The 57,671-nt window shown below is 58.2% G+C and carries 48 protein-coding genes and 4 pseudogenes (2 of these 52 running past the window's edge); 23 read left to right on the top strand and 29 right to left on the bottom strand.

What is annotated here, in order from left to right:
• Window positions 1-167 carry the final stretch of a Ti-type conjugative transfer system protein TraG gene (traG, locus tag J2J99_RS30520; protein ID WP_207601003.1) on the top strand. 1,768 nt of this gene lie to the left of the window's left edge, so the window shows 167 of its 1,935 coding nt (coding positions 1,769-1,935); the start codon falls outside the window, past its left edge; its stop codon occupies window positions 165-167.
• Window positions 168-604: 437 nt separating this feature from the next.
• Window positions 605-1,057: a thermonuclease family protein gene (locus tag J2J99_RS30515; RefSeq protein ID WP_207601002.1), complete on the top strand. Its 453-nt coding sequence runs from the start codon at window positions 605-607 to the stop codon at window positions 1,055-1,057.
• 233 nt (window positions 1,058-1,290) lie between these two features.
• On the opposite strand, the gene J2J99_RS30510 is transcribed toward J2J99_RS30515, so the two are convergent.
• Complete coding sequence (locus J2J99_RS30510) at window positions 1,291-1,605, bottom strand: hypothetical protein (RefSeq protein WP_168302469.1); 315 nt, start codon at window positions 1,603-1,605, stop codon at window positions 1,291-1,293.
• 780 nt (window positions 1,606-2,385) lie between these two features.
• Here J2J99_RS30510 and ltrA point away from each other — a divergent pair.
• Both ltrA and J2J99_RS30500 read left to right on the top strand, forming a co-directional pair.
• Window positions 2,386-3,879, top strand: a complete 1,494-nt coding sequence (gene ltrA / locus J2J99_RS30505) for a group II intron reverse transcriptase/maturase (RefSeq protein ID WP_138396904.1) — start codon at window positions 2,386-2,388, stop codon at window positions 3,877-3,879.
• A 348-nt stretch (window positions 3,880-4,227) separates the two neighbouring features.
• The gene (locus J2J99_RS30500; protein WP_168301574.1) at window positions 4,228-4,536 is read left to right on the top strand and encodes a WGR domain-containing protein; all 309 of its coding nucleotides are present in this window, start codon (window positions 4,228-4,230) and stop codon (window positions 4,534-4,536) included.
• 64 nt (window positions 4,537-4,600) lie between these two features.
• Here J2J99_RS30500 and J2J99_RS30495 read toward each other — a convergent pair whose 3' ends face one another.
• The 17 genes and pseudogenes from J2J99_RS30495 to J2J99_RS30415 form a co-directional block, all read right to left on the bottom strand.
• Entirely contained in the window at window positions 4,601-4,774 is a 174-nt protein-coding gene (locus J2J99_RS30495) for a hypothetical protein (RefSeq protein ID WP_168301575.1), read from the bottom strand.
• Window positions 4,775-5,067: 293 nt separating this feature from the next.
• Window positions 5,068-5,232 carry a hypothetical protein gene (locus J2J99_RS30490; RefSeq protein ID WP_168301596.1) on the bottom strand — a complete coding sequence of 55 codons (165 nt, stop codon included), beginning with the start codon at window positions 5,230-5,232 and terminating at the stop codon, window positions 5,068-5,070.
• A 303-nt stretch (window positions 5,233-5,535) separates the two neighbouring features.
• A complete protein-coding gene (locus tag J2J99_RS30485; protein WP_127431460.1) occupies window positions 5,536-5,847 on the bottom strand; it encodes a DUF736 domain-containing protein in 312 nt (103 codons plus the stop codon).
• A 644-nt stretch (window positions 5,848-6,491) separates the two neighbouring features.
• Window positions 6,492-7,418 (bottom strand): ArdC family protein, encoded by a 927-nt coding sequence (locus J2J99_RS30480; RefSeq protein WP_205919195.1) that lies wholly within the window; start codon window positions 7,416-7,418, stop codon window positions 6,492-6,494.
• A 302-nt stretch (window positions 7,419-7,720) separates the two neighbouring features.
• Entirely contained in the window at window positions 7,721-8,314 is a 594-nt protein-coding gene (locus J2J99_RS30475) for a hypothetical protein (RefSeq protein ID WP_246763173.1), read from the bottom strand.
• A 500-nt stretch (window positions 8,315-8,814) separates the two neighbouring features.
• On the bottom strand, window positions 8,815-9,807 hold the full coding sequence (locus tag J2J99_RS30470; protein ID WP_168301577.1) for a DUF1839 family protein: 993 nt from the start codon (window positions 9,805-9,807) through the stop codon (window positions 8,815-8,817).
• Window positions 9,798-10,706, bottom strand: coding sequence for an amino acid--[acyl-carrier-protein] ligase (locus J2J99_RS30465; protein ID WP_168301578.1), 909 nt, complete (start codon window positions 10,704-10,706; stop codon window positions 9,798-9,800). Before J2J99_RS30465 ends, J2J99_RS30470 begins: the two co-directional genes overlap by 10 nt.
• Window positions 10,707-10,710: 4 nt before the next feature.
• A complete protein-coding gene (locus tag J2J99_RS30460) occupies window positions 10,711-11,892 on the bottom strand; it encodes an acyl-CoA dehydrogenase family protein (RefSeq protein ID WP_168301579.1) in 1,182 nt (393 codons plus the stop codon).
• The gene (locus tag J2J99_RS30455) at window positions 11,892-12,143 is read right to left on the bottom strand and encodes an acyl carrier protein (protein WP_131702460.1); all 252 of its coding nucleotides are present in this window, start codon (window positions 12,141-12,143) and stop codon (window positions 11,892-11,894) included. The genes J2J99_RS30460 and J2J99_RS30455 overlap by 1 nt, the downstream gene beginning before the upstream one ends.
• Window positions 12,144-12,826: 683 nt before the next feature.
• Complete coding sequence (locus J2J99_RS30450) at window positions 12,827-14,647, bottom strand: ParB N-terminal domain-containing protein (RefSeq protein ID WP_168301580.1); 1,821 nt, start codon at window positions 14,645-14,647, stop codon at window positions 12,827-12,829.
• Between the two features lie 510 nt (window positions 14,648-15,157).
• Window positions 15,158-20,250 (bottom strand): annotated as a pseudogene (locus tag J2J99_RS30445) (DEAD/DEAH box helicase family protein).
• Window positions 20,251-20,369: 119 nt separating this feature from the next.
• The gene (locus J2J99_RS30440) at window positions 20,370-20,771 is read right to left on the bottom strand and encodes a DUF3085 domain-containing protein (RefSeq protein ID WP_168301581.1); all 402 of its coding nucleotides are present in this window, start codon (window positions 20,769-20,771) and stop codon (window positions 20,370-20,372) included.
• Between the two features lie 10 nt (window positions 20,772-20,781).
• The gene (locus J2J99_RS30435) at window positions 20,782-21,387 is read right to left on the bottom strand and encodes a DUF1419 domain-containing protein (RefSeq protein WP_168301582.1); all 606 of its coding nucleotides are present in this window, start codon (window positions 21,385-21,387) and stop codon (window positions 20,782-20,784) included.
• Window positions 21,388-21,451: 64 nt separating this feature from the next.
• Window positions 21,452-22,477, bottom strand: a complete 1,026-nt coding sequence (locus J2J99_RS30430; protein WP_168301583.1) for a DUF3991 and toprim domain-containing protein — start codon at window positions 22,475-22,477, stop codon at window positions 21,452-21,454.
• Window positions 22,478-23,174: 697 nt separating this feature from the next.
• The gene (locus J2J99_RS30425; protein WP_168257355.1) at window positions 23,175-23,375 is read right to left on the bottom strand and encodes a hypothetical protein; all 201 of its coding nucleotides are present in this window, start codon (window positions 23,373-23,375) and stop codon (window positions 23,175-23,177) included.
• Between the two features lie 615 nt (window positions 23,376-23,990).
• Window positions 23,991-24,755, bottom strand: a complete 765-nt coding sequence (locus tag J2J99_RS30420; RefSeq protein ID WP_168301584.1) for a GntR family transcriptional regulator — start codon at window positions 24,753-24,755, stop codon at window positions 23,991-23,993.
• Window positions 24,752-25,633 carry a glucosamine kinase nucleotide-binding domain-containing protein gene (locus J2J99_RS30415; protein WP_168257357.1) on the bottom strand — a complete coding sequence of 294 codons (882 nt, stop codon included), beginning with the start codon at window positions 25,631-25,633 and terminating at the stop codon, window positions 24,752-24,754. The genes J2J99_RS30420 and J2J99_RS30415 overlap by 4 nt, the downstream gene beginning before the upstream one ends.
• A 513-nt stretch (window positions 25,634-26,146) precedes the next feature.
• Here J2J99_RS30415 and J2J99_RS30410 point away from each other — a divergent pair.
• The 3 genes and pseudogenes from J2J99_RS30410 to J2J99_RS30400 all read left to right on the top strand — a co-directional run.
• Window positions 26,147-26,869: a Crp/Fnr family transcriptional regulator gene (locus tag J2J99_RS30410; protein ID WP_168301585.1), complete on the top strand. Its 723-nt coding sequence runs from the start codon at window positions 26,147-26,149 to the stop codon at window positions 26,867-26,869.
• 143 nt (window positions 26,870-27,012) lie between these two features.
• Complete coding sequence (locus J2J99_RS30405; protein ID WP_168301586.1) at window positions 27,013-28,224, top strand: NADP-dependent isocitrate dehydrogenase; 1,212 nt, start codon at window positions 27,013-27,015, stop codon at window positions 28,222-28,224.
• Between the two features lie 61 nt (window positions 28,225-28,285).
• Window positions 28,286-28,991: pseudogene (locus J2J99_RS30400) on the top strand (transposase); the annotation flags it as partial.
• 85 nt (window positions 28,992-29,076) lie between these two features.
• On the opposite strand, the gene J2J99_RS30395 reads toward J2J99_RS30400, so the two are convergent.
• From J2J99_RS30395 to J2J99_RS30380, 4 genes are read right to left on the bottom strand one after another with little or no spacing between them, the layout of a single operon-like run.
• On the bottom strand, window positions 29,077-30,042 hold the full coding sequence (locus J2J99_RS30395) for a sugar phosphate isomerase/epimerase family protein (RefSeq protein WP_168301587.1): 966 nt from the start codon (window positions 30,040-30,042) through the stop codon (window positions 29,077-29,079).
• A gap of 17 nt (window positions 30,043-30,059) precedes the next feature.
• Window positions 30,060-31,769: an ABC transporter permease gene (locus J2J99_RS30390; RefSeq protein ID WP_168301588.1), complete on the bottom strand. Its 1,710-nt coding sequence runs from the start codon at window positions 31,767-31,769 to the stop codon at window positions 30,060-30,062.
• Window positions 31,766-32,770, bottom strand: a complete 1,005-nt coding sequence (locus tag J2J99_RS30385; protein WP_168301589.1) for an ABC transporter ATP-binding protein — start codon at window positions 32,768-32,770, stop codon at window positions 31,766-31,768. Before J2J99_RS30385 ends, J2J99_RS30390 begins: the two co-directional genes overlap by 4 nt.
• 50 nt (window positions 32,771-32,820) lie before the next feature.
• The gene (locus tag J2J99_RS30380) at window positions 32,821-33,825 is read right to left on the bottom strand and encodes an extracellular solute-binding protein (RefSeq protein ID WP_168301590.1); all 1,005 of its coding nucleotides are present in this window, start codon (window positions 33,823-33,825) and stop codon (window positions 32,821-32,823) included.
• A 107-nt stretch (window positions 33,826-33,932) separates the two neighbouring features.
• Between J2J99_RS30380 and J2J99_RS30375 the strand changes: the two genes are divergently transcribed.
• Complete coding sequence (locus J2J99_RS30375) at window positions 33,933-35,123, top strand: ROK family transcriptional regulator (RefSeq protein ID WP_246638697.1); 1,191 nt, start codon at window positions 33,933-33,935, stop codon at window positions 35,121-35,123.
• Between the two features lie 119 nt (window positions 35,124-35,242).
• Here the strand turns inward: J2J99_RS30375 and J2J99_RS30370 are convergent, their stop codons facing one another.
• Entirely contained in the window at window positions 35,243-36,502 is a 1,260-nt protein-coding gene (locus J2J99_RS30370) for an ROK family transcriptional regulator (protein WP_168301591.1), read from the bottom strand.
• A gap of 286 nt (window positions 36,503-36,788) precedes the next feature.
• On the opposite strand from J2J99_RS30370, the gene J2J99_RS30365 reads away from it, so the two are divergent.
• The 8 genes and pseudogenes from J2J99_RS30365 to J2J99_RS30330 form a co-directional block, all read left to right on the top strand.
• On the top strand, window positions 36,789-38,243 hold the full coding sequence (locus J2J99_RS30365) for an ABC transporter substrate-binding protein (RefSeq protein ID WP_168301592.1): 1,455 nt from the start codon (window positions 36,789-36,791) through the stop codon (window positions 38,241-38,243).
• Window positions 38,244-38,313: 70 nt separating this feature from the next.
• Entirely contained in the window at window positions 38,314-39,243 is a 930-nt protein-coding gene (locus tag J2J99_RS30360) for a carbohydrate ABC transporter permease (RefSeq protein WP_168301593.1), read from the top strand.
• A gap of 1 nt (window position 39,244) precedes the next feature.
• Window positions 39,245-40,078: a carbohydrate ABC transporter permease gene (locus tag J2J99_RS30355; RefSeq protein WP_168301594.1), complete on the top strand. Its 834-nt coding sequence runs from the start codon at window positions 39,245-39,247 to the stop codon at window positions 40,076-40,078.
• A 27-nt stretch (window positions 40,079-40,105) separates the two neighbouring features.
• Window positions 40,106-41,131: a Gfo/Idh/MocA family protein gene (locus tag J2J99_RS30350; protein WP_168301595.1), complete on the top strand. Its 1,026-nt coding sequence runs from the start codon at window positions 40,106-40,108 to the stop codon at window positions 41,129-41,131.
• Between the two features lie 79 nt (window positions 41,132-41,210).
• On the top strand, window positions 41,211-42,377 hold the full coding sequence (locus tag J2J99_RS30345) for an ABC transporter ATP-binding protein (protein WP_127431439.1): 1,167 nt from the start codon (window positions 41,211-41,213) through the stop codon (window positions 42,375-42,377).
• A 176-nt stretch (window positions 42,378-42,553) separates the two neighbouring features.
• The gene (locus J2J99_RS30340) at window positions 42,554-43,825 is read left to right on the top strand and encodes a HAMP domain-containing protein (protein WP_246763172.1); all 1,272 of its coding nucleotides are present in this window, start codon (window positions 42,554-42,556) and stop codon (window positions 43,823-43,825) included.
• 65 nt (window positions 43,826-43,890) lie between these two features.
• Window positions 43,891-44,978 (top strand): IS3 family transposase gene (locus J2J99_RS30335; RefSeq protein WP_168302474.1). Its coding sequence is split into 2 segments (ribosomal slippage): window positions 43,891-44,152 and window positions 44,152-44,978, totalling 1,089 coding nucleotides; the frame shifts between segments, so codons are not numbered across the junction.
• A 39-nt stretch (window positions 44,979-45,017) separates the two neighbouring features.
• A pseudogene (locus J2J99_RS30330) lies at window positions 45,018-45,686 on the top strand (methyl-accepting chemotaxis protein); the annotation flags it as partial.
• A gap of 94 nt (window positions 45,687-45,780) precedes the next feature.
• On the opposite strand, the gene J2J99_RS30325 reads toward J2J99_RS30330, so the two are convergent.
• The gene (locus J2J99_RS30325; RefSeq protein WP_168301801.1) at window positions 45,781-47,055 is read right to left on the bottom strand and encodes an ROK family protein; all 1,275 of its coding nucleotides are present in this window, start codon (window positions 47,053-47,055) and stop codon (window positions 45,781-45,783) included.
• 454 nt (window positions 47,056-47,509) lie between these two features.
• Between J2J99_RS30325 and J2J99_RS30320 the strand changes: the two genes are divergently transcribed.
• The 5 genes from J2J99_RS30320 to J2J99_RS30300 all read left to right on the top strand — a co-directional run bounded on the left by J2J99_RS30320 (window position 47,510) and on the right by J2J99_RS30300 (window position 52,912).
• Complete coding sequence (locus J2J99_RS30320; RefSeq protein WP_168301800.1) at window positions 47,510-48,796, top strand: DegT/DnrJ/EryC1/StrS family aminotransferase; 1,287 nt, start codon at window positions 47,510-47,512, stop codon at window positions 48,794-48,796.
• A gap of 134 nt (window positions 48,797-48,930) precedes the next feature.
• On the top strand, window positions 48,931-49,602 hold the full coding sequence (locus J2J99_RS30315) for an HAD family hydrolase (RefSeq protein ID WP_168301799.1): 672 nt from the start codon (window positions 48,931-48,933) through the stop codon (window positions 49,600-49,602).
• A 151-nt stretch (window positions 49,603-49,753) separates the two neighbouring features.
• Entirely contained in the window at window positions 49,754-50,251 is a 498-nt protein-coding gene (locus tag J2J99_RS30310) for a GNAT family N-acetyltransferase (RefSeq protein ID WP_245515214.1), read from the top strand.
• 334 nt (window positions 50,252-50,585) lie between these two features.
• Window positions 50,586-51,794 carry a glycerophosphodiester phosphodiesterase family protein gene (locus J2J99_RS30305; protein ID WP_245007029.1) on the top strand — a complete coding sequence of 403 codons (1,209 nt, stop codon included), beginning with the start codon at window positions 50,586-50,588 and terminating at the stop codon, window positions 51,792-51,794.
• Window positions 51,795-51,829: 35 nt separating this feature from the next.
• Window positions 51,830-52,912: a hypothetical protein gene (locus J2J99_RS30300; RefSeq protein WP_205919229.1), complete on the top strand. Its 1,083-nt coding sequence runs from the start codon at window positions 51,830-51,832 to the stop codon at window positions 52,910-52,912.
• Window positions 52,913-53,248: 336 nt separating this feature from the next.
• Here J2J99_RS30300 and J2J99_RS30295 read toward each other — a convergent pair whose 3' ends face one another.
• From J2J99_RS30295 to J2J99_RS30285, 3 genes are all read right to left on the bottom strand, one after another.
• Complete coding sequence (locus tag J2J99_RS30295; protein WP_246763171.1) at window positions 53,249-54,016, bottom strand: hypothetical protein; 768 nt, start codon at window positions 54,014-54,016, stop codon at window positions 53,249-53,251.
• Window positions 54,017-54,218: 202 nt separating this feature from the next.
• Window positions 54,219-54,932, bottom strand: coding sequence for a GntR family transcriptional regulator (locus J2J99_RS30290; protein ID WP_168301798.1), 714 nt, complete (start codon window positions 54,930-54,932; stop codon window positions 54,219-54,221).
• A 203-nt stretch (window positions 54,933-55,135) separates the two neighbouring features.
• Window positions 55,136-55,813 (bottom strand): hypothetical protein, encoded by a 678-nt coding sequence (locus J2J99_RS30285; RefSeq protein WP_168301797.1) that lies wholly within the window; start codon window positions 55,811-55,813, stop codon window positions 55,136-55,138.
• Window positions 55,814-56,430: 617 nt separating this feature from the next.
• On the opposite strand from J2J99_RS30285, the pseudogene J2J99_RS34655 reads away from it, so the two are divergent.
• Window positions 56,431-56,523, top strand: a pseudogene (locus J2J99_RS34655) (helix-turn-helix domain-containing protein); the annotation flags it as partial.
• A gap of 296 nt (window positions 56,524-56,819) precedes the next feature.
• Here J2J99_RS34655 and J2J99_RS30280 read toward each other — a convergent pair.
• A complete protein-coding gene (locus J2J99_RS30280; RefSeq protein WP_244604854.1) occupies window positions 56,820-57,119 on the bottom strand; it encodes a hypothetical protein in 300 nt (99 codons plus the stop codon).
• A gap of 23 nt (window positions 57,120-57,142) precedes the next feature.
• Window positions 57,143-57,424, bottom strand: a complete 282-nt coding sequence (locus J2J99_RS30275; RefSeq protein WP_168301796.1) for a hypothetical protein — start codon at window positions 57,422-57,424, stop codon at window positions 57,143-57,145.
• A 60-nt stretch (window positions 57,425-57,484) separates the two neighbouring features.
• Between J2J99_RS30275 and msuE the strand changes: the two genes are divergently transcribed.
• A protein-coding gene (gene msuE / locus J2J99_RS30270; RefSeq protein WP_168301795.1) for an FMN reductase crosses the window boundary here: on the top strand, window positions 57,485-57,671 show its 5' portion. It continues 401 nt past the right edge of the window; only the first 187 of its 588 coding nucleotides appear in the window; it begins with the start codon at window positions 57,485-57,487; its stop codon lies off the right edge, out of view.

Genomic DNA, 57,671 nt, shown 5'->3' with positions numbered 1-57,671 from the left:
AGCCCCATGAAGTTCTGCGCATACGCGCCGACGAACAGATCGTCTTCACCGCAGGAAACGCGCCGCTCCGATGCGGACGAGCCATCTGGTTCCGGCGCGGCGACATGAAGGCATGCGTCGGCACGAACAGGTTTCACATGATCGGCGATACGCCAAAGACTGCATGATCCAAGCCGGCGCGCAGTGCAAGCAAGCAAGGCTGATCCAGGAAAATGAAGAGTATCGGAGAAATCAGCATAGCGACGCCCGACGGGCGGGATTTCGGGAATTCTCGTCGTGCGACGGGCGGGAAACAGAGCAGCCGCAGGAGCCTCAATATAGTGGCCCGAAGGGGAGGCGGGATCGACTGCTCCCCGCCCCTCGCACACCATTTTGGCGGCAACACCGCAGCCCGGAGACAAGCTCCTCCGTAAACGCAGATGAAACCGGGTCCGACATAGGGTGAGGCGAAAGAAGGGATCGGATAGTGGCGAAATCGAATATAGTTCCGTTCAGAAAGCCGCCAAAGGCCGGACGCGGTCGCGATCGGCAGCGCGCGGGTGGAGCGCTGCTGAGATCTGGGCAGAACAGACGGCTTAAACGCTCAACGGCAGTTCTATGCACCGTGATCATTGCTGTTGGAGGTTGGCTTGCCTATGGCGGCGCCGACGCTCTCCCCGGCTTCGCCACTTTGGCCAAGACACCGACGACGGATTCATTGTCGGCGGCATTTTCGATCTGCGACGACAATCATCGAGCGAACTGCGTCGTCGACGGCGACACATTCTGGTTCGAGGGCCAAAAAATCCGCATTGCCGATCTCGATACGCCTGAACTCAGCCCGCCCCGCTGCGAGGCTGAACGGATCAAAGGTGAAGCGGCAAAATCCCGCCTCGTGACGCTGCTCAACGCGGGAAAATTCTCCCTGGCGGCCGGATTCCGTGACGAAGACAAGTACGGTCGCAAACTTCGAACGGTGTCTCGTGCGGGCAACTCGCTGGGCAACGTTTTGATCAAGGAAGGCCTGGCCCGGTCATGGGATGGCGCGCGACACGGCTGGTGCCAAAGCGGGCGTTAGCTAGCCATCGCTTTCCCAGCACGGGAGAGGGGGTTGGGGAAAGGCAGGAGGGAACCGTCCCCTTTCTCCATGGGAGGAAGTTTGAAGGAGGGGCGCTGCTCTTCCTTCATGGGGTGAGGTTTGAGAGGGGCGGCAGAGCCCCCTTTCATAGCCGCTCCGGCCGGTCGATCCGGCTGGACCGGCTCACGCGACAGGCAAAGACCAGAGGCGGAAAGCCGCCTCTGGTCCCGACCTCAATCGCCTGGGTCGAAAGGCTCTTTGTCCTCCAGGCCGATGTGCCACCGTTTGTCGGACCACAGCGACGGGAGGTAGATCTCGTCACCGCCGAAATGTGCGATAATGATCTTGCCGGCTTCGTGGAACAGACCGAGATCCACTTTATGCTCGATTGCCCAAAGCAGCGCCGCAGACAGAAACTCGCGCGAGATATCCGCGGGCAAATGAACTTCCGCATCGAAATTTCCGCGCAAGCGTTCAAGCCAATCCGGCTGTTGATCCGACCGCTTCTGGTCGTCTCCAATCTGGTGAGTCATTTGATGCTTTGTCATCAGGGTCTCCTTTTCGTTTCTGACGAAAGGTGTCCGCACCGTAGTCCGTGAGGGGTCCGGGACCGCGGAACGCGGCCGCCCTGCGGCGAGCGGAGGAACCGATTTTCTCTGTGCCGCTTGCGGCGTTGGGAAAATTGGGGGGGCCGCGATGTCCTTGACGCCGGAGTGCGACCTGAAAGTCGCATGAATCTCTGTTTCGAGAGGAGAACACGTGATGTGAACTTTACGAAACCGACCGTTCCATCGGTCGTTCCCTACCCGAACATGCGAAGTTGGCAACGACTCCGTGTGGAGCTTCGGGGACAACGTAACCACCGGGTGACCGGTCCACCGAACCGTGAGGCGAAGTGGAAACTGCCAGCACAAAGGCGGTGAGGTGCAAGGGATGAGCAATGACGACCAACACAAGTGAACTTCCGATAAACGCCGTAACAAGGAACAAGCCAAATGTGCTGATAGGCTTGAACCAAAAGGTGTGCAGCAAGGTGTGGTCCTTTCCGGTTGGACCTCCATGGACGGAAAGCTGCCGGCGAAAAGGAAGGGTCCGACTGGCTCTGAGATTCATGCGGAACAGGGTAAGCCCATAGCGCTGCCGGTAACGGCAGGCGAACCGTAAGGAACGCTGTTGGTGTTGTGGGTAAAGGAAGGCGGAGAAAGCGAAGGCCCGGCTGTAATGGTCGGGATACGGGCTGCAACATCGCCCGACACGAAAGTGGGCAGACTTCCGCTCGGTCATTCATGGCGAGAGAACATGACTAATTGCTGGACGAGGAAAAGCAGATGACGGCAATCGGTGCGAAAGCAGCGAATGCTGGTGCGTCCTCGCACGGAGGGCAGATTTGGGATCAGACAGACTGGTCGCAGATTGAAGCAACCGTGAAGCGACTTCAAGTGCGTATCGCCAAGGCCACTCGCGAATGCCGATGGGGCAAGGTAAAAGCCTTGCAACGTCTGCTGACCCGCTCGCACAGCGGCAAGATGCTGGCTGTGAAGCGGGTGACGGAGAATCGCGGGAAGAAAACGCCGGGAGTGGACGGAGAAATCTGGACAACCCCGGTGGCCAGATGGAAGGGAGTAATGTCGCTGCGGCATCACGGCTACCGTACCATGCCGTTGCGACGCGTTTATATTCCCAAGAGTAACGGCAAGAAGCGCCCGCTCGGGATACCCCGTATGCTGTGCCGCGCAATGCAAGCCTTATGGAAGCTTGCGCTGGAACCAGTGACGGAGACCTTGGCGGACCCGAATTCCTATGGATTTCGGCCCAAACGCTCGACAGCCGACGCCATTGAGCAGTGCTTCATCACGTTGGCAAGACGGAAGTCCGCCACGTGGGTTCTAGAGGGCGATATCAAAAGCTGTTTCGATGAAATCAGCCATGATTACATCCTCGAGCATATGCCTATGGACAAGGCGATCCTGCGGAAGTGGCTTCAAGCCGGATATGTTGAAGAGGGAACTCTGTTCGAGACGCGGGCGGGAACCCCGCAAGGGGGCGTGATTTCGCCCACAATCGCTAACAGAGTGTTGGATGGGCTTGAGGCCGCAGTCGATGCAAGCGTGGGATCGTCGAAATCCACGTACCGAAAAGCCAAGCCCCACGTCATCCGTTATGCCGACGACTTTATCGTAACCAGTGCATCGAAAGAGGTGCTGGAACACAAGGTCTTGCCGGCGATCAGGAAATACCTGGCTGTTCGTGGACTGGAACTCTCGGACGAGAAAAGCAGAATCACGAACATTGCGGATGGTTTCGATTTTCTGGGCCAGAATGTGCGAAAGTACAACGGCAAACTTCTCATCACGCCGTCCAAACACAGCGTCAAGGCGCTGCTGGATAAGGTCCGGAGAATCATCAAAGGCAACGCCGCCATCGCGCAGGAAGGATTGATACAAATGCTGAACCCGATCATTCGGGGATGGGCGATGTATCACCGCCATGTCGTGGCGAAGGCGACCTTCTCTTCGATAGACTTCTACATCTGGCGCATGCTCTGGAGATGGGCGTGCCGACGACACCCTAACAAAGGAGCACGGTGGATCAGGAGAAGGTATTTCAGGGTCAACGGTAGCCAGTCATGGGATTTCAGCACGGAGGACGCCAAGTATGGGCTTGTCCGTGCAGCGGCTGTCCCAATCAAGAGACATGCCAAAATTCCGGCGCTGGCTAACCCGTTCGATCCCACATGGGATGACTACCTCGCCCGCCGTCAGGACGCGAAACATACCGCCGGGGAGCCCGGTGTCACAACGTGGCGCTGGAGAATGGCTTGAGCCGGGTGCGGAGTGATCCGCACGCCCGGTTCTTAGGGGGCGGCGGGGCAGCAATGCCCCGCTGCTACCCGACACGGCGGGTGCAAAATGGGGTGTCAGAGAGAGATAGAACCGCGTCCTGTAGGGACGCGACCGCTTGCCATCTCCGATGGCCATGACCTTTTGGCTGTCTCCGGACAACAATTTTTGGAAGAGGCATGCTTCTTGCCGCGAGAGGATCGTAACCCGACAGGGCGGAGACCGCGTGCGGGCTCCGGTCGCAGCGCGACTAGAGCCGTGCGCCGTCGGCGCCTCGCTCGAGCGCCATTCTTCACGAAAATGAATCGGTCGCACTTGTAGGATTCACATATGTCGTTGGACGTGGCGACGCCGGGTGACGATCATGTCGGCATGATTTCGCAACCCTACCAGCTCTATGTCGAACGATCGGATCCAGCCAAGAACATGGCTCGGTATTATGCCATGGAGATCGAGCAGACGATGTTCGGAGAGGCTTGCCTGATCCGGCGATGGGGAAGGATAGGCAAGCGCGGGCAGGAGAAACATCATGTTTTCGAACGGGAAGAAGAAGCGGTTCGCTTGTTCCTTGAGCTGTTGAAGCAAAAACGTGCTCGCGGCTATCGGCCCAGAACAACTCTGCGATATTTGCAAAACTGACCCAATCGTCTCCGATCTCTCAAACGGCGAAACAGGGGCCGCCGAAGCGGCCCCTGTTGGCGCGTTATTCTCGCCGGTTCCAGTCGGTCTCGAACGACGCCCCGATCTCGACGAAGAACGGGATCTTGATTGTGAGCTTGAGACCGAGTTTCCCCTTGCGGAAGAAGTGACAGATCACCTTGCCGAGGACGCGGAGCCGACGGCCGGTGGCGGTGAGGAATTGAGCGAGCTGTTGCACGGTATTTTCTCCCTTCGAAATGCGGACATCGCGGGGATGGGCCGCATGACCGACAAGGAGGGGCGCACCTCAAAGGCTGAAACGGAGGTGGAGGACCTGCCGGCGCCTGAATTTTGCTCCCGCGAGGAGCCGCAATGCGGCGGGGAAAATTCTGGCGCCGGCAGTTTGCGGCGCGACGGACGGGATGCAGCATCCCATGTCGATGACAGGAGATCGAAAGGAAAGTTGCAGCGGATCGCTCCTCTCCGTACTGTGGATGGCGGCGGACTGGCAGCGCCGGTGATATGCCGTCCTCAGAAGGGCGGCTCGGCCTCGATGGAACCGTCCTGTTCGGCAAGCACGACGATCAGCTCGGCCTGGGCGATTTCAAGCTCGGCCTCGATCTGGCGGCGCTCGCTGGGCTCAATGCAGGCGTTCAGCTCGGCGCGCAGTTCTTCGATTTGTTGTTCGATCGTCATCGTCGTCATCTCCTTGATGTCTGAGAAAGATGACGCCCGCCGGCGTGGAGTTGGGTCAGGGTCAAGGATCGCGCATGCGACCGCCAGCGGCGGCGAGTGGGGGAGCCGAAATGCGCCAAGCATTTTGGGGGGACCGCTCGTCCTTGAGGCTGGCCCGGCTCCACGGCACGATTGGCTTGATATGAGCAGACCCCACTTCCCCGTATGGCACCCAAAAAGCTGGAAACGGGCTCGACGCCCGTTGCCTGCTTTCTCAAAGCGGCCCGTTGGCCCCGCCTTAGGCGGCGGGGCCTTGGTGGGATCTCAATCCCGGTTGGGGCGGGACCAGATCAGCTGGTAGCCGTCCTCGCCTTCGACCTCGGTGAGCGTTGCGTAGATCGGCGCCGGGAAGCTCGGGTCGTCCAGCTTGACCGAGAGGTAGTCGCGGTCGGTCTCGCTGGAGCGCTTCTGCCAGGCGGCACCCAGCTCGACATTGCCGGCGTAGATACGGAAGTGCGGACCCTTGTCGGAGGGGTTTTCGATGCGGGCGATGCGGGCCTTGACGTTGAGTGCGAGGGTGCGGATCGAGCCGGTGAAGCCGCTTTCGGTGGAGGTGAAGGTGCCGATGGTAGCCATTGTCTGTTCCTTTCTTTCGGTTGTTTCGGGCCGCGCCCTTCGCGGCCTCGATGGCTGTCGCAAGGATCGGGGACGATCGGACCGCACCCCGAAGGGGCTGAAACGAAGAGGAAGGCGGCCGGGAGCAGCTTTCTTGGGCCGCGAGGAATGCGAACGCAGTTCGCAGGGGAAGAAAGTTGCGGACGGCCGTTGCGGGAGAACGATCGAGGCGAAGCCGGTCTCCGATCAGACATGCCTCATCGAGCCCGCGGAGGACGTGGCCCATGACAGCGGTGTGAGGAACAGGTCGATGGCGCCCTCGCCAGTATCGTTGCCCCGGCGGAACAGCCCGGTCGCGAAGCCGTTCCTCTGTCTCTAAGTCTTAGCGGTGACTTCGGATACGACAAACTCGTCCAGCCGGGCAGTTGCCTCCCGTTATCAACGCGATATTGTCGGGCCGAGATTCGTCGCTTGGAGGATCTATGCGTCAGCAGACAAAGCCGTTTACCGTCGAAATTAAGCAATGCCGAAAGCTGAAAGCCGCCGATCGGAAACCATCGATCTGGGGGAAGCTGGACCTCACGTCCGATCCGCATGCCCTGGCGGAGAGAGAGCCGAATGAGCTGTTGGCCGTTGCGGGTGACAACGACCGACCTTAGTGTCTCCTACGCAGCCGCTCTGTTGTCGGCCTGAACGCGCTGGAGTCCGTGCAGAAAGTTGACAGAACGCTGGGCATGTGCCGCGGCTTGGAAGATAGCCCGCCTGTCGTCGGATAGAACCTTCAACCACGAGCCGAGGTAAGACGCATGGTCCGGCCGTGGCTCCAGCTCCGGTGCGATCCCGAGATCAGCGCAAAGGAAGCAGCTTCCAAGTTCGGCGATCAGTTCTTCGCGAGCCCGCTCGCTCTTGTCTTTGGCATATCGGCTGAGATCGCGCCCGACGCGATCGGCGCGCGCCGTCCAATGGCAACTTTCGTGACTCAGGGTTGCCACGTAAGACGCGGCGTCGCGGAACGTCTCGAACTGCGGCATCTGGATGTGGTCCGTGACTGGCGAATAATAGGCCTGCACCCCACCATGGCGGATGACTGCGCCGGTGTTGCGGAAAAAGCGATCGGCGTGCTCCATGCGCTCGTCAGGATCGAGCACCGGACCGGGTTTGTGATGGTACGGCTCCGGCAGCCCGTCGATCTGCTCGATGTTGAACACTGTATATGCTTTCAGAAACGGGATTTCCCGGTCGACTTCTCCACCATTGCCGTCCGCCTCGGACTTGGTGAAGCGGCTGGCGAAGACGACCGTCGAACCGGTCTCGCCCTTGCGCACAGCGGCTCCGAGTTCGAGCGCCTGCTTGAAGGTCATCCACATGGGTGAGGTGAAGCCGCGGGCCATTCCCTCCGACCATAACAAGAGAATATTCATGCCCGAATAGGCCTGACCGTTGTGGCGCAGCGGTCTGGTAATCCGGCGATCCGTGTTGGCCGTGTGCCAGGGTTTCATCCAGGGCTTCACGCCTTTTTCGAGATCGGCGACGATCCTATCCGTGATCCGCGCATAGATGTCGGCGCGCTCGCCTTCGGCTTTCCTGCTCATGGCCATTTCCTCCGTTTTGGAGCCGCGCCAATCGCGGCCCCGTCGCGGAGGTCCGAAAGCAGGACCGATCAGGCGGTCGGCCGCACCGGAACGGCCGGAACGGAGAGAAGGACGGCGAAGCCGTTGCGGCAGGCCGCCGGCTCCTGCAGGACCGCCGACCGGGACGGGACCGCGTGGCGGGCAGGGTCCTTCCTCTTCCCTCTCTCTTCCATCGGATGACATGGAAAAGGCCGGTCCGAAAGGAACCGGCCTAATCAGAGAGACGGAAGAAGAAGCGGAGCCGAAGCTCCGCCCGAAACGGCTCAACCGAGAGCCGCCATCTGCGCCTCGGCCGCCTTGCGGTCGAGCGACTGGCCTGGGTTTTCGACCGGGCGGTCGAAAGGCTTCCAGGCTTCGCCGATGACGTGGCCGTAAGCTGCGACTGCGCCCTCGGCGGCCATCCGCAGCGCGTGGGACTGTATGCCCATGTCAGCGGCGAATTCACGCTTGCGTTGGGCGGCGCTGTCGTAGCCGACCGGGCCATCGAGATCCTCGTCACGGGCATCGTTTGCCGATTTGGCGGTGGCGTCTCGCGCCTCGGAGACTGCCCGACTGTAGAACTGGCCGGCTCCGTGCGCCGAGCCGACATAGGCTCCGACGATGCGCTGGAGATGGATCTGCATTGCCTTCTCACCGAGGCCTTCCGAGAGGCTGTCGGCGGTCTCAATGATCAGACGCTCGTGGAGGTCACGGATGCCGTCGCTGTCGCCCACCGCGGTCCCGAAACTCTCGGCGATCAGCATTGCCTGCGTGGTGTCCGGGCAAGTGAGCCTGACCATTTCAAGGGTGGCACGACGCGGGCGGCAGGTCGATTGGTTGCGGGCTTGGCCATGGGATCTTCCTTTCGTGGTTTTCACCGAAGCGGCTCCGGCCCCTGCCGGTCTGCCCTTCGATGCGGCGACAGGAACCGGTTGAGGACGGGCGCTTTCACAGGTCCGGGACGGCCGGACGAGCGAAACGGGTTTGCGGACAAGCGGGGTAAAGCCCTGCGAAGGGCGCGAACCCGTTTTGCGAGGAAGGCTGCACCGGCCGCTCCGCGGCGCGCCAGCGGCCTTGAAACGACCGGCCGCCGGTTCAGACCCCAGCGAAAACGAAGGGCAGACCGGCGGGAGCCGGGCTAAGACTCCGAAACCCGGGGGAAAGAACCCCTTGCGACCGACAGCCCGCATTCCTCCTCCAGCACATCAGCTCGCACTAAAAACGCGCCCTCCTGGCAAGGCTCACGCCGCCGCGCTGTCTGCGTCATCGCACGGCGCAGGCCCCCGGCTCCGTCAGGATCAGGTTCCAGCCTTCGGAAAGTAGACTTTCCTCGGCACCGATGCTTGCCAAACGCCCCCGCATGGTCAGATCTCCGGCCTCAGATTCGCCCCGCAAGCGACCCCATCATGGAATCCCATGCATCGGCGGCCGGATCAAGTGCTGCCTGCAACGGCTCGAACTTCCTGCGGGTGACGGCGCGGGCAAGCTGGAACTGCACCGACTTCGCCACCTCCGAAATGCGCCCGGCATGCTCTGCGGCAGCCGCGAATTCACCAGGGGAAAGCCAGGTGAGATGATCGGCCGCCAGCTCGAAATTGGCGCCGACCTGGCGAAGCGTGTTGAAGGCGTATTTGTGGAAGAAGCCGAACGGCTGTTCCGCCACCGCTTCGACCTGTTGCGGAAAGACGCTTGCAAAGGCGCGGATCGGGTTCTCGCGGGGACGCCGGGCAAAATGAAAACCGGCAAGCCGTCGCGCGGTCGCGCGCAGATGCGCTTCGTCGGCGGGCTTTTCCGGAAACCGGGCAAATTCCGTATAGGGCAAGAAGGGTGGGTCGTTCTCCGTCAGCTGCTGCTGGAACAGCCCATCGAAATCCTCGCCTTCGAGGCGGAAATAGCCGGCATTGTGAAAATACTCGACGCGCTTTGCCGCAACATCAAGCCGGTTGACCGCAACCGTCGTCTTGCCATGCTCCTGCCGGTAGGCGGTGCCGCGCGTATCCGGCATGTAGAAGGAATCCATTTCGATCAGGCAGAGACGGCCCCGCGCGATCTGCACCTCGACATGGCGTTCGACACTGTCGTAGATGGCAAGCTCGGTCGCACGAATGCCGTAGAGCGCTTCGAGATCCTCAAGCGGCACCTTGAAGAAGGTGAACTGGTCGCCCTCGAAATCCTGCGTCAGGGTAAAACCCAGCATCGCCTCCGGCGCAACGCCTGATGTCGCCAGAACCTCGATCCAGAGATCGACATAGCAATTGGTTTCCGGCCAGGCGCGCTCACCGGAATGCAGCGCATGCGCCCGGTAGGTTTCCGGGTCGATTCCCGAAAATACCCCCGAAAATACCGATGTCATCGATTTGCTCAGCCCCATAGCGCTTTCCGGACGCTGGCCGGCCATTGCTTTACGTCGAGGCCGTGATGGTGGAAGAGGGCGAGCGCGATGCGCTCCAGGCCGAAGCCGACGCAGGCGGTGTGCGCGACGCTACCGTCTTCGAGATTGAGAGCCCACTTCAGGCCGAAAGAATCCTGATGGTAATTGAAGCTCATGCAGGCCGTCGGATTGGCGGTCGACGTGATCGGGATCAGCAGTTCGAACTTCAGGTTCTGGTCGCGCTGATTGTTGACCATCATCTTGCCCGCACGGCCGAAGAACGGGTCGTTGGCAACATCGATGGTCACATCGAGGCCGACCTGCTTCATCATCTCGACGCCGCGGTCCATCCATTTCTGGCGAAAATCGGTGACGTGCTGCTCCGTTCCCATGCAGACATATTCGCGCATGCGAAATAGCTGCTGGCGGGCAGGGTCCTTCGACGGCTCATGGCGGAAGCAGTAGGACTGCAGATCGAAGAGGCCTCCCGTTTTCGGCAGGTTGCCGCGCTTGGCAACCGTCGGATAGAGCGGGTAGCAGGCGGCCGGCGTCAGCACGATATCGGTCGCCTTCTGATCCTTGGTCCAGTCGTCGCCGACCTCCATGCATTCAAGCAGGCTCATATGATCGAGCTCGCTGCCGCAGAAGCTGTGCACCGTGCCGGCAAGCTGCGGAAAGCTCTTCATGTAACCGCTCTTTTCGAAGAGCGCGCGGTTCATGCCGGGCGGGAAACGCATCGCCTCGGCGCCGTCGGCGCCACCGAATGTATCGATCAGGCGTTCGAAGGCGGCGATGACATCTTCGAACTGGCCGCTGCGGCCATAGAGACCGTCAACACCGGTATCGATCAGCAGGCCGGACTCGAAGAGCCGGTCCAGGAACGAGGTCTGCATATCCATGACTTTACCCCAGTAGGCTAGTGTCCTGCTTGTGGACGAGAAGCATGCTCGACGTATTGCCGAGGATGCGGTCGTTCGAGATCATGAGCTGAGCGGAATGGGCGTCGCGCAGATGGCGTCCGAGGCTGAAGGGCGTGCCGTTCTTGTAGCCCATGATGCCGCAGATCAGCATCGCATGGTTGACGATCTCCAGGATCGTCTCGGAAGAGGCGATCTTGACGTTGTTCATCGCCACCGCAAATCCCATCGACGACAGCCTGTCCGGATCTGATTTGGCGTCTTCATAGGCCTTGAGGCCGGCAACGACGTTGGATTTCACCATTTGCAGGAGGTTCGAGACCTCGGCGAGGCGCAGCGCGCCCGGCGGCTGGGCGTCCGGCGCCTTGCGGGCAGCGGCGCGCACGAAGGCCTGGGCGCGCGCAACAGCATCGACCGCGATGCCGTACCAGACGCCGCTCCAGAGCAGATGCGAGGAAGCGAGCATGGATTGCGCCGCGATCTCGGCGAAAGGCTTCGGCAGGATCTGTCGCGCCGGCGCCCGGCCCTTGAAGAGGAAGCCGTCGGAACAGGTGCCGCGCATGCCGAGCGTATTCCAGGCATGCGTCTTCTCGAGCGTGTACTGGTCCTTGAGGAAGGCCGTCAGCACCTGATCGGAGGAAGCCGCCTGCGCGTGGGCACGCGAGGTGATGAGAATGGCGTCGGCGTGCGAGCCGTAGGAAATGACGGTCGCATCCTTTTCGAGGCGGCACGTGTCGCCATCGACCTCGACCGCACAGATGCTGTTGCGCAGGTTTCCGCCGATACCGCCTTCGGTGGTGGCGGATGCGATCAGCAGCTGTTCGGCGGCGATGCGGCGCATGAAACCGCGATGCCATTCGCTGTCGGCGCCGTGTTCAACGAGGCTCGACAGCTTAATGTGGTGCATGGCGAAAACCATGGCGCTTGCGGCGCAGGCCTGGCCGAGCATCGAGCACAATTCGGCGATCTCGGTGATCGAGGCGGATTCGCCGCCGAGATGGCGCGGCACCTGGATGCCGAGCAGCCTTTCGGCCTTCATCGCATCGACGGCTTCCCGAGGGAAGCGGGCCTCGGCATCAACGGTATCCGCGTGTTTCGCCGCAATTTCGGCGACACGGGCCACCCTTGTGACAAGACCGTCCTGCATGATCTTGACGGGGAAATTCATCAGGTGACCTTCCGGCTGTCCCGGACGAGATCGACGGTCCTGGCAATGGCCGAGATGCTCGCGAAGGATTTGCGGTCCAGGAGATTGTCGGGAAAATCGATGTCGAAGGCCTCTTCTAGGCCAAGCATCAACTGCACAGAAGCAAAGGACGTCAAACCTGCCGCATAAAGATCGGCATCGTCGGCAACCTGGTCGATCGACACAGGAAGCTTGCCGAATTTGGCTACGAGGTCGCGGATTGCCTTATTCATCCCATCACTCCAAGATTCTCATGATCCCGAACCGGCGTTCATCGGCAATCTTTCGCCAGCAGCGCAAGGTTCGTATTTGCAGCCTTGTACAGGAATCAGGTCGAGCCGCTTTGATTTCGGTCAATCGTGCGCCGGAAACATCAATAAAAACAACTGCGCCTGGCACGCTCCTGAACCCTCGCATCACAAACGATTGTCGGGCCACGGGGCTCTCCTCTCAAGATCCATGCCAAATCGGCTGGCCTTATTGAAATGTCATCAGTTCCAGCGGTTTTGACGCAAATGCAGCCCCCCGGGATCGCCCAGTGTGGCGCGGGTCGACCCGACATATTGGCCGTGAGTTTAGTGACCTGCGGGATCGGTTGTCGCGTAAGATCGGGCTAGCCGAGCGGGTCTGGTTTCTCTCGAACGAGATCCTTGATCTTCGGCTTCAGTTCGGCCGTTGTAGAACATCGCGTTAGATATACCCGCTTGGGCTGCGATGCGCCGGCTGCTCCAGAACAACGGCGAACTGCGCGGGCGGGCGGGACGTGCCGTCGACCCCGGCGACAATCGAGCCGAGCGGGGGCAAGATCCTAAATCAAGGACGCAGACATCTTGGTTCTGCTGTTTTGAGTATGGAAACAAAGGCGCCGCCGGTGATGGCCGGCGGCGGTGTCAGTCGAAATGAATTGAGGAGATTGCTACTCGGCGGCGATCCCGTAAGCGGTCTCGAGGCCATTGGCGCCGGCGTCAGCGTCGGCTTCGTCCAACTCTTCGTGCTCGGCGTCCGCCGCGTTGCCGTCGTCCTCGGCTCCCGGAACACGCGGATCCATCGCTTCGTCCTCGACCGACGGCTCAGCCTCAACAACGGCGCCGTCCTCGCTGCCGCCGGCCAGCCAGTCGAAGGGGGCTTCGCCGTCCTCGCCACCATGTTCCATGTTCTTGGCAAGCCACTCGGCCAGCTTTGCGTCCTCGGGTGCGAAGAGGGCAGACGGATGTACGCAGCGTTCATCCTTGAAGTGCTCGACAAGGGCAGCGAGGGTGTCCCTGACACGCGGGCGGGGAACGACACTCGTGCCGCCGCAGGACGCTTCCAACGCCGGGCGGGAGAGGCACGCGAGGAATTGCTCCGTGCCCATGTTCGGAAGATAGGTGTCGGCGCCGATGGCATCGCCGGCGATCCGGGCGGCAATGCCGCTGTCCGTGCGGTTGGTCCGCGCCGACAGTGCGTCGATCAGGGTCAACCTGGCCACGACACGAAGCGTATCCGTGGCGAACTCCAGCTTGCCGCTTTCACCGATCAGCCGGGCGGCGTGCCGGGCGAAACGCCTGGAGCCGTAGAGATGGTTGGAGGTTTCGGAGCCGGAATCGACCGAGACGTTCTGCCCGGCGAATGCGAGGACGAGCAGCGCCATGAGCGTATCGTCCTCGATCGGCGCTCGTGCCAATGCCTCGTGCAGAGCGTCTGTGCGGAAATCGCCGATCATGTCGAGGTCGTTTCGAGTCACGTCGGGCCGGGTCTTGGCTGCAACGTCGATACCCTCGTTTCCGTCCTCGCCGCCGAGCGCGGTCGGATCGGCGCTGCCCCTGACTTGTCTGACCTCCGGCATCCGGAAGTGAGCAGTCTGCACCTTGCCGTCACGGTCGAGATACATGGCGGTGCAATCGCCATTGCCGGGCTTGCCGTAGACGCGCTCCGCCTTCGGCGGCAATTGCGGCTGGCCGAAATTGCTAACTTCGACGATGGCGCCCTTCTTGGGAAGATTGCTAATCATCCATTCCTGCTGCGCACCTCGGAATGCTTCGACGTTGGTGGTGTAGCGGTTATCCTCGTCGGCCGGTCCGAACAGGTCTTCCGCCCACTCGATGCCGTAGGCCTGGCGGAGATCGTCGCCGAAACTCGCATCGCGCGCGAACATGGGGGTCTTGGTGAGGCCGTTGGCGATCGCCCACCAGGACGCCGTGTCACCCTTCTTCGGCTTGTGGGCCTTCCAGACTTCCTTCTGGTCATCGAGTGACGCCGCGGAAATCGTGCGAAGCTGCTGCTCGCTCGGCATGTCGCCCCTGGCCATGTGATCGAGCATCGCCGGCAGCACGTTGGCGAGCAGGCGAAGCTTGCGGATTTGTCTCACCGGCAGTGCCAGCGCGACCGCAATCGCCTCCTCGGTCCAACCGAGTGCAATGAGGCGCTCGATGCCGCGCCACTGGTCGACCGGGTTGAGCGGCTCGCGAGCGATGTTTTCGATCATCGAGCGCATGGCGCCATTATCGTCGGCCGCCTCGACGACGATGACATCGATTTCCTCGATGCCGGCTGCGATGGCCATGCGGGTGCGCCGGTGACCGGCTTCGATGATATAGCCGTTGCCGCCGGCTTCGGCAAAAATCACGGGCGGCTGGATGACACCGACGGCCTTGATGGTCGCGAGCAGCAGCGCGTCGGCCTGGGGCGTCGACTTCGACTGGCGCGTGTTGTCGGGGTTGTCCTTCAGTGCACGCGGATCGACCTTCATGAGTTGCATGGGAGTGTTCCTTTCCGGGGATGCGGACCCGGCCCGCTGCCGGTCCTTCCTGTCTTCATTTTTTCCTGAAGACATCTCCCGGACCGCAAAGCGGCCCGACCGGCGCAGCTGCGGTCGAGCAGCCCTGCCGCGAAGGACAAGCGGGGCTAACAGCCCTGCGAAAGGACGAGTGGCCGGGATGCGGAGGCGGCGGTTGAGCGACAGCGGCGGTGGGAGGACCGATCTGCGACCGGTTTTCCTTCCCTTTCCCAACTTCTTCTGATAAGCGCTCTGCTACAGAGCTCGCAATCTGGTTGCGAGGGAACAAAAAAATGGGCCGTCGGAAAAACCGAGGCCCATGAAGTGTGAAGGTCAAAAACCTCCAGAGGGGAACAGCTGTTGCGGCGGCACTGGGAGGAGACCGCCATGTGCATCAGCTGTGTACACTATGATCATTTTTTGATCAGATGGGAAACACTTATTGTGCAATGCACCTATGCGCATGCTGCGCTGCTTCCAAGATCAAGCTGATTACGTGGCAGAGGTACCTGCCTCGCGCGCCTCGGCTGCGAGTTCCGCCTCAACGTCCCGAAGCTGGCGACGCTTTTCGCCCAGGTCCCCGGCAAACGCGAATTCGCCACACTCACGGGTTTGGTATGAGGCAAGACGTCTGCGCGCCTCCTCCAGCCGCTGGCGATAGCGTTCCCGCTCCCCGTCGCAGTCGTCGAGCGCGTGCTCAAGGCGGGAGACCGCGCCGAGCGGCGTCACCGTGACAGCGAGATCGATCTCGTAATCCGCGCCCGTGCGCTGAAGCATGGTCGTGTAGCGATAGCCGTCAGACCTGCCGAACCGCTCGCCATCATAGACGAGATCGAAGCCACCAATGGAAGCGATGACGATCTCACCCTCCTGTTGAAGCTGGACGAGGGTAAGGATTTCCTTCATCAGCGCGCGGCCGGCTTCCTTTCGCTCGTCGTATGAAACGCCCGTGACGGTCATCGTGAAGGCATCTCCCGCAGTCGGAACCAGCCGTTGGATATCTTTGCCGATGTCGCAGATGCGCCGGGTCGACACCTCAATGTCGCGTTCGGCGTCCCGGACCTGCCGGCGCACTGCGAACAGGTCGTCATCATGGGCGGCGCGTAACCGCTCGAGACGAGCGATATCGGCTTCGAGACCAGCCTTCTGCATCAGGCGCTCGTCGCCCGAGGCAATCGCCTTGGCCATGGCGAACTGGTTGGCCTGGCCTTCGCCGAGATCGTCCAGCCTGCGGATCGATGTATCGCCGGAAAGAGCCGCAGCGATGAAGCGGGCCTTGCGTTCGTTGTTCTACCACATGGAGGCATCAAGTGACCCTTGCGTGGCGTAGGCGAAGATGTCGACGACATCGTGCTGATTGCCCTGCCGGACGATGCGGCCCTCGCGCTGCTCGATCTGTGACGGCAGCCACGGCACATCAAGGTGATGCAGCGCCTTCAACCTGAGCTGGGCGTTGACGCCAGTGCCCATGGTCTCAGACGAGCCGATCAGGAAGCGAACCTTGCCCGAACGGACGTCACCGAACAGTCGCTGCTTGGCGTCGGTCTTCTTGAAGTCTTGTATGTAGGCGATTTCCGAAGCGGGCACGCCCATGCGGATCAATTCGTCACGAATCCAGCGATAGGCGCTGAAGCTTCGCGTCTTCTCGACATTGATGGTGCCGAGATCGGAGAAGATCATCTGCGCGGCGCCCGGAAGCTCGTAGGGCTTACCGTCACGACGGACATAGGTGTTTTCGCTCGTTTCCGTCCAGATGCGAAAGGCGTTATCGATGAGGAGATTGAGCTTGTTGTCTGGCTCATTATCGTTTGCCGGAATGACCAGGCGCAGGTCGATCGCCGCGTGGCGGCCGTCGGTGATGACGGACAGTAGGATATCGTCACCGGGCTGGGCTGGCCCCTCCCGCATCTCGATTGCCTTGATGCGGCTGTCGAGGATCTGCTGATAGAGTTTGAAGGCCGGCGTCGGCTTGGCCGTGAGAATTTGGCGCCGGCCGGTCGAGAGGTCCGGAACCTTCACATATTGTTTCAGGTCCTCCGGCATCACCACGTCGGCGAAGGAGCGGAACATGGCGATCAACTCCGGCACGTTGACGAAGCTCGCAAACCGGCTGACCGGCTAGTATTTGCCGGACGGCTGGATTTCGAGTTCGGTCGTCGTGTCGCCGAAGGTCGAGGCCCAGGCGTCGAATTCGTGAAGCCCGCGTTCGCGGAGCGCCTCGTGGCCGAGCAGGCGCTGGATCGAGAACATCTCACCGAGCGTGTTGGTGATTGGCGTGCCGGAGGCCAACACCAGCGCGCGGCCGGGATTCTTGGTCTCGATATAGCGAGACTTGACATAGAGGTCCCAGGCCCGCTGCGATCCGTTCGGGTCGATGCCTTTCAGTGTCGACATATTCGTCGCAAAAGAGAGTTTGCGAAATTCCTGCGCCTCGTCGACAATGATCTGATCGACGCCGATTTCCGAGATCGTGAGAAGGTCGTCCTTGCGGGTCGAGAGCGCTTCCAACCGCTCTTGCAAACCTTCCTTCAGGCGCTCGAGCCGCTTGCGCGACACCCGATCCTCGCTGTCCACCTTGGTCAGAAGATCCTCGTAGAGCTCGAGCTCATCATGGATCATTTGGCTCTCGAACACCGACGGAACGGCGATGAACCTGAAGGCCGAATGGGTGATGATAACAGCATCCCAGGTGGCCGTGGCGGCGCGCGACAGGAAACGTGCCCGCTTGTCCTTGGTGAAGTTGGTTTCGTCGGCGAGGAGGATACGGGCGTTCGGATAAAGGGCGAGGAACTCGCGCGCTGCCTGTGCGAGGCAATGGCCTGGCACAACCAGCATCGCCTTGGCGATCAGGCCGAGACGGCGCTGCTCCATGATTGCCGCGGCCATCGTCATCGTCTTGCCGGCACCGACGGTGTGAGCGAGATAGGTCGAGCCGGCGGAGATTATCCTCCAGATTCCGCGCTTCTGGTGCGCGTGAAGCTGGAAGGCACCGCTGGCGCCGGGCAATTTCAGGTGCGAGCCGTCGAACTTTCGCGGCGCGATATTGTTAAACCGGTCATTGTAGACTCGCGCCAGCCGGTCGGTCCGATCAGGATCGGTCCAGACCCAGCGCTGAAATGCCTCTTTGATCTTCTGGAGCTTGTCGCGGGCTGCTTCGGTATCGACGACGTTCAGAACGCGGCGTTCACCCCCAACATCCCTATACACGTCGAATATCTGCGGAACCCGACTGTTCAGCGCATCGGCCAGCAGTTCGCCGGCGTGACGGCGGCTTGTGCCCCACTCGGAGGTGCCGCCGGCGCTATAGCCAAACTGGCGTGCCTCGACGGTCCATGACCCGAGTTCCGGCATATGGTGGATCCGGATGTCAGCATCCATCGTTTCCTTGACGAAGGCGACAACATCGGAGGCCGGAATCCAGGGTGCACCGAGGCGGGCGGTGATATCCGACGGCCGGAGGTCGGCCGGCTGGACGTCCTGCAACGCGCGGACATTGCGCTCAAAAGCCGGATCGAGAGCAGCGGCCGCTTCGGCGACCATGAGCTTGGTGCGGACCGAACCGGAGAGATAGGCGTCGGACGTCAGCCATGACCCGCCGGCTGGATCGCGGAAGATGGCGTCACCGAGTTCCCCGATTACAGCGTCGGGGTCGCGATGCAGCAGCTCGGCAATATGGTCGAGATCGACGCGGCCACGCTCGTTGAGAACGACGGCGAGCGCGTCGGCTGCCGAGGTTATGACGGGCGGTGCCGGAGGAGAGATGACCCGCTCGGAGAAGATCGGACCGGGCTTTGCCGTATCGGTTTCGAGGTCGTAGTCCTCGATCGAGGCCACCAGCCTGCAATCCGGGTCGTCCAGGAACGGCTGGAGATTGGACCGGCGATGGGTTTCGCGGACCTCGCCGGTCTCATCATCCTCCGAGATCGACGCCGTCGTGTGGTTGATCGGCCCGAAGTCGCGCACAAAACTCGACCAGGCGATGCGCAGCCGAACCTGCAGTTCCCGCCACGGCTGGTCGCATTCCTGCGCTTTCAGCACCTCGCGCACGGCGTCGCGGATCGGAATCAGCTTCTTGATGATCCGGACATGCTTTTCGCTTAAGCCGTCGCCTGACCGGCTTTTCCGCACCGAAACCACGAGCGGTGCTCCGTCGATCATTTGCATGAGGCCGTGCCTGACGTCGATGAAGAAGCTGCCCTCGCGGACCTTGTCGTTGCCGTAGCGGAGATCGACGATCTCGCCCAGTTCCTCTTCCAGATCGATGTCGATCTGCGTCGGCTCGCCGTCATACCGATTCTCAGGCAGAAGAGCGATCACGGCCTTCAGTGCCGTTTCCAGGTCTTCACCGGCGCGTGGCCGGCACGTATCGGTCTCGCCGAACGGGCCAGACGTTAGGGCGTCTCGCCGAGCACGAGATCCGGGTGCTCTGCGAACCAGCGGTTCACGCAGATTGCACCGTCGTCGGATGTGGCCGGGCGCACCTCCTCCAGATCGAGCCACGACAGTTCGCCCTCCGGCTCGGCGATCCGGCGCTTGCGGAGGAACAGAATGTCCACCACTACATCCGTGCCGGCATCTGCCTGGAAGCTGCCCTCGGGCAGGCGGACAGCGGCGATCAGATCGGCGGATCTGGCGATATGCTCGCGGGCAGTCGCGTCCGCCTTGTCCATCGTGCCGGCGCTGGTCACGAACGCGGCGAGTGCACCAGGCTTCAAGAGATCGATCGACCGGGCGATGAAGTAGTCGTGCAGCCGCAGACCGAGCGGACGGTACTGCCGATCCGAGCGAACCGTGCGATCGGAAAAGGGCGGGTTGCCGATCGCGAGATCATAGATCGCGTTGAGTTCGGTGCGCGCGAAGTCGGCGTTGATGATGCGCGCCTTCGGCTGAAGCAGCCGGACAATCCGCGCCGTCACCGGATCGAGTTCGATCCCGGTAACATAGCTTGTGTCGCGGAGCGCCGTTGGCATCAGCGCCGGAAACAGGCCCGTGCCAATTCCCGGCTCCAGCACGCGGCCCCCGCGCCATCCGAGCCGCCGCAAGCCCGCCCAGATCGCGCGGACGATGAACTCGGGAGTGAAGTGAGCATACTGGGTGCAGCGCGCGAGCGAAGCATAGTCGGCATCGGTGACGGCGCTTTCGAGCGAACTGCCGAGGTCGTCCCAGCCTTCCCTGAAATCGACTTCGCCTGGACGCCGGAACATGCCGTTTGCGAGTCCCGATGCCCCAAAACCGGTGAAGCGGATCAGCTTCGCCTGTTCATCGCGGGTGGCGGGTCGATCCTGCTTTTCGATTTCGGTGGCGGTCAGGATGGCCGCAAGATTTGCCTTCGCCCGCTCCTTCCAGGTCTCGGCCAAGCCGCGGTCGTCGCCGTCGTCGAGATAGAAGTTGGTTCGCGCGCCTTGTCTTCGCTTCGCCGGCCGCTTTGCAGCTGGCAGAGGCAATGCCGGCGTAGGGGAGGGCGGCGGTAGATCGGGATCGTCGTCATTGGCGGCGAAACCGCCAAACGCGGTGACGCCCAGGCCGAAGCCGGACGACAATGCGCTGCTGCCGAACACATCGAGGGTGAAGGGATCGTGGGACATGAAAGCTCCTTTTCGAGGATGTGCGCCATCGCCACGGAACAGGTCCCGTGGCTGCGAAGGCGGATGAAAATGAGTTGTGGAAATTTGGACCTGGTTCGTCCGGCGGCAGCGATCGCGAGCTACGAGCGCGTGATTACGGAGAGCTGCATTGTTTCCGTCGCAAACTCCGCCCGCAGATGCGTGGCTTCCGGGTTTGTGGAAATCATGGCTTCCAGGCTCTCTGCGTCGATGAAGACGATGCCGTCGTCTCTCCCGAAATACCGGGGCTTGTAGTGCCAGCAGTCTGGATTGGTCTTCGGCTCGCACTCGTCGGCATAGACCGCGAGTGCCCTTTGGCCCTCTGCCAATTTTCCGTTAGAAAGCAGATAGACGCCTTCATCGCCGACGATCCACAGGCCTTGCCGTTCGTCCTTATCCGGGAGAAGCCCATAGTGAGGATTGCGGAAACCGCCATTGGCTGCCGCGTCGGTGCGTCCGCGCGCGATCACCACACGAACGTCCACCACGCTAAAAGTGAACATGGCGTCCTCATCACGCGGCGATCGGGGAGGGAAGGCGGTGAAGATGCACCGGCAGCTTCACAGCGATCTCCCCGTCGGTGAGTTCCTCGAGTAGCTTCAGGAAAGTGCCCTCGTTGCCGCCATAGAGCACGACGGTGCGCTTGCCGCGAGCGGACTGCGGCCACTTGTCTCCGGCATAGCCGCGGTAGTCGTCGGCAGTCGTGCTCCAGATATGCTCGAGCCGCTCTTGCCGCGTCATGGCCCGGACCGGACGGCTTTCGCGCTCGATGATGGCGACGTGCATCGTTTCGACGGATGCCTTGCCGGAAAGATCGCAATAGCCATGGAAATACCGGATCGCCTCGTCGATCCTGAGCGCGAATAACACTGATGTCACCGAGCCGGTCATGTATTCGCGCATCGCAAACATGGACCCTCGGATCCACAATGGCGGTAGGATCTCGAACATGTAATCATGCTCGGTCTCGCCGATCTCGAACCATTCGTCTGCGTAGAATGGCGCGGCATCACCATCCCAACGGTTTGGGCGCTGCGCGTGGCGATCGAACATGCGGAACATCTGCTGGCGGCTTGCGACGCCCTGAAAAATATTGGCGATTGCGGGAGAGGGGATCATCTGCGGCTCCTTGCGCGTTTTCGGACCGAAGTGCGGCGCCGTCCTCTCGACCTCGCCATCCTCTTCAATCCTTCATGACCCCTTCCGAGCTGCCGGCATCGCGACCGGCCGGGTCAAGGGCCGGCTCCGCCGGGCGAAGCCTCCCTTGATGCGGGCGGTGCGAATGCGGCACGCCTCTTTCCTTTTCCCGTTTTTCCTTTTCCCCAATCTTCAGGGTCTCGTTCCAGTCCTCCTCGGGCGGGCGCAGCCGCGTCCAGTCGCACCCGGTATCCTCGGCGAGCGCCCGTAATCGCTCGGCAAACAGATCGCCTTGTGCATTGGCGTCCGTTGCGGCGACGAGTTGGGCGCCGGGCCGGAAGGTCAGTTCCCACAGCGCGGCTTGCGTGGCCGGCGACCATCCGCCGCCGGTGCTCAGATAGAGCGTGCCGTCGCGCAAACCCTCGATCGCCGCGAGACTCATGACGTCAATCGCAGCTTCGGTGACGGCCAGGCGCCACGCAGTAGGCGGCCCGAGACGGAAAAGAACCTTGTTCCCTCCAGAGGCGAACCCTCGGTATTGCGGACCTCGCGCCTCCCAGCCAGTCACAACGCCGACACCGTCCGTATGAGCTGCCCACATGCTCCCGTATGGCCCTTCCCGCAGAAGGTCGCCTTTGATCGCCACGCGGAGCAACGGCACCGGCAGGCAACGATCGCCATGGAGATAATGCCATGTCGGTGATCCGTGCCATGGGCGCCGGCGCGCCTGCCAGCGCTCGGGAAGAGAGAGGTTGTATCCTCCTTCACGCCTCGCGGGCTGCCACTCCGGATCTGTGATCCTGACACCGACGAGATCCGCGACCCTTTCGGCGCCTTCGAGAAAACCGACATGGTCGAGATGCTCGACAAGCCCGAACACGTCGCCTTTCGCATCGCTGAGCGGATCGAACCATCCGCGCCCCTCATGCGTGACGATGATGATTTCACCGTCACGGCGAAACTTGATCGCCCGCCGGGTGCTTTCCTTGATGTCGATGGCGAAGCTCGCCCTTTCGAGAACGGCCGCGCAACTGACCCGTTCGCGCAGCGCTTCTATGTCTCTTCTCTTCATTTTATTTCCGATCGCCCGGCGATCGGCCCTCGTTGCTTCTTTGCCCGTCGTTTCGCGGGCACCCTTCGGCCAGCCGCGAAGAGCAAAGGCGGCAAGGGCGCGGCTGACAAGTGTCGGATCATGCTATGCTCGACCGCGGCGAAGCCTCCCTTGCGGCTTGCAGTTCGCAAGCGGTACGCCAGAGGCAGGGGCAGGTTCAATGAGCCGGCCAGGGAAAGAATTCGTGAACGATCGCAAGATCGTTGTCGGGGTCGATTCCGTCAGAGGGTAGAACGCCGTACTCGCCATCGGCTTCGACGCGGGAGAGCTGGAAGGCGTTGGACCGTGCGAAGGAAAGATCGCGCGACTTTAAGGAGGTTCAATGGGAGCTGGCCAATTCCCGCTCAATGGCTCCTCAAAGGCAGGGGACGGACGCGATCAGCCCGACGCGGAGCGGCAGCGGCCACAACTTCCTAGCGGACCTTCAGCGGGTTGACCGTAGAATCCGGAGCTCGGCCAGGATCTATCACAAACACGCGGATCGGCCTGCTTTCGTGCCACCTCTCAGCGGCGTGCCGCACCGACCTCAGGAGCCAGTGTCTCCGTACTTTCAAAACCGATGGCGCGATCTTGCTGCGGGCTGACGTTGCCAAGACGACGCATTTAAAAGCAGCATGCAAAGCAAGGTGAAAGCGTCCGGCGCCAGCGACCGTGGCGATCAATCTGACCGCGTGATCTTCATTTTCTCGAGCGCCTGTTCCACTGAGTCGGCGTTGAGCGAAATAACCGCACGCTCCACGCACACCTCAATTTCAGCGGTATCCTTTCCCTCGATCAACGCGATATCAATCACCGCCCAGCCTCTAGATATCCAATGGAGGCAGGTTCGTTCAAGCGGCGAGAGTATCGCAATCTTCATGGCGTGCTGGTTCCACTCAGCCAAAGCCAGCAGGTTTCCGAGCGGAAAGCATCGACCATGAGATTGGAGAACCTGTGCAAATTTGATCCAAGATCACCATGATCGCTTGTCTCGAAACCCTTTGGCCTACCTGTCCAGCTCGACTTCAACTCAAACTTAGGGTCAACACCAAGAGATCTGCGCCGTCTTCAGGCACAAGCCGACCTTTGTGCTCAGCATGCTCATGGCGTTGGTGGGTCCCGCAAGCGGGAAGCGTATTTGTCAGAGCAATCCAAGCGGCGACGGCGCGCGTGGCTGCCTTGGGAAGGCGGCCCGCGACCAAGTTGGGCTCGAGACCGTAGTTTGATGCGAGTGACAGCCGAATCGAAGCGACTGCAATTTCGCGCTTAGCTCGATTGAATATTTCAGGGATATGTCGGCGTGGTCGGACAAGCCTCGAGCGACTGTGACGACGAATTCGGAGTCCAGGGCGCGCAAACCGCATCGAAGGCAGCCAAGTCATTCGCTAAGCGACCGAGCAATCTGGCCGCAGCTTCTGAACTTCGTCGATCTCTCGGCGCATGTTCGTTTGCATGGTGGCGTGCATGATAGGATCCTGTCTTGTAAGAAAAGGGGTCAGTTTTCGAGAAAGGTGAGCTCGCTGACGAAACCTTCGGCATTGCCTCGGAAAAGAGAGCGGGTGAATTCGATCGCGCGGCCCGAAGCAAGATAGGCAACGCGTTTTGTCAAAAGCCCAGCCGTTCCGACCGCGACGCCAAGCGTTGTGGCGTCCGGATCTTCGATGTTAAGTGCGAAAGTGCGTTGGATCGCACGAACGGGTCTAAAGTTTGCGTCCGCGAGTGTGTTACAGATGGAACAGGTAACGGTACGAGCGTCGGGCAGGAACTCGGAGGAAATGCATATGCGTTCAATCGCAATCGGCTGGCCCGCCGAGCTCCGCAAATGGGTGATGCGCACGACGCGACTGTCGCTTGACAGGCCGAGTGTCATCATCTCCTCTGGTGCGGGATGGGACGTGCTGCGCTCGATGCACTCGACTCTCGTGCCCGATCCAAGCCAGGAAATGCCACCTGTCAAAAGATACGCGCGTGACGGAGGCTGATCTGCGCGGACCGCCGATCCGGCTACGAAGGTTCCTGAGCCGCGCCGGCGAACCAGAAATCCGTCTTGCACGAGATGGTCGATTGCTTTGCGGACCGTTACACGGCTAACGCGGAGATGTTCAGCGAGGTCTCGTTCGGGATAAAGAACGTCGCCCACTTTGAGTTTACCCGACAGGATCGCCTTTTCAAGCGCCAGGCGAAGCCTTTGATAGAGCGGACCGGCGCCGTTGATGTCTGTGCCCCATCCTGGAAGCATAGCCGCAAGCGTGTCGCTCATTCGATCGCTTTCAGATGCCCGAAGCGCGACACAGCCAGGGCCACGGCCCCGCTCAGTGCATCGCCTTCGGGCGTTACCAGTAGACTTTGATGCCGTGCAGCGATCCAGGACGAATACAGCGGCCCCAATCCCCCGAGCAGGCAAATCTTCTGCGTTCCTCGAGCGACTAGACGATCAAGTGCTTCGTCAACTGAAACAGCGGCTTCTTGCAACAGGCGCGCGGCGACAGCATCGCCCCGTTTCATGTGCTCGAATACGCGCGGCGCATAGCGGCCGAAGGCGCCGGGCTTTGCATGCCGCGCAAACTCGACGATATTGCGCGGGTCATTTTTGAATTCCGCAAGGACGGAGGCGGTCATCGCGGACATGTCGTGGATGCCGTCATATGCGAGCAGCGTTTCTTGCAAAAGCGCATGTCCAATACGAGCACCGCTGCCGAGGTCGCCCACAGTAAAGCCCCATCCGCCGACGTAGGTCACCGTTTCGCAGTGGCGGGAAATGTAGATCGTGCCTGTTCCTAAAATGGCGACGGCTCCGTCTTTATCACCAAGCGCGCCTTGTAGCGCGATCAGCCCGTCTGACTCGATGTCCGCCTGGGCGAAGGGTAGCCTGTTTTTCACGTAGTGAACGGCCTCGCCGACATTATTGCCTGCGACCCCAAGTACTGCACGCGCCGAGGCGATGCTACGCGCATTGATGCCAGCTGCGTAGAAAGCCGCGCGGGTCGCACTGGCAATGTTGTCGACGGCCGTATCCGGATCGGAGAGAATGTTAGCTGGCCCGGCTTGAGCGCGCGCAAGGATACTCCCGTTCGCACCGGCGACTGCAGCTCGGCAGCTGGTGCCACCGCCGTCGATTCCGATTAGGTAGACAGTCATCCGCCCGTTCCTTCAGGATGTCATCTGACACAACGTCGATCGCGTTCAGGCCGCACCAGCCGCGCGCACCGCCTTAGTACGTACGTCGCACAAACATACTGGGCTGTCAATTCGAAATCGGCTAGGGAGAGTATGGGCGACCCAGCTGAAGCAACCCATAATGCCTTTCGACCTGAACCCTTTCCCCGTCGCGAGTAGCCGTCATACAATTTGGGATATGCTCGTGCGCAAACACGTCGGCAGCTTCGTCGCCCAGGGTTGGAAGATCTTTGCTTCGTCGTTCAAGTTTGAAGAATTCTGCGGGTCGGCCTCGTGTCGAGGCAGGCGCTTCCAAAACAGCATGGCACGGAAACTTTGATCTGGATCAACTCGCGGTCCCGGCGAAATTGGTAATCATCAAGCCGCGCCGGAGGAAATCGGGATAGCCGAACCCGCAATCGCGACGTAAGCGTCTGAGTATGCCCAGCATGCGCAGCCACATCCGGCACACGCGGATTTTGAAGGGATCAGGACATGGACGTTGCACGCAGTAAGGGTTCCGACGCCGGCACTCCCGTCGCTTGCGCTTCCTGCCAGGCGCGGCACGGCGTCGTCTGCGGCGTACTGTCGAGCGGTCAGTTAAAGGATCTCGGCCGCCACTCGCTGCGCCGCAAGGTCGATGCCGGCAGCGAGATCATCGCTCAAGGGTCGGAAAGCTCTTTCTATTCGAACATAATGCGCGGGGTGGTGAAACTCTGTAAGGTGATGCCGGACGGGCGCCAGCAGATCGTCGACCTGCAATTCGCCCCCGATTTCGTCGGCAGGCCCTTCGTGCGCGAAAGTACGCTGTCGGCTGAGGCTGCGACCGATGTCGAAATCTGCGTCTTCCCCCGCGACCTGCTCGACCGCATGATATCGGAGACGCCGGAACTGCGGCGCAGCCTGCACGATCTGGCGCTGAAGGAGCTGGACGCCGCGCGCGAATGGATGCTGACGCTCGGCCGCCGCACCGCCGAGGAGAAGGTCGCAAGCCTGCTCTACCTCATCGCCACCCACGCCGAACCGCAAACGGCCACGAGCACCGCCTTCGACCTGCCGCTTTCCCGCGCCGAGATCGCCGATTTCCTCGGGCTGACGATCGAAACCGTCAGCCGCCAGATAACCAGGCTGCGCAAGAGCGGCGTCATTCGCATCGAGAAGTTTCGACATATCATCGTCCCCAACATGGATGAGCTGGAGCGGATGATCAGCGCATAGAACGGGATCAGCTGCCGAATTCGGGATCAGCGCGTGATTACGACGCGGTTGTTGGCGAGGCCAGCCTGTGGCGCCAGCAGCGCTCCTCATCACGTCACCCACCCGGGACCCCGTCCCCCTTCAAGCTCGAACGAGGCAGATACATGAACAAGATCAAGGTCGCCAATCCCGTCGCCGATCTCGACGGCGATGAAATGACGCGCATCATCTGGCAGCTCATCAAGGACAAGCTGATCCATCCGTATCTCGATCTCGACATCGACTATTTCGACCTGTCCGTCGAAAACCGCGACGCCACCAATGACCAGGTGACCGTCGATGCCGCCAATGCCATCAAGAAGTACGGCGTCGGCATCAAGTGCGCGACGATCACGCCGGATGAAGCCCGCGTCAAGGAATTCAACCTCAAGGAAATGTGGAAGAGCCCGAACGGCACGATCCGCAACATCCTCGGCGGCGTCATCTTCCGCGAGCCGATCATTTGCCGCAACGTGCCGCGCCTGGTTCCCGGCTGGACGCAGCCGATCGTCGTCGGCCGCCACGCTTTCGGCGACCAGTACCGCGCCACCGACTTCAAATTCCCCGGCAAGGGCAAGCTGACGATCAAGTTCGTCGGCGAGGACGGTACCGTCATCGAGAAGGAAGTCTTCAACGCGCCGGGCGCCGGCGTCGCCATGGCCATGTACAATCTCGACGAATCGATCCGCGAATTCGCCCGCGCTTCGATGATGTACGGCCTGATGCGCAAGTGGCCGGTCTATCTCTCCACCAAGAACACCATTCTCAAGGCCTATGACGGCCGCTTCAAGGACATTTTCGAAGAAGTCTTCGAGACCGAGTTCAAGGATCAGTTCAAGGAAGCCGGCATCACCTACGAACACCGCCTGATCGACGACATGGTCGCCTCGGCGCTGAAGTGGTCCGGTGGCTACGTCTGGGCCTGCAAGAACTATGACGGCGACGTCCAGTCCGATACCGTCGCCCAGGGCTTCGGGTCGCTCGGCCTGATGACCTCGGTGCTGCTGACGCCCGATGGCAAGACGGTCGAAGCCGAAGCCGCTCACGGCACCGTCACCCGCCACTATCGCCAGCACCAGAAGGGTCAGGAAACCTCGACGAACTCGATCGCCTCTATCTTCGCCTGGACGCGCGGCCTGGCGCATCGCGCCAAGCTCGACGACAATGCCGAACTCGCCCGCTTCGCCGCGACGCTCGAAAAGGTCTGCGTCGACACCGTCGAATCCGGTTTCATGACCAAGGATCTGGCGCGGCTGATCGGCCCCGACCAGCCGTGGCTCTCGACCACCGCCTTCCTCGACAAGATCGATCAAAACCTGCAGAAGGCCATGGCGTGAGCCGGCCTTTCCAAAATAACATCGAAGCGGCGGGGATTTCCCCGCCGTCAGATTGCTGCGAGTGTTCGACGCCCCGACGCTCAGCCCAGAACCGCCGCGGTTACAACGATAAATCGGTTGCCCGGGACATCTTCGATTACATCGTCGAACAGGCGATCGGCCACGGGCTGGTCGGCACGGTGGCGTTACACGGATTCGACCCATCTGAAGGCCAATGCCAACAAGGGCGAATACGATCTTGCAATGGTCGAGAAGTCGCGCGCCGACTACTTGGCCGATCTGGATGCGGCGATCGAGGCCGAACGCAAGCTGCACGGCCAGAAGCCCTTGAAGGACAAGGAACGCCGGCCGGAGGTGACGACGACTAAGGTTACGCGCAGCGTTCAGACAGCGGCTATATGATGCGCGACGGCAGGCCGAAGGGCTTTTTCTCTCTCGATCATCGCACGATGGACGGCAAGCTCGCCATCATCACCGATACTTATGTCACGCCAGCCAATGTCCACGACTCGATCGTCTATCTCTCAAGGCTCGACCGGCAGCAGACCCGTTTCGGCTTCGATGCCGGCGCGGACGGGCTGGATGCCGGCTATGCTACGCCGGGCATCGCCAAGGGCCTGGAAGACCGGCAGATCCTTGGCGTCACAGGCTATCGCAATCCCACTCCGCCCAAGCCCGTCATGATGCGCAAGTCGACGTTCGTCTTCGAACCCGAGACCGATGGCTTTCGCTGCCCCGAAGGCCATTTGCTGACCCATTCGACGACACCGACGAAGCCGACAGATTCTTTGGTCTAAACTGTCCATCCATCTGGACCGCGGAACGGTTCAAACGTCAACGCTGCTACCTTTGTCACGACGTAGTGAAGAATTGTCGAGGGCAGGCGCATTCGCCATCACTGCTTTTCCTCTCGCGCGCCTCGGCTACCATCTCCTCAAGCCTAACAGCAACACCGTGAGCGCGGCGATAGTAGGCGGATTCTGGTATCCCATACCGGTCAATTGGCGTCTCGAAGTTGAGCGGAGTCTGATAAGGAGTTGAGGCGATCGCCGAGGCGATCGTGTGCCAATCTAATCGTCCGTCGAATGGCAAGAGATGGTCATCCACTGCTCCGAAATTGTCGTGAATGTGAGTAGCAATGACGCGATCCGCGAAACGCTCCAGCACGGTGAGCTTGCCTGGCTCGATCAGTTCCCAGTGGCCGCAATCGAAACAGACACCGATGAACTCCTTGCCATAGCGAGCGAAGAGGCGATCATAAAGGTTGAGAAAATTTTGGGCGTTGGCGCAAAGAAGAGTTTCCGCGGCGATCTGCACGCCTTTTTCGATGCAGTAGGGCCTGATCTCGTCGAGAGACTGAAATAGGGGATCGAAGAACTCCTGTTCGGCGGCTTCGCTGCGGAACACGTTGTCGGTGATATCGATGTGCAGAACCACGTTGGGGGATTGGAAAGCAGCTGCCAGGTCGATACGGTTACGCAACAGCTCGACACCGCTGCGGCGCTGCCATTCATGAGGCGACAGCAAGTCTTTGCGCATCTCCATCGCGAAAGGACCGTGATTTTTGTGGCCGATCTCGGTGATCGGATTGCGGCCATTGCTGCCATGAACCGAGTGCACCTTCAGCCCAGCATCGGCCACGATCTTGCTTGTAAACTCGATCTCGGCGTCGGCCAGCCAGTACGAACTGCCGGAGTCGGGATTCCAGTTTATGTGTGTGAAGCCAGCTTCCTTGATCAGGGTCAGCGAGTTGCGAATGCCTTCGTCGTACCAACGCTCCTGGTGCGGCCAATGCCAGACGGTGATGCAGGTATCCAATGGATCAGTCTCCTGTTCTAAAGTGTTGTGGTTTCCGGACCTTTGCCGAGGCCGATGCGCTCGGCCAGCAGAATGATCGCCAGTGAAAACGCCATGATCAGAGTGACGTAGACGAGGTTGAGCGCGGCCTGCTCAGGATCGACGGACAACGAGCTGTCTACGATTGCGATCGGCAGCGGCTTGTTGTTGACGTTGTATAGAAACGCCGACAAGGGGTATTCCGACAGGAGATCGTTGAATGCCATCCCGGCCACGAGGATAGCTGTCGGTGCAACTATCGGCAGGATGATGCGGCGGTAGCGATACAGACCCGTGGCGCCCATCGAGCGGGCCGCCTCGTTATAGGCCGGATCGATCCCCATGAAGGCCGCCCGCAGGAATCTCACCATAAGCGGCAAGGCAACGATGGCGTAGCCGATGGGCAGTAGCCAGTAGCCCCCGAGGAGGACTGCGTTTCCAACGAGCGGGTTTGGGGTGTCGAAGGTGACGATCAGCCCGACTGCAAGCAGAATGCTGGGAACGACCCATGGCAGGAAGAAAGTGATGTCCAGAAGGCGCGTCAGCCAACTGCGGCGGCCAAGAGTAACCGGGACGGCAAACAGTGTAACGACGAGCGCCGCCGATACCGCGACAAAGCTCATCACTATGGAGTTGAAAAACGGAAGAAAGGCGCTGCCTTCGGTGAAGACGCGGGTATAGTTCTTCAGTGTCAGGCTGGATGGGATCACTTCGATGCCGATGCTCGCGGCAGGGGCGAAGGAGAAGAGTACGACAAGCGCGATCGGCACCGTATAGATAGCCACGAGAAGATAGGCAAACAAATGTAGCACTGCATTGCCGATGGGGCTGCAAATTTTGCGTAGCTGGATGGGCGCAGTCGCTTTCGCGCCGCCGACATAGGAGCCGCGCGCTTCGAAATATTGAGACAGCAGTATAAGCGCCATGAGACATAGTCCCATCATAAGCGCGAGTAAGGCGGCCATGTCGGGACGGCGCAGGCTGTTCAAGGTCAGCACCATCTGGCTCAGCATGTGGAAATCGCGACCGCCCAGCACCTGAGGGGCGGCGAAAGAGCTGATTGCGGTGTAAAGGGTGAGAAGGGTGACGGCGAGGAACGTCGGCATGATCGCGGGCAGTACCACACGCCACAGGATCGTATATTCCGAGGCACCCATACTGCGCGCAGCTTCGATTGTTGCGTAGTCGACGCGGCGCATCGCAGCGCGCAGAAAAAGATAGTAAAAGTTGGTCATCAGAAAGGTATGCGTGAAGAGCACGCCAAACCAGCCGATGAACCAGGCTTGCGGGAGGCTGGAGACGGCGGCCTTCACCAGATGTGTCACCGCACCGCTGGGACCATAGGTGAAGTTGTAGCCCGCCGCCGCAACGACACCGCCGAAGACCAGGGGCGTTGCATAGGCGATTTTCAAGAGTGCGCGACCGCGTACGTGAAAATATTCAAGGACGACGACCTGGAACATCCCGACAATGGTCACCGTAACCATGGTCGCTGACGTCATCCAAAGCGTGTTCCAAAGGGCAGCGCGCACTCTTCGTGATCTTGAAAGTTCGCTTGCGATCTGGCCGACCACCAGGCTGCCGTCCTTGAAAAAGACCGCATGAAGTGACGCGACTAGCGGCAGGATCAGGAAGGTGATGACGATCCAGATCAGGGCCGCCACTCCGATCCAATAGACTACGCGCTCGACGGGCGCCGCGCGGTTCATCTGCCCGCTTCCTCGAAGATATGCGCCGAGCCCGGCCGGACCGTCCAGGACACGGTCTCACCGATTTCAGGTAACTCGTGCCCCATCCTGGCGGCCGAAATTAAGTGTCCGCCGGCATCCAGGTCGATGCGGCTGTGGGCGCCAAGAAATTCCACATGGCGGACGGTCGCCGGCAACCCGGCTTCTACCGCTTTCCCGACGAACACATCTTCGTGGCGGACAAAGATGCGCCCCCGAACGTCGCGGCCCAGAATTTGCGCGACAACCGGTGCGAGCAGCTCGTTGGCGGTGCCGATAAACTCGCAGATGAACGGCGTCGCGGGCTTTCGATAAAGAGTACGTCCGTCACCGATCTGTTCAACGCCACCGTTCGCCAGCACGACGATCGTGTCGGACATGGTGAGTGCATCTTCCTGATCATGCGTGACAAAGACCGCCGTGAAGCCAAATTCCTGCTGGAGCCTCTTGATCTCGCGGCGCATCGTCACTCGCACCTTGGCGTCGAGATTGGACAATGGTTCGTCGAACAAAAGCAGCTTGGAGCCCGCGACGAGCGCGCGCGCAATCGCGACCCGCTGTTGTTGCCCACCTGACATGGTCGCGGGCTTCTTGTGCAGTTGCTCCGTAATCCCGGATGTTTCGGCGATCTGGGTGACACGCTTGACAATCTCGCCCTGCGGGATCTTCGCCACACGCAAAGCAAAGGCGATATTCTCGAAAGCCGTCATCGTTGGAAACAGCGCATAGTTCTGGAATACCATGCCGACGTTGCGCCGCTCCGGAGGCTCGATGGTAATATCTTTTCCTTCAAGAATAATCCGACCGCTCATGACCGGATGAAAGCCAGCCAGGGTCCTTAGGACGCTGGATTTGCCGCTGCCGGAAGCCCCGAGCAGAGCAACGAACTCGCCTTCGTGAATCTCAATCGAGAGGTCGCTGATGACAACCTTGTCGCCATAGCCAATATGCAGTTTATCGATGATGAGGATCGGGGTCGGCATAAACATACTCCTGAGAAGCCTGGCGATCTGCGTCGCCCGGCCCTACATCCTCACCGGATTTCTAGCTCGATCTTCTGCAACCAGCCGTCCAGTTTGGGCGCGACGGCATCCCAATCGATCGGCTGCGCCTTGACTAGTTTCGCATTCGCCTGCACCTCTGGCGGTGATTTGGCCAACGCCGCCGGCAGCACCGGAACCTGACCGAATTTCTTGGCGTAGCCGGCCATGACATCGGCAGAGCCGAACCAGTCGACGAATGCCTTTGCCTGCTCCAGTTGATCGGTTCCCGCCATGATCGCCACGCCTTCAGAGATGACGGGCGTGGCACCTTCCGGGTCAATGACCTTGACTTGCATGCCGAGCTCCTTGGCGTCCTTGATGACGCCGCCGAACCAGTTCAGATTGATGATCGCACCGCCCGATTTGAAGGCTTCCTTGCGCGCATCGGCGTCATCGACAACGATCGCGTTCGCATAGAATGCGCCAAGAAAATCCCATCCAGCCTGAGTGACTTCGCCCTTGTCGTCGAGGAACCGGGCCAAGATGCCGGCAAGATAGACCCTTGTCGTCTGCCAGGCGGTGTTGCCGATGACGTATTTGCCTTTGTATTCGCGCCTTGCCAGGTCCAGCCAGCTTTTCGGCGCCTGCTCAGGGGCAAGCTTTTCGGAATCATAGGCAATGACGATTGGTGTGCTCCAGAATTTGTAGACAATGCCTTCTTTGTCCTTGTATTGCGCAGGGAGGTCCGCCGCCCAGGCTGGGGTGTATGGCTGGAATAGTCCGTTCTTTTTGAGCAGAGCCATAGACGTATCGACCATGCCAAGTACGACATCGGCCTGGGGGTTGTTCTTCTCGGCGACCAGCCGATCAAAAAGTTCTCCTCCGGGTGCGCGCAGAAACTGCACATCGTGACCGGCCGCTTTAGCTTGGGCGACTATCCATTGAACGTTCTCTTCCCCCTGAGGTGAATAAACGACGAGACTCTTTGCCAAAGCCGGAGAGGCGATCGCGATCAGCACGGCGGCGAGGCTCAACAATCGTTTGATCTGGTGCATGGTGTTCTCCCATTTCATTTTGGCGGTCATTCCGGTTTGGCTTTCTTAAAGGATCCTCATGACAGTTTAATTACATTGCGTAATTTAATATATATTGCAATAGCTGTTTGGCTGCTGACAATTTGACACTCTTGGAACCAATGGACCTTTCACGGAACGAACGACGACTGGTCGAACTGATTTTCGTAGGCAAGCAGATTGCGCGGGTCGACCTGGCGGAACGGTCCGGCATGACAGGTGCTTCTGTCACTCGGCTGATAGGTCGCTTAATTGAGATCGGACTTCTGATCGAGGTGGTCGAGCGGACCGGCGCCCAAGGCCAGCCTCGGCGCTTGCTGAGCTTGCGGGCTGACCGATATCTTTCCGCGGGAATAACATTCTCGGTCTCCCGAATGGAGGTAGCAATTGCTGATCTAGCGGGTAAGATTCTTACCTCCCGATCTGTAGACATCGAGACCAGCACAGCTTTGTCTGTGGCAGAGGCGGCGCAGGCTGCTATCGCAGCGATGCTGACCGATCTTGGCACGCCTAAAGATCGCCTTCTCGGGGTCGGCTGCTCGGTGCCCGGCAATTTCGGCACGATGTCGCACATCCTCAAGGCCCACAGCTTCTTCCCGGCTTTCGATGATGGTGAGGCGGACCTAGCTTTTAAAGCGACTTTCGAAGCGCCCTATTACATCGAGAATGATGGAACAGCTGCATCGCTCGGAGAGTATGTGTTCGGCGGACGCATCCCGCAGCCTGATCCGATGTTCTTCATTCACATCGGACACGGTGTCGGGGGAGGGGCGGTTATCGACGGGCGGCCGTACCGCGGTGTCAATGGAAACGCCTGCCTGCCCGGAGTTCTCTACCCGTACGACCAGCCGCGCCCATCCGGCCAAGACCTTTTTGCCACCCTCAACAGTGCCGGCTTCGCCATCCACGACTTCATCGACCTCGATCGGTTGCCAGATAGCGCCGAAGCGGCGTTAGAAATCTGGATTGAACGCGCCGGAAAGCAGCTCAGCGAGACGGTACGTGTAGCTACGGCGATGTTCGACCCCGCGCTGATTGTCCTTGGGGGACGGCTGCCAGAACTAGTGACAGACAGGCTGGTACGCGCAATTTCCAGTCAGCCAATCCTTGGCCCGTCGCGCGGCTTGGAGGCTGCCGCAGTTGAGGCCTCTCGACTTGGCCCTCGCGCCGGCGCGATCGGGGCGGCCTGCATTCCGTTCTTTGCCTCTCTCTTTTCCGCCGCCGTCGCAGACGATGGCAGTCCTTACCTTAACGGTCGCAAGCCCAAATCCCGACCTTAGAAAATTCGATAGCGCGCCTGAGTCTCTTTAAGAAGCCTACCGGACAGGCCTTGCCCGGCGCGAATCGACACAACAGGTCCGCAAGCCCCTTCGTTGCATATCGGTGTCGCTACAAAGCCTCAAATGACCAGCTTGAGGTGGCTGGATAAAACCAGACCGGCGGCGCCGCGCAGAGCCGTATGGCCTTCGCCGATACCATTCACCGTGATCGATATCTCCTGACCAGGTCTCTTCACCACTAGCTGCTCTACATGCTGCCTGATCAGCTCTGCTGCCTTCATTCCGCCTCCGGCGATGTCTCCATGAAGGACGTAGGAGTTGAGGGAGAGTGTTTGCTGCAGATTGACGATGCCGAAAGCCACGTTCCGTGTGTAACGGACGAGAAGCTCCTCTGCCGCATTCGAGCCTTCGTCTGCTTCCTTGACAAGCCTGGCACAGCTGACGCTCTTGGGATGCGGCAGGCCCATTCGGGCGGCTTCCTTTCGTAACCACGGAAGAGCAGCGACCGTCTCCCAGCAGCCGTGCTTTCCGCAGTTGCAAGGGGCACCATCGATCTGCACCACGGTGTGCCCGAGCTCGCCGCCGGATCCGGCGAGTCCACGATAGACCTTGCCGTCGATGAAGAAGGCGCCGCCGAGAACCTCGCCAGTATAGACCGCTGCGAAATTTTGTTGACCGCGACCGGGTCCGAACCATCTGTCCCCAACAAGCAAGGCACGGGGGTGGTGATCGATGGCAACCGGAAGAGAGAAGCGTTCTTGTAGTATTGCTACGAGGGGAAGTCCCGTTAGAACGGGAGCAAGATTGACGGTGAGAATGGTTCCATTGTCACTGTCGATCATTCCAGCAGAGGCCACGCCAATGCCAAACGGCGCCTGCTGGGCCTGAGACAGTGTGGCAGTAAGCGTCTCCGTCATGACCGCGATGAATGCTTCTGTGTCGCCATGCGTATCAAATTCAGCTTTCGCAACGGCCTTGATCTCACCGGTTAACGCCACGAGGCATGTTTGTATCGTGCCGGGCAGAAGGAGGACTGCGCCAAGCATTGGTGCATCGGGGTTAAAATAAAGCGGACGAGCCGGCTTGCCGCCTTTGACGTCGGAAGGCGACGCATCTCCCTCAATAAGAAGCTGGTCTTCGATCATCGGCTGCACAATACCGGTTATCGTGGTCCGGTTGACACCTGCAAGTCGAGCGAGATCTGCCCGGCTTTTGGGTCCGTTGTCATATAAGGCTTGAAGGACGCGACCGCGGTTTATCGCTCCAAGCGCCGATTGGGAGACAAGTGTCACGTTACCGCCGTTCTCGCCGACGGCGACTTCTCTGCTGGCAGGGGTGCGCTGGCCCAACGAATAGGACGGCTGGCTCTCAAACTTCAATTCTCTTCTCCAATCTACCGGATCCTTTTAGCCCGTACATTATCGAACGGCCATACAACATAAGGCCCTTTCCGGTGATGCAAGCAGGACCTCGATGACAACCGCAGTACCCGCCGGAATTTTCGCCGCGACAACTTCTTGACACTAACATAAGTTTGTGCGAGGTACAAACTAACTGCTTACAAAAAGCACATTAGGGGTAACAATCTCAGTATCGACAAGCGGAAGCCCAGGGGCTGCGCTGAAGGGCCGGGGTTGGGATACGAAGCAACTGAGGAGGCTGTTTATGACAATCGATATCGGAAATATGTCGCGACGTGACCTGCTGAAAAGCGCTTCCGTCGCAGCTCTTGTGGCTGGCGCGGGATCATTGGCCATTCCACGGAGGGGTGCCGCGCAGGATGCGAACACCGTGCGCGTCCTGTCCGTTGAAGACCCATTTTTTTTCTCAATGAAGGCGCTGGTGCCAGAATACGAGAAGGAAACCGGCATCAAAGTCGAACTGGAGAGTCTCTCCTATGACGCCCTTCAATCGCGCCTCGTGTCTGCCTTTGTCGCCAAGACCTCCGACGCCGATGTCATCGTCGTCGACCAGATGTGGCTCGGGCAATATCTCGACAACGGCTGGATCATCTCGCTGAACGATTTTATTGTCAAGGACAGCGAATTCGACCTCTCCGACTTCATCCCCGAGGTCCTTTACTCCTCGAATATGTGGCGCGGCCAGGTCGGCACATTGCCGGTCGCCGCCTATGCGCAGGGTGTCATGTACCGCAAGGATGTCTTTGACGAACTCGGCATTGCGGCACCGCCGACCGAGACGTCGGAAGACTGGACCTGGACGAAATACATCGACACCCTGAAGTCGATGGAAGGCAAATCCTTCGGCGGCAAGCCGCTCTTTCCAACCGTTGTTTGCGGTTCCCAGCCGTCGCCGATCGTCCACATGTTCACGCAGGTGTCGGCAAGCCACGGTGCGAACTGGTTCAAATCGTTCCCGGCCGCTCCGTGGGACTTCGCCCCACAGCTGACAAGCCCGGCCTGGATCAAGTCTGTTGAAGTTTACAGGCAGCTCTACAAGCTGTCTCCTCCAGAAGCGATCAACTATGTCTGGTTCGACGCCGGGACCCGTTTTGCCAAGGGCGATATCGGGATGTTCTACTGGTGGACCCCGTACTTCTATCTGATCAAGAACTCGGGCTACATGACCGGCAAGAAGTCGGATGTCATGGACAAGTACGCAACTGCGGCCTTGCCGAAAGCCGAGGGGGTGCCTCAGACGGTCAGCCTCGGCGGCTGGAGCCTTGGGATCCCATCCAGCTCGGAACGGCAAGAGGCAGGCTACGCTTTCATCAAATGGGCGACCTCGAAGGCCACGCAGAAGAAAATGGCTCTTTGGCCGGACCTCAACTATCAGTTCTCCGACTTTGCGCGCGTTTCGCTCTATGAAGACGAGGAAGTCAAGGCGATCTATCCTTACCTCGACGTGCAATATGCGATGATGAAGCAGGGCAATGGCAAGGTCACGCGCCCGCCTGTACCTGGTTACACGGCCGTCGAAAGCGTGCTGGGCCTTACATTGAACCAGCTCCTGACCGGCACCGAAGAGCCGAAGACCGGCCTTGAACGTGCCAACAGCCTGTTCGAGAGCATCCTGAAGGGCAATCTAATGATCCCTTATCAAAAGGACAGCTACGCAGATACTCTTGACGGGGCCAAAGCCCTGATCGCCAAGAAGTAATAGAGTTCTCCTCGGGCCGGCGCGACCGCGGTCGCGCCAGCAGCCACGTGAAGAAGAACTGGATCTGGCCATGCACACGACAACTGTTCGCTCTCCGCGCGCCCTCGGGCCTGCCCGGAAGAGCTTTATCCGACGAAACCTGCCTTACTTGTTGATCGCGCCTTCGGTCGTGATGCTGCTCGCGCTGATCGCCTACCCCTTGCTGTTTGCGCTCAGATCGAGCTTCTACTTCTGGAATCTGCAAATCGGCCCGGAGCCGCTCCAGTTCGTTGGCTTCGAAAATTATGTGCAGGCCCTCAATGCATTCGACTTTCGCGCCGCGCTTACCAATACTCTGATCCTGTCTATCCTTGGCACGGCGCTTGAGTTCATATTCGGCCTGGCGATCGCGCTCATCCTGCTCAAGGCGTTGCCCGGCATGAACATCGTGCGCGCCTTGTTGATCCTGCCCACAACGATCGCGCCGATCGTCGTCGGATTTTTGTTCCGCTACCTCTACGATCCCGGTGGCGGACTGTTAAGCTGGGTGTTGCAGTCGCTCTGGCTCCCCGTTCCCGCGGAAGGCATTCTCGGCTCGCCATCGACAGCGCTTGCCGCCATCCTCTTCGTCGACATCTGGCAATGGACACCGTTCTTCGCAATCGTCCTCTATGCGAGCCTTTTGGCCGTTCCCGATGAGATTTTAGAGGCCGCGCGACTGGATAGGGCATCTGCGTGGACGATCCTGATGCGGATCAAGCTGCCGCTGATCAAGCGCACTGCGATCATCATCGTCATGCTGCGCTTCATGCAGATATTCAACACCTTCGACACCTTGCTTGTGCTCACCCGCGGCGGACCGGGGACTTCCACGCGTACCCTTGGTTACTCCCTCTACGAACAGGGTCTCGTGAACTTCAACATTGGTCTCGTCAGCGCCATGACCTGGATCACGGTCCTGATCGTCAACGTCATCGTTGCCCTCTATGTCTTCTTCGCGTTCCGAAACGAGGAGTGGTAAAATGTCCCGCCGCCACACAAGCTTCAACACGGCACTCACCTACGCCGCCGGCCTCCTCTTCCTGGCAATCTTCGTCGGTCCGATCCTTTGGTTCATCGCCCTTGCGATCCGCCCGGCCGAGACGGCATTCACCATGCCGCCACAACTTACCTTCGAGCCCAATCTCGACGCATTCCGGCACATCCTCGTCGATCCCGGCACCAACGCACCGCAACTGTTCAACAGCCTCATCGTCGCGATCGGTGCTGTGCTACTCAATCTGCCTTTTTCGGTTCCCGCAGCCTACGCGTTGTCCCGTTTCAAGCTCCGCGGCAAGAAGAACATCATGTTGTGGTATCTCGGGCTGTTGATGGCCCCGCCGGTCGCGTTTCTGATCCCATATTTCATCCTCATCACGCGCATTGGCCTCCAGGGTTCCTACTTTTCGATGATCCTGGTCCTACAGACGCTGACGATCCCGTTTTCCGTCTGGTTGATGAAGAGCTTTATCGATGAGGTGCCAGTGGAACTGGAGGAAGCTGCCCGGGTCGACGGCGCCCGTTGGTACACGATCATGTTGCGGATCACGCTACCGATCGTTCGTCCTGGGATCATTGTTACCTCGATGTTCGCCTTCGTGTTCGCGTGGAACAACGCCGCTTTTCCGCTGGTGCTGAGCTCACGCTCGACCGCCACCCTTCCGATCGGAACACTTGGGTATTTCGCAACGAGCGGAGTGACCTGGAACTACATCGCCGCCGCCGCAGTGCTCGCGATGATACCTCCGATGATCATCTTCCTTGTTTTCGATCGATACGTCGTACGAGGCCTCACCTTTGGTTCGGTGAAGGGCTGAGCTTTCCTTTATGAATGGAGTAATGAAATGAATAGACTGCGAATTGGCGTCATCGGCGCCGGTCTCTGGGGCGGCAATCATGCCCATACCTTTAATGTCTTGCCGGAGACCGATCTGGTCGGCGTCTGCGATCTTGATGAGGGCCGGGCGCTGAAGATGAAGGAAAGCTACAGCGCAATGCAGGCCTTCACCGACTACCAGAAGCTGATCTCAAGCGATCAGATCGACGCCATCTCGGTCGCAACGCCTGACTTTACCCACACGCCGATCATTCTAGCGGCTCTGAAAGCCGATAAACACGTGTTGAGCGAAAAGCCGCTTGCGACGACGGTGCGTGAAGCCGAGGAAATCGCTGCGGCTGCCGCTAAGTCCAAGGGCAAGCTGATGATTGATTTCCACAACCGTGTGAATCCGATCCTCGCCCAGGTTCGTGACATGATCCAAAATGGTCAGATTGGCTTGGCCAAACACGGGACCGCGCGTCTTTCGAATACGACATTCGTTCCGCTCGAAATGCTGAGCTGGGCTGCAAAGTCTTCGGCACTCTGGTTCCTGGGCAGCCACCTCGTCGATGTCCTACGTTTCATTCTCGCAGACGAAGTCGTGCGTGTTTATTCGGTTGCCCGCTCGGGTACCCTATTTGCCGCCGGCGTGGATACGAAAGACTTCCATGTGTCGGTGCTTGAATTTTCCAAGGGCACGGTCGTGACCATGGAGAACAGCTGGATCCTGTCGCGTGACAATCCTTCGCTTGTTGATTTCAAGATCGAGTTCGTTGGTGAAAAGGGCCAGGTCCAGGCGGACCCCACCCATAATGGCGGCCTGCGCAAGATCGTCGACGGCGGACTGAAATACAATGACTACATCGGCATAACACCAACCGGCGCGACACGGATCGGCGGTTTTGTCTTGGAATCCATTGCCCGCTTTGTCGATAGCGTTGTGCGAGACGCTCCGCTGCTGGCAGATGCGCAGGACGGTCTGGCAAACACAAAGATCCTGGCGGCGATCGAGGAATCCGTCGCGACCGGCAAGGCTGTGAACATCGGCTAAAGCCGGAACCAAAGGCGAGGGGCATGTCCGCACAAACGGTGCGGCTTGCCTCGCTTGAAAAATGCGGGAGTACATAAAAATGGCGTCCATGACCTTCGACGGGATCGGCAAGACCTTTCCGGACGGGACCGTTGCCGTTGCGAATGTAAGTTTTTCGGTCGCGGACGGAGAATTCGTCGTGTTGGTCGGCCCGTCGGGTTGTGGCAAGTCGACACTATTGCGGATGGCAGCGGGTCTTGAAGCGCTCAACAGCGGCCGGCTGCTCATGGATGACGCTGACGTGACGGAGACAGAACCCCAGGACCGGGATATTGCGATGGTTTTTCAGAACTACGCGCTTTACCCCCATATGACCGTTTACGACAACATGGCCTTCGGTCTGCAGCAGCGAAAAATGCCCAAGGACAAGATCGACAAGCTGGTTCGCGACGCAGCGGAAATGCTTGATCTTACCCGTTATTTAGAGCGCAAGCCCGGGGCATTGTCCGGCGGTCAGCGCCAACGCGTGGCGATGGGCCGGGCGATCGTTCGCCATCCCATGGCGTTCCTGATGGATGAGCCTCTTTCCAACCTGGATGCAAAACTCCGCGTGCAGATGCGCGGCGAGCTGAAGCTCCTTAATCAGCGGCTCGGCGTCACAACCCTTTATGTGACCCACGATCAGGTCGAGGCTATGACCATGGGCGATCGTGTGGCTGTGCTGAAGCCGGTGTTTAATGGACAGGAGAGTAATCTTCAGCAGATCGATACGCCGCAGATGCTTTACGACAAGCCGTCCAATCTGTTCGTCGCGGGGTTCATCGGTTCGCCCGCCATGAATTTTGTTCGGGTCGAGCTGACGGCGGAAGGCGGGTCGCTAAAAGCTGCGGTAACTGGAACGAAAATATCCTTCTCGGTCCCAGCCCAGGGGGCACTGTCGGCCTTCGCCGGGCGACAAGTCATTGTTGGAATTCGCCCAGAGATGTTTAAGGTTTGTCCCGAGGCCGAGGCGTTGTTCAACGAGCAGATCCCGGTTGCCGAAGCGCTTGGAGCCGACACCTTCGTGTTCTTCGACATCGCGTCACCGTCGGTCAATATCAACGATGCTGAAGATACCGAAGACTTTCTCAATAAGGGTAAGAACCGGCTCGTGGCGCGTATACCACCGGCGCTGACGCCTCGACCCAATCAGGTGCTGCCATTGACTGTCGACCTGGAGAAATTGCACTGGTTCGATCCAGTAACCGGGACTGCGATCCGCGACTGACAGAAAGTGCACTTACTATCGCCATCTGGGGTTTCAACTCTTTTCTCCTGCCCTCCCAGGCAACTTGGCTGTCGTCGATTAGGAGGTCGGCGGCAGCCATTTTTTTAAAACCCGAGACATCAAACCATCAGAATCTGAACATCCATCTGCCGTAAGTGATCTTAGAGGAGTGGCCTGTGAAAAACGTTTCCATTGTCGGTAAGTTCTTTATCATCGTGGCTGTCTTCGGCATCCTGGCACTCGGTCTGACGTTCTATCAGAACCGGCAAATGCTGAAGGTTAACGACAGATATCAGGAGCTTCTCGATAGAGATGCATCTGCAGCACTACGCTTGACCCAGTCGAACCGAAGTCTGGAAACAGCGCGTGCCAGCATCAGCGACATGGTGATGACACGGTCGAAAGAGGCGAGGGCGCGCGCTGAAGCTGGCTTGAATGACGCACGAGAAAACTTCGTCAGGTTCATGGATCTGGCGATCGCTGCAGTTCCTGGGCAGAGCGAACTGCCGAAGTTGAAGGCGGATGGATTCTCCGTCCTGACCGATACGTGTGGTGCAGCCATCGCAGTTGGTCGCGGCGCAACTAGTGAAGCCGAGCTTGCCATGGTGCAGCAACTCTATCTCACTCTTTGCCAACCCGCCTTTGCTGCTGTCTCACCGAGATTCACATCCGTCACGGAAAAACTCGCTTCGGACGCAGAGCAAAAGCGTGGTGACGTTTCAAGCGTTGTCCGTGACACGTCCGTGCTGAGTTTGGGAACAGCTATTGTGGCACTCTTCGCTGTCTCGTGCTTCGGCTTTCTCGCAATTCGCTCCTGGTTGGTCAAACCGATCAAGCAGATGGTTACGACAATGGAGGTCATAGCCGACGGCGATCTCATTTCGACTGTTAAGGGAACGATTCGCCGCGACGAGATCGGATCGATGGCCCGGGCAGTACAGATATTCAAGGACAACGAGTTACGGGCGCGCGATTTCGAAAAGGATGCAGAGACAAGCCGTGAAGCAAATGAGATTGAACGTGCGCGTCTCGCCGAGACCGAGCATCGGCGAGCGCAGGATATGGCGGAGGCAACTTCCGGGCTTGCAGAAGGCCTAAGGCATCTCGCCGATGGGAACCTCCTGTTCAGCCTCGACGACAAATTCGCCGACGACTTCGAACCGTTACGGGCGAATTTTAATGCTGCCGTTGCCCAACTCGCTGAGAGCTTGAGAGCTGTGTCGTACGCAACTGAATCGATCGATGGCGGGGCGCAGGAAATCAGTTTGAGCGCGCAGGACCTGTCACGCCGCACAGAGCATCAGGCTGCTTCACTGGAGCAAACCGCCGCCGCTTTGGATCAGATTGCCCAGAACGTCGCCAGTTCCTCAAAGCGCACAGCGGAGGCGCGACATGTTGCGATCGAGGCAAACAAGTCGGCGCGCCACTCCGGCGAAGTGGTCTGGTAATCCTCCCGGGCATTAAAGGGGTTCAAAAGTAGAATTTTCTCGGCAAGATGCTCGAGGAGATTTTGATGAAGAAGAGCCGATTTAGCGAAGCCCAGATCATGTCGGTGTTACGCCAGGCGGAGGGTGGGATGCCTGTTCCTGACCTGTGCCGCGAACATGGCATCAGCACCGCGTCGTTTTACAAGTGGCGTGCGAAGTATGGCGGGATGGACGCCTCCATGGTGAGCCAGATGAAGGCGCTGGAAGAAGAGAACCGCCGCCTGAAGCGGATGTATGCGGATTTGAGCATGCAAGCCGATCTGTTGAAGGAGGCTCTTGGAAAAAAATGACGCGGCCATCTCAGCGCCGGGAGCTGGCCGAGAAAGCAGTGGCGAAACGCGGTGTGAGTATCGCGCTGGCGTGCCGGACGTTTGGCGTCAGCGAAACCTGTTACCGGTATAGCCCACAACGCAATGTCGACAACGAGCAGATTGCCGATCTGTTGCTTGGGCTTGTGAAGATAAAGAAGACGTGGGGTTTTGGCCTCTGCTTCCTGCACCTGCGCAATGTTCAGGGGTATCGCTGGAACCACAAGCGGGTCTACCGCATCTACCGGGAGCTTGAGCTGAATCTGCGGATCAAGCCTCGCCGGCGGCTGAAGCGCGAGAAGCCGGATGAATTGGCAGTTCCGGCTGCGCCGAATATGGTCTGGTCGATGGATTTCATGGCCGACCGTCTCGCAGACGGTCGCCAGTTCAGGCTTCTGAACGTGTTGGACGACTTCAACCGCGAGGGCTTGGGCATTGAAGTCGACTTCTCGCTACCCGCCGAAAGGGTCGTGCGCAGTCTCAACCAGATCATCGAATGGCGGGGCAAGCCGCTGGCGATCAGGGTTGATAACGGCCCGGAATACGTCAGCGGCACGCTCATGGAATGGGCTGAAACACGGGGAATTGCCCTGAATTACATTCAGCCAGGCAAACCGCAACAGAACGCCTATGTCGAGCGCTACAATCGAACCGTTCGGCATGAATGGCTTGATCTGTATATTTTTGACAGCATAACGGAGGTGCAGGAGATCGCCACAGAGTGGCTTTGGACATATAACCATGAACGGCCCAACATGGGCATTGGCGGCGTCACACCCGCTCAGAAACTGAAAATGGCCGCGTAAATTCTACAGTCAAACCCCGTTAAAACGGGGAGGATTACCGTCTCAAGCGCTGTGGCAGCAATGCAACGCATCGAACAGTCATCCTCGCAGATCTCCAGTATTGTGGGGGTCATCGACGAAATCGCGTTTCAGACCAATCTTCTGGCGCTCAACGCAGGCGTCGAGGCGGCACGATCCGGCGAGGCAGGAAAAGGTTTCGCGGTGGTTGCCCAGGAGGTGCGGGAGCTTGCTCAACGCTCCGCGCACGCAGCAAAAGAAATCAAGAATCTTATCCTCAATTCGGTTGATGAGGTCAGCAGTGGCGTCAAGCTGGTCCGAGACACCGGCGATGCACTCAAGATTATCATTCAACAGATAGTCCTGATCAACACTCAGCTTGATGCCGTCACCGCCGCTTCCAACGAACAGTCCGCAACCCTTTTTGAGGTCAACCGGACAGTCAATCAAATGGATCAGGTTACGCAGCAAAATGCAGCCATGGCCGAGGAATCCACGGCTGCAAGTACGGCACTTGCCATCGAGGCAAAACAGTTGCGCGGGATTGTAGCGGAGTTTCAAATTGAGAATGCTCTCTCTGAGAGGCAGACCAGTCAAACCAACCCGGAGACAGCGTCAATGTCTTCGCCAGCAAGCCGGATGCTTGAAGAGGTCGCGAACGCACTCGGCACAGTGAGTGACCGTCGAGTTGCAGATAGATCCCGGCAATGACCGCGGACCGCCTCAGGTCGTTCCCAGATTGCTTCAAATGGAGTCCATTTTGCCGCCACTTAAGAAGCTTCCCGAGGATCTGTAGCGGATGTCATTAGATGACGAAATTCAGCAAGTCAGAAAGAAGAAGACTGGCGGCACCGCGTAAAGCCGCCAGGCATTCGCTGTCTCCGAAAGCAAGGGCAATTTCATCACCCGGGCGATGGAATACCAATTCCCGAAAGCTTTCCTGGATTAAATGAAGCATCGGGTTTCCCCCTCGTACGATGTCGCCGTGAATAATGATGAAATTGGGCGCCATGAACTGCTGGAGGTTCGCCAGACCGACCGAGATATTGAACGCGTAGTCGCGAAGTAATTCTCTTGCGCCTGGGACATTGTCGTTGGCCAGAGTCAATAATCGGCTCACATCCAATGAGTGAGGTTGTGGCAGCCGCCTGACCTTGGCCTCGTCTGCTAACCACTTCGAGCTGGCGATTGTTTCCCAGCATCCGCGTCGGCCGCACTGGCATAACCGACCTTTGATGTCTACGGTCGTATGACCGATTTCACCGCCTGCACCTGCGGATCCCCGATAGAGATGCCCATCAAGGTAAAGCGCCCCACCCAAAGTCTCGCCGATATGGACCGAGGCGAAGTTTCTCCGACCGCGGCCTTGCCCAAACCATCGGTCTCCAACCAGCAAAGCTCTGGTATCCTGATCGACACACACGGTAACTCCAAATCTTTTGTGCAACTCGGCTTCGAGGGGTAAGCCGTCCAGGAATGGCCCGAGACTGACGGTCACAATTGTGCCCGTCTCCGTATTGATCGTTCCAGCCACTGCTACACCTATCCCTAAGATCGGCTTGCCAGATGCGATAGTTTCTTCGACACAGGTGCATATAATACGTGAGGCGTCGGAGGGGTGTGTTAGGTTCTTCGGAAAATCGGCGGCGTGTTGAGCATAGACCTCGCCCTCCAAAGAGACCAAACACGCACTCACGCGGTCGTGCAGCAGGAGCACCGCGCACATAGGTCTTGCATCCTTGGAAAACCATAACTTGGTAGCTGGCTTGCCCCCTGTTTCGTTCGGAGGTATCACTTCTCCTTCCGCAAGAACACCCTGATCGATCAGGGGCTGCACAATCCCTCCGATAGTTCCTCGAGTCACACCGGTAAGGCGGGCGAGATCCGCTCTGCTAGATGGCCCTATGTCGTACAAGGCTTGCAACAATCGGCCCCGATTCGCGGCGCCCAAGGTTCCCGTTGGAATCAATCTTTGAGCCAGTACAATACCCTTAGTGCTCTCATCAATATGGTGATCGTCAGGACTGCCCTCGCGTTCTCCCAGTCGATGAGCTTCGTGTCTTCTTATCAAGGATTCCATAGCATCCAATCCTGTTGCCGAATTCCATTGCCACCAACGGCCAGTACTAGCGGAGGGCGACCTTTCGCCATTCGGTGGGGCTCGGATTATGAGCTGGGGTGGCAATGTGCTGTTGGTCCAACGCTTCTTCAATCGGCACCGGGCGTTACGGGAAACTTTGGCCGGTTCCCGTCCCCAGCTTCATTCAGTGATCTCAGTTGTCCGGCCAGCCGTTAAAAAACTATTGAAATTTCCAACGTGCTCCGCACAGAAGCTGACCAAAGTGACGCCTTAGGCGCCCGTCCGCCAATATACAACAAATATTCAGTAACATAATTATTGTGCCCGCCTGCTCCTAATTCTACTTTATAATATACTTTGTGATATACTGTAATTTAGCTACCAAACGTGGGAAAGCAGTGCTAGCGTTTGTGTGGGCTGATCAGCATTCTAGTGAGCATGATTGGAGAACGTGATGAACGGATTCGGTGCACTACGGCTCATAACTCGCAACACAACTGGTGCTTTCTCAGGCGAGAAGCTCGCCGTTTTCGGTGGGAAGCCTGTGGTCCCCCAGGGACGTGTTACACCTTGGCCCGCCGCGGAGAATAAGCACTTGCATGCACTCCAAGGTGTTGTGGATGGTGGAAGGTATCACCGCGTTAACCACCCAATCGTGAGCGATTTGGAACAAGATCTTGCAAGCTGGACTGGGAAGTGGCAAGTGCGCGCTGTCGGCAGCGGAACGGCGGCCATTCACATCGAGCTCGACTACGTCAAAGAGCGAGGCGAGCAAGTCGTTACCGCGGCACTGAATTGGCCAGGAGCGGTAGGACCAATCAAAATCAGCGGTCTCGAACCCGTCTTCGTTGATGTCGACATGAACTTGGCCGGGATTGATCAGCGCGCGGCCGCTGAAAAGTTCAACCCTAATGTAGCTGCAGTTTTAGTCACTCACCTTTTCGGAAACAATGTTCTCGTCCCCGACGCGAGGTCTGCAGCGCGAGCTCAGGGCATTGCTGTGATCGACGACATCTGCCAATCAATCGGCGCCGCGAAAGCAATCGTCGGCGGTGCGCATCTTGATGCAGACGCGCTCGCTCTATCCGGAAACGGCGCCAAGCACCTTGGGGCCGGCGAACTGGGATTTGTCATTACGGAAGACGCCAACTTGATTGCACATGTTGATCGCGTATCGCTGTCCAGCTCGTCTCGAAGTGGAGCGCGAATATTCTCGCCCTATTCCCAAGGGTACAACTACAGGCCGAACGTATTCTCGTCATCTATAGCGAAGCTGCGGGTAACAGAGATGGATACGCAACTGCAAATCCGAAGAGACAATTGCAAGCTTTTATGGGAGATGATCGGCGAACTTGTGGGCATATCTCCTCTCTTCAACCCATCCGACTGCGACCATTCGATGCTCAACTTTCCCCTCCGGATCGAACCTGAGGCGCTTGGCTTCGCACCCGGCCCGGCTGCAAGGGATTTCGTGGTCAGGTCTCTGCAGGCCGAAGGCGTGCCTATCTGTGTTTGGCTCACGAAGCCCGTATTCGAATATCTTCCAGACATTTGCGACAACTGGAAGGCCGCCGATTTCCCGAACACAGTGAAACTGTTGGATACGATGTTTTACGTCTCGGAGATTGCGCCACCCAACAATGGCGAATTGATGGAGCTTTATGCAGAGGCGTTTCACAAGGTTTGGAATGCTCTTCATAAGCAAGGTCCGAAGATCGCGGCAGAAGCAATTTCCGGCTGAGCACGACGCATCAATTTCCCAGTGCCGCAATGGTCAACATCCGATCGGATACAATCCTACCCTGCTCAATGCCTGGAAGATTGAAAGCTGGAACTGGGACAAACCTCAGAGTCATTCTATAATGAGGACTGCTTATGTCTTTTTCAAAACGTCCGGAACTACTGATCTTCGACTGCGATGGGGTTCTCGTCGATAGTGAGCTTATTGCAACTGCGGTGCACATCGAAGCTTTGGCGAAATTCGGCTACATCATATCGGCTGAAGAGTATAACGATCGCTTCATAGGGATGACTGACCAGCAAAGTTATTCAGTCATAGAATCCGAGGGCGACTTACGCCTACCGGAGGATCATCATGAATGTGTGATGGCCGAAGTTGCAAAACGATATCCTCGCGATCTGCATGCAATCAGCGGCGTTCGGCAAACCTTGGAGACCATTAATTTAAAGAAGTGCGTGGCGTCGAACAGCGATGCTGCAAAGCTTTCCTTGGCGCTTAAAGTCACGGACCTACATGATTACTTTTGGCCCCATGTCTTCAGCGCTTCGCAGGTTGCGAGTGGTAAGCCTGCGCCGGATCTGTTTCTGTTTGCAGCAGATCATATGAACACACCGGCTAGCAGTTGTCTCGTTATTGAAGACAGCGTTGCTGGCACTCAGGCGGCGGTGGCAGCCGGGATGATGGTGATTGGCTTCGTAGGTGCTTCGCATTGCCTTCCTGGGCACGGAGACAAACTGATGGAAGCAGGTGCCACTAAGCTGTTTAGCCGCATGACCGCGTTGCCACAAATCTTAGCAGGTTTGTGATCACGCTGTTGCGTGCTGGCGACCCGTCTTGAATCGCGGCGTCACCGTGCAGGATATATCGTGAGGTCCGATAGCTCACTAGTGCACGGGCTTCACCTCAAGTTGACCGATCGTCACGCGATTGCTCGGCCCGCCAAAAAATGGAGACACTATGACCGAGAAAGCAATGGTAGCTGGAACTCCGGTAACGATCGAGTACCTAGAAAGATTTCCGAATTTCATTTCCATTTGCGCAAGTTGGTCTTTCGGACAATGGGGTTGTCAATCAAATGGCTCGTACGAACAAACGCGAGGCGAGTTTGAAGCGGCAACAAAAAGCTCGATGCCGCTAACACTAGTCGCCATCGAAAACGCGTTGCCAGTAGGAATGGTCACGTTGGCTGATCGTGATTTCGATGGAAAATCTCATCTATCCCCTTGGCTTAAGTCGCTTTTTGTCCATCCATTTCACCGCAAAAAAGGAATAGCCAGGTTGTTGATCGAGCGGCTCGAGCACGAAGCATCGTGCCTCGGTTGCAAGAGTCTTTATCTGACAACAGAGGACGCGCAACTTCTTTACGAGAAGAGCGGCTGGCGGGCAATTGATCACGTCCAAACATCGTATGGCGAAGCGGCGTTAATGAAGAAAGCCCTGCTTCCTCTCAACTGAGGCTACGCTAGGACGAAATAATTGCGCCGGAGCTCCAAGCTGCTTTCATGACAACTCTCTCAACGCTTGAGCACGCGACGTCGCGACGTGGCAACGCAGCGCCTTGGGTGGAAGCTGATTTATGGATCATCTTGATGTTGAAGAGCGTGTTATTGCCGGCACATCGCAGCGATAGTGGGCCGGCTAAAAACTTCCTCGCACTACGGGCACCCCCCAGGATTTCGCTCTCCCAAGCCTTAGCCACTGCTGTGATGGGCTGTTGCAAAGGCCGCACGAACAAGCCGTACAAAGTAGCGAGCTACCCGAAATTCTCATCGAAAGGTTCCGAATCTCCATGGACACCAGCAACAATGTGGCATCAGTGCTTGTGAATTTTTGCTCCTCGCGTCTCGGTTACCTCGGCGGCCGACGTGATCTGCGTGCATCGCTCACTTTAACTTCTCTTCTTGCTTTCGGTATTCCATCCTACGCCGCAGCAGAGGCGCTACTTCCGGTAAAGCCTTCACCATATCTTGTAAGTGCGATTACAAGAAACATGTTCAAGCTGCCGAAACCCGATGACGACTTGGTCCTGCTATCTGCGCACCGCGGATCCTGGGAGATCTATCCTGAGAATTCAGCCTATGCCTTGCAAGACGCCTGGAATTCGCAGATTGAGAGCGTGGAGGTCGATGCCCGCTTCACCGCAGACAAAGAAGTCGTTCTATCTCATGACTACAGGATTGAGCGCGAATCAACTGGAAGCGGCCTATTATATAATCAGAACTTGTCGCAGCTACGACAGGCCGATCTACGGGACCGACATGGCCGCGTTTTTACGGATTCACAAGGGCGAAAGGCGAAGTTCCTAACATTCTCCGCCGCGCTCGATCTACTCGCCGAATATGTTTCCGATGATGGTCATGGGTACGTGATGATCGTCGATATCAAGGCGGCAGTCGATGATCAGGACCCTACTGATCCCATCGAGCTCATGCAACGCTGCCTTGACATTCTCGCGAGCAAGGGAAATGCGAAACTCAGCAAAGCCGTTGTATTCAAGCTCAAAGCAAAGGATGCGGCGGATGTCGGCACGATTCTAAATCGGACAACCTACGACCCCAACCTCATTGGCGGGCTAATTGTCGTCGAAAACCCGGATGACGAGAATGTGAAGGATTCCAGCTATGATCCCCACGAGGATCCAATCTACGATCAATGGAATGTGGTGCCGTTCTCCATTCAGTTTGAAATGAACCAATTCTATAAAGGTGACGGTCTGCAGGCATATTTCGACTATATCGACCAGCAGCAGGGCTTCGCCACCTATCATGAAAGTAACTACTTTCCAGAGGGCGTCGCAAACAGCGCCGGAAAATGCTGCTTCGAGCACAACACGGATCCGAAATCGACCGCTCAGCGAGGGATCGTACCAGATTACCGAGGAGATCCTGAGATGGCGCTCGTCAATCGTACCAATCTTATCACCACTGATTGGCCCGACGTAGTCGGCGATATGCTGCGCCAGATACGGCGCCGCAACACCTCCGAACTCACTCGCTAGAGCAAGACCTCCGCTTTCAAAAAGGGAATGTTTTGATGAATAATGGAATAAAAATCTTCCTATTGTCTTCCGCGCTGGGCTGTCTTGTCGCTGGAGAAGGGCAAGGAGCATCATGTACCAATGAAGCCAGTTGCCTTAGAAGCGCGTCGGAGAAAGTATCTCAGACGCTCACACCGAAGGTAGTGCCCATTTTCGGGGAATTTCCAAAGCTGTACATACACGACTCGGCGGCAGAAGCGGATTATCCGGTGCCCGAAGATACGAGGCAGGCATTTGACTTCTATACCAACAAGACTTCCTTCAACCTTCCACCGCGCACGTCAATCGAGACTAGTCAAAGCGCGTCGATCAGACCAGACACGGGGTTCACTGTCCTTTTGGTCGAAAAAACCCGTGAAAATACTGTTCCTAATGGCGGCAGCGCCTTATCGCTTCTAAGTTCTAATTCAAACGATGCTTACCTATCATTCGCATTGGGAGCTGCACCCAATCCGAATGGTCAGAAGTGGTCATTCGCGAAAAGCCTGCTTCAAAGCGACATGGCGTCTACTGCATGGTGGCAGAAGCCCTGGGACATGAACGTCGTGGGGCCAACAGGGGCATTCTCCGGCACTGAGTGGATTTACTATACCTTTACTCCAGACGGCAAAGTTCGCATGGACCGTTTTGCGCCATACACATATTTTCTAGCGTTTACAGCTTACCAGTGGGATGAGGCAGTGCTCGACAGTGGGTTCCCGCATTCTCCTTTCAGCTCTGGCACGCCAACCGATCGTCCGAAATCCGTCATTTTCGGATCGGTTGGCCCATGGGTTATTGGCGCTGCAGCAGTGCCCGGTCAGACATCGCCCATGATTGAGCCAATTGAGGCGTTACCGGGGTTTGAGGGAGTGACGATCTTCGCGAACCCCTTGTCGATGAAAGAAGTCGTAGCGTATCAGAACTCCCTGAAGAGGAGCGACTTTCTCGACGTCAACATGCTGCCCTGCAACAGCGGCCAGTACCTTTCCGGCGAGATAAGGACTCCCTGCGGCACGGCTCGTCCTGGCAATCCTCCGTCGAATGTAAAATCGGTGGCTGGTGATGCGATCCGCACTAATATTGAACGCTTTGAATAACGAATGTTGGACGACTCTGATTTGTTCCAACGCGATCAGACGGCATCAGTTTCAGCTACCGCGATGCCGCAATCCCGGTCGCTTGTGAACCGAATGTCTGACAAGATTGGGCAAAGATGGTGACCACTCAAGCGTGGAAATCGCCGCGTTAAGATATTCTAGAACTATAGCAGGATTAAGCCGTCTCAATTTCTGAGCATTGCAGCAGTGAGATTTTCTCCGGCGCGGCCCCAGGTGGCCGGCGTGGGATCCTCAAATCGTATCGCCAGCGAGGCCGGTTTCGTGAAAGCCTTTTGAGTTTGCTCAGCGACTTGAGCGTAGGTCCTCGTCCGGCCCTTATTCATCTCTGGCCCAGCCCTTGCTGTCGGCTGTCTTCGCGAGGAGGAATGCATAACAGCTGCTGATCTCGTCGAGCTTTCGAGCTTTCTCACTAACTCGCCGTCCGATCCACCGAGCAAGGTTTTGATAGCCCTCGCCTCTTGTTGACCTCTGCCAATCATTCCCAATAAAGCGCGCGGTCGCATTGCCGAGGGGAGAAACCCTTGGTTTAGGGCTGCCAAACGATACGGCTGCGCGCCTCAATCCGTCTAGGAAGCTTGCGTCATCGAGTCCGCTATAAGGTTTTCCTTCGGAATTCGTCGCATTGAGGAAGATCTGCTCGTCACCGACTACGCTATATCCGCCGCCCAAGCCATTTTTCGTTGCGTCCGCTGCTTCGAAGAATCTCTGCGCCACGGTGGCGCTAAGGCTGCCCTGCGCAAACCGCACGATTACAAGGCCTGTCTTACCTGTCGTGTCGTCGAGGCGAGAGGTAAGAACGCGATATTGGCGCAAGACGTAGCCTAGCGGGCCGGCAAGCCTATCCGTCACGGCGTCATCGAGATCACCCTCGGTCTGAAGCGATGCATTTGTTTTGAGGAGATACCCGCCCGGCGTAACCTCTGTCCTCAAGGTCGCAGCGTCGATCCCGTTGGCTGTTATGATCTTTGGCACAATGTCTTTTGAGACTTCGGCTGAAAACGTCGCTCGATCAACATAGCTAGCCTGGCCAAGCCGCAGCAAATGGAAACCTACGGAGGGCGTTGCCCGATAGGACACAAGCACCTTTCGCTCTGCAGCGCTGTATTCTGGGATGCTGAAGGGATGGCGGCAGCCTCTTTGATTTGGCAACATAATTAAAATGCTGGTAGGTGATGCCGACGTCGGCTCTTGGATTGCCCGCAGCAGCCGCAGATATGCGCGGCACTCGACAAAATTCTTCAGGCTCGTTGACCAGGATCATTCGTCGAGATGACAGTTTGAAATGTCAAAAACTTTTCGCAGGCCCCGGAAAACCTGTTAATCCACGTTCGTTCACCTCTTGTACAATCCTTGAGACGGCACCCTGTTCTAGATCAAGGTGGTTCATCAACGCGGACTCCACCAGGGTCGTTGCCGTGCCTAGTTCAGACATTGCGTCAATTAGCTTCTCGAGGCTTTCAACAAACGCGGGCCGAAGTTCCGACGCAGTTAGTTCCATTCGTAAAGGGTGAGTGCAAAAACAGAACCGGTGGACGATTTTGCAAGCCTCGCAATTCGATGCTTCTTGCGCGATTTTAGTGAATATCGCTTCTGCCCTTAAGGCAAGTTCGTCAGAGGACAATTTATCCGCCACGGTCCAGCTCTCTGGGACCTGCGGCCGCATTCGATTCAATGCCGAGATCAGGGTTTCACGTCCGACAACATAAACATCTAACAGAGCTCTTTCCGACATCGGCCTGGTGAAAAAGCCTCTTTGAGGGATGTATTGAATCTTCCCTTCAGCTGCGAGCCGCTGAAGCGCTTCGCGAACTGGTGTTCGACCAAGATCGAGCTTAGACGCTAGATCCTGTTCCCTGAGATGTTGCTCCGGCACACGACCGTTACTGTGGAGAATTCTTCGAATAGCATCGTAGGCAATATCGGCCTTTGCAGGTTCTGGTTCAGTAGAAAAATTCGAGCCACCCCCACGACCTTGGGGCGCGTTCTTGCAACACCGCATTTGATAGTTTTCCTCTGTCGATATCCTTCAAGGACCCTACAGGAGCTTTACTTTGAGACCGGACGGTCGCTTGGAATTGAAGGTCGAATTAGTCGACCCTTCCAATACTTGCGCCGCGTTTCACGCCCGAACCAGATTCGGGATCAACCACCTGTATTATAGCCGCGGCCGTAATTGGCAGCTATCGCATTCTGCCGCTAAGTTCAATGCCATAGGCACAAGGCTGCGTCGGGATGGCGCGCTGGTCCAATGTCTAACGCCCGTCGTATTACGCGCAAGCGGCCGCCTTTAAGCGAACCGGGTCTCCAAGGCCTGGAAGTGCCATCAATGTACTGACAGTTTTCAAAATCAACATGTGCATGATAGCTCTTCGGTGGACGTGATCGGTTACTCCTATCAATCAGCTGATTATAGGCTTCGGCGGATTTGATGTAGACGCGGTTCGCGAGAGCCTCGACTTGTCCATCAGTAGCGATGGCTTCGCCGTTGTCAGAATCGCCTCCAGCGCAATCAAAGACACGTTCAGATTTTGAAAGAGACCATGTGATCTGATGCATTTGTTCCGGTTCGTGTTTGGTGGCGAGATGTGCTTTGGTTAGGTCCAGGCCTATGCTTGCCTCGTGTTCGGCAGGTGGTTGTTGCAATGTCGACAATATTTCAAGGCTCAGCTCCATGCCGGTCACTACAGGACGGTTAACCCGATAATATCTTCCGCTATCTGCGACTTCGCGAAGCGCATCCAGATGCTCGTTCCGTGCGGCCGGCTGCCAGCGTATACCACGCCGTTGAGCAAGCACGCGTTCGCCATCGAGCAAGACGAGCCCCATTTCCGGGCTATCACACCTGGGTTCGTTTGGATGCATTTTGTCACGTCGGTTCATCTAAGCCTCCCGTCGCTGACCGGGGTAGTCCCATGCCGCGTGTTGAGCACGTCTAGACGGCACTCCGCCATAGATCAATATTTAACAATAATATATTTTCTGATATATTTAGCCAATCGCCATGGCTTACATTTATACTTTGTTGGGCGAGTACACAACTCGGTACGATATCGTATTACGCAAGAGAGTTCAAGATTTGCTTGAGTCCGCAAATGTTCGAGCTGACAATCTCCCGTTGGCGATGGCCAAACCTCGAAGTGGTAATGTACGGCTATGACTCCCTCAAGCAGCACGAAAAGTTCCCCTTCTATCTGACAACCCCGACATGTTGGTCGGATTGAGTATTTCGTCACCACCGGGCTGATCGCCAATGAGTTGAATTTATTGGAAGAATCTCAGTCTCGACGGAGACACTTCCTTCGCTCTTGTATTGAAAGTCGAACACCAGATTGCTGACAGGATAACGCGTGGGACGAACACCGGTTACGCCGAAGTCAGTTTACTCGGACCACCATTATATTCGGCCGGCAGAGAAAGCGTTCTCGGAAGGTCGGAAACGATGACATCCTGGCTCCCCTTGCGGTAGATCCGACTAGCTTTCGCTGGACGAGCGATGGTCTGACTTGACAACTCTTGAGAAGAGCTCGGATTTTGACTCGTCAAGGATACGAAGGACCGCGGCCGCCCTAGGAGTTTTAGACAAGATTTGAGACATGCGTCGCACTGAAGTCGCTACACAGCGGCCTTAAGGAGGATGCCTGCAGCAGCTCACCGAGTACAGGAGGCGCTTAATGGGAAGCCCTTCAAGCTCCTACAGCTTATAGGGCCATCCAGGCTTCAGACTTAGCCGAGCTGGACGCTTCCGCCTAATTGGCTGGCGCGAAGGCTAGCGCCTGAAGTCATTCGTCGCACCCTTGCTGTAGAGACAGCTTGCCGACTGCGATTGGTGGAAACCCAGGCACGCGATCATCGTGGCACGGTGATCGATGAGCGAATCTAACCGCATTTATTCTTCCACCAATCGCAACACTGGGGGCGCGTCATATGCGCGGAACGTCTTAAGGTCGACTTGAACCATCGGGCCACGCGGCGTGTGTATCGTGAGGGTACTGATATCGACATCAATGCCGGATTTGTGTACGTCGCGGATGGCGTCATTCATTTTTTGAAGCGCTGCGCCTAGTCTTTCCTTAGCATGCTTCTGCCTTGTGAGGTAAGATGTCATGGTGCCCTGCTTGTTTGCTGCTTGAGTTCCGCTTATGCGGTCAATTTGATTCGCGCTATGAATCGATAGTGTTTCGAGCACGATCGAACGGGCTCCTCTTTAGTTTAGACACCGTGGCTGGTCGCTAAGTAACTGCTGTAGCAGGTCGGACCTTTGCAAATTTCGCATTCTTCCCTCCATGGCGAGACGAAAATATGCTTCCCGATCGTTGCGCGAGCTCCATTTCGCTTCAGCACCAGCGCAACCCATTTGGCCATAGAGAGTTGTTCGCTCTCGCCGTGGCGTGCAGTTTGCTGCGCCACATAGAACGCCAAGCTGAAGTTTTTATTTCGCCCATTGGGCGCGATTTCAGGATGGCAATCTACAACAGGGAGAAATATTGGCATCGTGTCGTTATCATTAGTCCATTAAATATATAGACTACGTCGCAAAAGGATGTCGCCGACATGAAAATTCTGGGTCTTGCGGGAAATGTAAAACGACCATCGCGAACTGCCTCCCTTGTGGAAGCACTTGTGTCGGCAGCCACATCGAAGCTGGGTCTCGATGGGCAAACCATAGAACTGGTTGACGCTGCCCCCATTCTCTTCAAGGCGCTTCGATCGGACCAGTTGGATGCCGAGGGGCGGGCGA

This window comes from Rhizobium binae (assembly GCF_017357225.1).
GTDB classification, from domain to species: domain Bacteria; phylum Pseudomonadota; class Alphaproteobacteria; order Rhizobiales; family Rhizobiaceae; genus Rhizobium; species Rhizobium binae.
The sequence above is the reverse complement of the archived record's forward strand: the minus strand, read 5'-3'. Positions and strand labels throughout refer to the sequence as shown.

Coding starts and splice junctions, on each gene's coding strand:
- J2J99_RS30325 (WP_168301801.1), bottom strand. CDS start 47,055: ATGGAATCCTTGATAAGAAGACACGAAGCTCATCGACTGGGAGAACGC.
- ltrA (WP_138396904.1), top strand. CDS start 2,386: ATGACGGCAATCGGTGCGAAAGCAGCGAATGCTGGTGCGTCCTCGCAC.
- J2J99_RS30460 (WP_168301579.1), bottom strand. CDS start 11,892: ATGAATTTCCCCGTCAAGATCATGCAGGACGGTCTTGTCACAAGGGTG.
- J2J99_RS30405 (WP_168301586.1), top strand. CDS start 27,013: ATGAACAAGATCAAGGTCGCCAATCCCGTCGCCGATCTCGACGGCGAT.
- J2J99_RS30290 (WP_168301798.1), bottom strand. CDS start 54,932: ATGCGGTGTTGCAAGAACGCGCCCCAAGGTCGTGGGGGTGGCTCGAAT.
- J2J99_RS30490 (WP_168301596.1), bottom strand. CDS start 5,232: ATGACGATCGAACAACAAATCGAAGAACTGCGCGCCGAGCTGAACGCC.
- J2J99_RS30435 (WP_168301582.1), bottom strand. CDS start 21,387: ATGATCCCCTCTCCCGCAATCGCCAATATTTTTCAGGGCGTCGCAAGC.
- J2J99_RS30345 (WP_127431439.1), top strand. CDS start 41,211: ATGGCGTCCATGACCTTCGACGGGATCGGCAAGACCTTTCCGGACGGG.
- J2J99_RS30465 (WP_168301578.1), bottom strand. CDS start 10,706: ATGGATATGCAGACCTCGTTCCTGGACCGGCTCTTCGAGTCCGGCCTG.
- J2J99_RS30310 (WP_245515214.1), top strand. CDS start 49,754: ATGACCGAGAAAGCAATGGTAGCTGGAACTCCGGTAACGATCGAGTAC.
- J2J99_RS30300 (WP_205919229.1), top strand. CDS start 51,830: ATGAATAATGGAATAAAAATCTTCCTATTGTCTTCCGCGCTGGGCTGT.
- J2J99_RS30480 (WP_205919195.1), bottom strand. CDS start 7,418: ATGAGCAGGAAAGCCGAAGGCGAGCGCGCCGACATCTATGCGCGGATC.
- J2J99_RS30350 (WP_168301595.1), top strand. CDS start 40,106: ATGAATAGACTGCGAATTGGCGTCATCGGCGCCGGTCTCTGGGGCGGC.
- J2J99_RS30420 (WP_168301584.1), bottom strand. CDS start 24,755: ATGAGCGACACGCTTGCGGCTATGCTTCCAGGATGGGGCACAGACATC.
- J2J99_RS30365 (WP_168301592.1), top strand. CDS start 36,789: ATGACAATCGATATCGGAAATATGTCGCGACGTGACCTGCTGAAAAGC.
- J2J99_RS30500 (WP_168301574.1), top strand. CDS start 4,228: ATGTCGTTGGACGTGGCGACGCCGGGTGACGATCATGTCGGCATGATT.
- J2J99_RS30440 (WP_168301581.1), bottom strand. CDS start 20,771: ATGTTCACTTTTAGCGTGGTGGACGTTCGTGTGGTGATCGCGCGCGGA.
- J2J99_RS30425 (WP_168257355.1), bottom strand. CDS start 23,375: ATGAAGATTGCGATACTCTCGCCGCTTGAACGAACCTGCCTCCATTGG.
- J2J99_RS30320 (WP_168301800.1), top strand. CDS start 47,510: ATGAACGGATTCGGTGCACTACGGCTCATAACTCGCAACACAACTGGT.
- J2J99_RS30415 (WP_168257357.1), bottom strand. CDS start 25,633: ATGACTGTCTACCTAATCGGAATCGACGGCGGTGGCACCAGCTGCCGA.
- J2J99_RS30305 (WP_245007029.1), top strand. CDS start 50,586: ATGGACACCAGCAACAATGTGGCATCAGTGCTTGTGAATTTTTGCTCC.
- J2J99_RS30355 (WP_168301594.1), top strand. CDS start 39,245: ATGTCCCGCCGCCACACAAGCTTCAACACGGCACTCACCTACGCCGCC.
- J2J99_RS30455 (WP_131702460.1), bottom strand. CDS start 12,143: ATGAATAAGGCAATCCGCGACCTCGTAGCCAAATTCGGCAAGCTTCCT.
- J2J99_RS30410 (WP_168301585.1), top strand. CDS start 26,147: ATGGACGTTGCACGCAGTAAGGGTTCCGACGCCGGCACTCCCGTCGCT.
- J2J99_RS30315 (WP_168301799.1), top strand. CDS start 48,931: ATGTCTTTTTCAAAACGTCCGGAACTACTGATCTTCGACTGCGATGGG.
- J2J99_RS30360 (WP_168301593.1), top strand. CDS start 38,314: ATGCACACGACAACTGTTCGCTCTCCGCGCGCCCTCGGGCCTGCCCGG.
- J2J99_RS30385 (WP_168301589.1), bottom strand. CDS start 32,770: ATGCCGACCCCGATCCTCATCATCGATAAACTGCATATTGGCTATGGC.
- J2J99_RS30485 (WP_127431460.1), bottom strand. CDS start 5,847: ATGGCTACCATCGGCACCTTCACCTCCACCGAAAGCGGCTTCACCGGC.
- J2J99_RS30430 (WP_168301583.1), bottom strand. CDS start 22,477: ATGAAGAGAAGAGACATAGAAGCGCTGCGCGAACGGGTCAGTTGCGCG.
- J2J99_RS30275 (WP_168301796.1), bottom strand. CDS start 57,424: ATGCCAATATTTCTCCCTGTTGTAGATTGCCATCCTGAAATCGCGCCC.
- J2J99_RS30390 (WP_168301588.1), bottom strand. CDS start 31,769: ATGAACCGCGCGGCGCCCGTCGAGCGCGTAGTCTATTGGATCGGAGTG.
- J2J99_RS30380 (WP_168301590.1), bottom strand. CDS start 33,825: ATGCACCAGATCAAACGATTGTTGAGCCTCGCCGCCGTGCTGATCGCG.
- J2J99_RS30470 (WP_168301577.1), bottom strand. CDS start 9,807: ATGGGGCTGAGCAAATCGATGACATCGGTATTTTCGGGGGTATTTTCG.
- J2J99_RS30510 (WP_168302469.1), bottom strand. CDS start 1,605: ATGACAAAGCATCAAATGACTCACCAGATTGGAGACGACCAGAAGCGG.
- J2J99_RS30450 (WP_168301580.1), bottom strand. CDS start 14,647: ATGCAACTCATGAAGGTCGATCCGCGTGCACTGAAGGACAACCCCGAC.
- J2J99_RS30285 (WP_168301797.1), bottom strand. CDS start 55,813: ATGAACCGACGTGACAAAATGCATCCAAACGAACCCAGGTGTGATAGC.